Annotated in this window: 56 protein-coding genes (2 of these 56 cut by a window edge); 28 read left to right on the forward strand and 28 right to left on the reverse strand. The window is 60.4% G+C overall.

Going from position 1 to position 56294, the window contains the following annotated elements; genetic code table 11:
- Positions 1 to 132, reverse strand: the start of a protein-coding gene (locus OLZ32_RS04310; protein ID WP_264399345.1) for a transporter substrate-binding protein. The gene continues 1002 nt to the left of window position 1, outside the view; only the first 132 of its 1134 coding nucleotides appear in the window; the start codon lies at positions 130 to 132; the stop codon falls past the left edge of the window.
- A 387-nt stretch (positions 133 to 519) separates the two neighbouring features.
- On the opposite strand from OLZ32_RS04310, the gene OLZ32_RS04315 reads away from it, so the two are divergent.
- Entirely contained in the window at positions 520 to 771 is a 252-nt protein-coding gene (locus tag OLZ32_RS04315; protein ID WP_003547928.1) for a MafI family immunity protein, read from the forward strand.
- Between the two features lie 673 nt (positions 772 to 1444).
- Here OLZ32_RS04315 and OLZ32_RS04320 read toward each other — a convergent pair.
- Positions 1445 to 2029 (reverse strand): DUF1349 domain-containing protein, encoded by a 585-nt coding sequence (locus OLZ32_RS04320; protein WP_264419680.1) that lies wholly within the window; start codon positions 2027 to 2029, stop codon positions 1445 to 1447.
- A gap of 226 nt (positions 2030 to 2255) precedes the next feature.
- Between OLZ32_RS04320 and OLZ32_RS04325 the strand changes: the two genes are divergently transcribed.
- The 6 genes from OLZ32_RS04325 to OLZ32_RS04350 all read left to right on the forward strand — a co-directional run bounded on the left by OLZ32_RS04325 (position 2256) and on the right by OLZ32_RS04350 (position 9369).
- Positions 2256 to 3782, forward strand: a complete 1527-nt coding sequence (locus OLZ32_RS04325; RefSeq protein ID WP_264399344.1) for an ABC transporter substrate-binding protein — start codon at positions 2256 to 2258, stop codon at positions 3780 to 3782.
- Positions 3783 to 3862: 80 nt separating this feature from the next.
- Positions 3863 to 4804: an ABC transporter permease gene (locus OLZ32_RS04330; RefSeq protein ID WP_003547937.1), complete on the forward strand. Its 942-nt coding sequence runs from the start codon at positions 3863 to 3865 to the stop codon at positions 4802 to 4804.
- Complete coding sequence (locus OLZ32_RS04335) at positions 4804 to 5673, forward strand: ABC transporter permease (RefSeq protein ID WP_003547939.1); 870 nt, start codon at positions 4804 to 4806, stop codon at positions 5671 to 5673. The genes OLZ32_RS04330 and OLZ32_RS04335 overlap by 1 nt, the downstream gene beginning before the upstream one ends.
- 50 nt (positions 5674 to 5723) lie before the next feature.
- Entirely contained in the window at positions 5724 to 6236 is a 513-nt protein-coding gene (locus tag OLZ32_RS04340) for a RidA family protein (RefSeq protein ID WP_130790606.1), read from the forward strand.
- Positions 6237 to 6304: 68 nt separating this feature from the next.
- Positions 6305 to 7501, forward strand: a complete 1197-nt coding sequence (locus tag OLZ32_RS04345) for an aminotransferase class V-fold PLP-dependent enzyme (protein ID WP_130790607.1) — start codon at positions 6305 to 6307, stop codon at positions 7499 to 7501.
- 32 nt (positions 7502 to 7533) lie between these two features.
- Entirely contained in the window at positions 7534 to 9369 is a 1836-nt protein-coding gene (locus OLZ32_RS04350; protein ID WP_264419682.1) for an ABC transporter ATP-binding protein, read from the forward strand.
- A 26-nt stretch (positions 9370 to 9395) separates the two neighbouring features.
- Here OLZ32_RS04350 and OLZ32_RS04355 read toward each other — a convergent pair whose 3' ends face one another.
- Positions 9396 to 10610, reverse strand: coding sequence for a polyhydroxyalkanoate depolymerase (locus OLZ32_RS04355; RefSeq protein ID WP_003547947.1), 1215 nt, complete (start codon positions 10608 to 10610; stop codon positions 9396 to 9398).
- A gap of 123 nt (positions 10611 to 10733) precedes the next feature.
- Between OLZ32_RS04355 and OLZ32_RS04360 the strand changes: the two genes are divergently transcribed.
- From OLZ32_RS04360 to OLZ32_RS04390, 7 genes are all read left to right on the forward strand, one after another.
- Positions 10734 to 11387, forward strand: a complete 654-nt coding sequence (locus OLZ32_RS04360; protein ID WP_029874878.1) for a glutathione S-transferase — start codon at positions 10734 to 10736, stop codon at positions 11385 to 11387.
- Positions 11388 to 11502: 115 nt separating this feature from the next.
- Entirely contained in the window at positions 11503 to 12324 is an 822-nt protein-coding gene (locus OLZ32_RS04365; RefSeq protein WP_164038973.1) for a bifunctional allantoicase/(S)-ureidoglycine aminohydrolase, read from the forward strand.
- Positions 12325 to 12343: 19 nt separating this feature from the next.
- On the forward strand, positions 12344 to 12877 hold the full coding sequence (locus OLZ32_RS04370) for a GNAT family N-acetyltransferase (protein ID WP_264399341.1): 534 nt from the start codon (positions 12344 to 12346) through the stop codon (positions 12875 to 12877).
- A 206-nt stretch (positions 12878 to 13083) separates the two neighbouring features.
- The gene (locus OLZ32_RS04375) at positions 13084 to 13971 is read left to right on the forward strand and encodes a DUF1206 domain-containing protein (RefSeq protein ID WP_264419686.1); all 888 of its coding nucleotides are present in this window, start codon (positions 13084 to 13086) and stop codon (positions 13969 to 13971) included.
- A gap of 113 nt (positions 13972 to 14084) precedes the next feature.
- Positions 14085 to 15011, forward strand: coding sequence for a TIGR02587 family membrane protein (locus OLZ32_RS04380; protein ID WP_264419688.1), 927 nt, complete (start codon positions 14085 to 14087; stop codon positions 15009 to 15011).
- A 6-nt stretch (positions 15012 to 15017) separates the two neighbouring features.
- The gene (locus OLZ32_RS04385) at positions 15018 to 15428 is read left to right on the forward strand and encodes a TIGR02588 family protein (RefSeq protein ID WP_003547960.1); all 411 of its coding nucleotides are present in this window, start codon (positions 15018 to 15020) and stop codon (positions 15426 to 15428) included.
- Positions 15429 to 15495: 67 nt separating this feature from the next.
- Entirely contained in the window at positions 15496 to 16017 is a 522-nt protein-coding gene (locus tag OLZ32_RS04390) for a cupin (RefSeq protein ID WP_264419690.1), read from the forward strand.
- Positions 16018 to 16185: 168 nt separating this feature from the next.
- Here OLZ32_RS04390 and OLZ32_RS04395 read toward each other — a convergent pair whose 3' ends face one another.
- Both OLZ32_RS04395 and OLZ32_RS04400 read right to left on the reverse strand, forming a co-directional pair.
- The gene (locus tag OLZ32_RS04395; RefSeq protein ID WP_003547964.1) at positions 16186 to 16404 is read right to left on the reverse strand and encodes a hypothetical protein; all 219 of its coding nucleotides are present in this window, start codon (positions 16402 to 16404) and stop codon (positions 16186 to 16188) included.
- A gap of 60 nt (positions 16405 to 16464) precedes the next feature.
- Positions 16465 to 17310, reverse strand: a complete 846-nt coding sequence (locus tag OLZ32_RS04400; RefSeq protein ID WP_264420098.1) for a pirin family protein — start codon at positions 17308 to 17310, stop codon at positions 16465 to 16467.
- 299 nt (positions 17311 to 17609) lie between these two features.
- Between OLZ32_RS04400 and OLZ32_RS04405 the strand changes: the two genes are divergently transcribed.
- Positions 17610 to 18092, forward strand: coding sequence for a DMT family transporter (locus OLZ32_RS04405; protein ID WP_264419692.1), 483 nt, complete (start codon positions 17610 to 17612; stop codon positions 18090 to 18092).
- On the forward strand, positions 18089 to 18529 hold the full coding sequence (locus tag OLZ32_RS04410) for a DMT family transporter (protein WP_264419694.1): 441 nt from the start codon (positions 18089 to 18091) through the stop codon (positions 18527 to 18529). Before OLZ32_RS04405 ends, OLZ32_RS04410 begins: the two co-directional genes overlap by 4 nt.
- A gap of 113 nt (positions 18530 to 18642) precedes the next feature.
- On the opposite strand, the gene OLZ32_RS04415 is transcribed toward OLZ32_RS04410, so the two are convergent.
- The 16 genes from OLZ32_RS04415 to OLZ32_RS04490 form a co-directional block, all read right to left on the reverse strand.
- Complete coding sequence (locus OLZ32_RS04415; protein ID WP_264419696.1) at positions 18643 to 19806, reverse strand: amidase family protein; 1164 nt, start codon at positions 19804 to 19806, stop codon at positions 18643 to 18645.
- A gap of 13 nt (positions 19807 to 19819) precedes the next feature.
- Positions 19820 to 20527 carry an ABC transporter ATP-binding protein gene (locus tag OLZ32_RS04420; RefSeq protein WP_222285195.1) on the reverse strand — a complete coding sequence of 236 codons (708 nt, stop codon included), beginning with the start codon at positions 20525 to 20527 and terminating at the stop codon, positions 19820 to 19822.
- A complete protein-coding gene (locus OLZ32_RS04425; protein ID WP_264419701.1) occupies positions 20520 to 22277 on the reverse strand; it encodes a branched-chain amino acid ABC transporter ATP-binding protein/permease in 1758 nt (585 codons plus the stop codon). The genes OLZ32_RS04420 and OLZ32_RS04425 overlap by 8 nt, the downstream gene beginning before the upstream one ends.
- Complete coding sequence (locus OLZ32_RS04430; protein ID WP_264419703.1) at positions 22270 to 23103, reverse strand: branched-chain amino acid ABC transporter permease; 834 nt, start codon at positions 23101 to 23103, stop codon at positions 22270 to 22272. The genes OLZ32_RS04425 and OLZ32_RS04430 overlap by 8 nt, the downstream gene beginning before the upstream one ends.
- A gap of 51 nt (positions 23104 to 23154) precedes the next feature.
- Entirely contained in the window at positions 23155 to 24303 is a 1149-nt protein-coding gene (locus OLZ32_RS04435; RefSeq protein WP_264419705.1) for a substrate-binding protein, read from the reverse strand.
- Between the two features lie 29 nt (positions 24304 to 24332).
- On the reverse strand, positions 24333 to 25178 hold the full coding sequence (locus OLZ32_RS04440; RefSeq protein ID WP_264419707.1) for a nitrilase family protein: 846 nt from the start codon (positions 25176 to 25178) through the stop codon (positions 24333 to 24335).
- Positions 25179 to 25366: 188 nt separating this feature from the next.
- Positions 25367 to 25990, reverse strand: coding sequence for an ANTAR domain-containing response regulator (locus OLZ32_RS04445; protein ID WP_264419709.1), 624 nt, complete (start codon positions 25988 to 25990; stop codon positions 25367 to 25369).
- Between the two features lies 1 nt (position 25991).
- On the reverse strand, positions 25992 to 27125 hold the full coding sequence (locus tag OLZ32_RS04450) for a transporter substrate-binding domain-containing protein (protein ID WP_264419711.1): 1134 nt from the start codon (positions 27123 to 27125) through the stop codon (positions 25992 to 25994).
- Between the two features lie 145 nt (positions 27126 to 27270).
- Positions 27271 to 28719, reverse strand: coding sequence for a M20 family metallopeptidase (locus tag OLZ32_RS04455; RefSeq protein ID WP_264419713.1), 1449 nt, complete (start codon positions 28717 to 28719; stop codon positions 27271 to 27273).
- Between the two features lie 132 nt (positions 28720 to 28851).
- Positions 28852 to 30396 (reverse strand): ABC transporter substrate-binding protein, encoded by a 1545-nt coding sequence (locus OLZ32_RS04460; RefSeq protein ID WP_017992063.1) that lies wholly within the window; start codon positions 30394 to 30396, stop codon positions 28852 to 28854.
- Positions 30397 to 30420: 24 nt separating this feature from the next.
- Positions 30421 to 31284, reverse strand: a complete 864-nt coding sequence (locus OLZ32_RS04465; RefSeq protein WP_264419716.1) for a class A beta-lactamase-related serine hydrolase — start codon at positions 31282 to 31284, stop codon at positions 30421 to 30423.
- A gap of 1 nt (position 31285) precedes the next feature.
- Positions 31286 to 32914, reverse strand: a complete 1629-nt coding sequence (locus OLZ32_RS04470; protein ID WP_264419719.1) for an ABC transporter ATP-binding protein — start codon at positions 32912 to 32914, stop codon at positions 31286 to 31288.
- Positions 32911 to 33729: an ABC transporter permease gene (locus OLZ32_RS04475; protein WP_264419722.1), complete on the reverse strand. Its 819-nt coding sequence runs from the start codon at positions 33727 to 33729 to the stop codon at positions 32911 to 32913. Before OLZ32_RS04475 ends, OLZ32_RS04470 begins: the two co-directional genes overlap by 4 nt.
- Positions 33726 to 34670, reverse strand: a complete 945-nt coding sequence (locus OLZ32_RS04480) for an ABC transporter permease (RefSeq protein WP_003547980.1) — start codon at positions 34668 to 34670, stop codon at positions 33726 to 33728. The genes OLZ32_RS04475 and OLZ32_RS04480 overlap by 4 nt, the downstream gene beginning before the upstream one ends.
- Positions 34671 to 34848: 178 nt before the next feature.
- Positions 34849 to 35754: a LysR family transcriptional regulator gene (locus OLZ32_RS04485; protein WP_264419724.1), complete on the reverse strand. Its 906-nt coding sequence runs from the start codon at positions 35752 to 35754 to the stop codon at positions 34849 to 34851.
- 37 nt (positions 35755 to 35791) lie between these two features.
- Positions 35792 to 36766 carry a LysR family transcriptional regulator gene (locus OLZ32_RS04490; RefSeq protein ID WP_264419726.1) on the reverse strand — a complete coding sequence of 325 codons (975 nt, stop codon included), beginning with the start codon at positions 36764 to 36766 and terminating at the stop codon, positions 35792 to 35794.
- A gap of 39 nt (positions 36767 to 36805) precedes the next feature.
- On the opposite strand from OLZ32_RS04490, the gene OLZ32_RS04495 reads away from it, so the two are divergent.
- On the forward strand, positions 36806 to 38179 hold the full coding sequence (locus OLZ32_RS04495; protein ID WP_264419728.1) for an MmgE/PrpD family protein: 1374 nt from the start codon (positions 36806 to 36808) through the stop codon (positions 38177 to 38179).
- 65 nt (positions 38180 to 38244) lie between these two features.
- On the opposite strand, the gene yghX is transcribed toward OLZ32_RS04495, so the two are convergent.
- Positions 38245 to 39132, reverse strand: coding sequence for a YghX family hydrolase (yghX, locus tag OLZ32_RS04500; protein WP_264419730.1), 888 nt, complete (start codon positions 39130 to 39132; stop codon positions 38245 to 38247).
- A gap of 329 nt (positions 39133 to 39461) precedes the next feature.
- Here yghX and OLZ32_RS04505 point away from each other — a divergent pair, with 329 nt between their 5' ends.
- The 5 genes from OLZ32_RS04505 to OLZ32_RS04525 all read left to right on the forward strand — a co-directional run bounded on the left by OLZ32_RS04505 (position 39462) and on the right by OLZ32_RS04525 (position 44974).
- The gene (locus tag OLZ32_RS04505; protein ID WP_003547991.1) at positions 39462 to 40619 is read left to right on the forward strand and encodes a Gfo/Idh/MocA family protein; all 1158 of its coding nucleotides are present in this window, start codon (positions 39462 to 39464) and stop codon (positions 40617 to 40619) included.
- Positions 40620 to 40632: 13 nt separating this feature from the next.
- Positions 40633 to 41517 (forward strand): carbohydrate ABC transporter permease, encoded by an 885-nt coding sequence (locus OLZ32_RS04510; protein WP_017992057.1) that lies wholly within the window; start codon positions 40633 to 40635, stop codon positions 41515 to 41517.
- Positions 41514 to 42371, forward strand: a complete 858-nt coding sequence (locus OLZ32_RS04515) for a carbohydrate ABC transporter permease (protein ID WP_003547996.1) — start codon at positions 41514 to 41516, stop codon at positions 42369 to 42371. Before OLZ32_RS04510 ends, OLZ32_RS04515 begins: the two co-directional genes overlap by 4 nt.
- A gap of 73 nt (positions 42372 to 42444) precedes the next feature.
- Entirely contained in the window at positions 42445 to 43650 is a 1206-nt protein-coding gene (locus OLZ32_RS04520; RefSeq protein WP_017992055.1) for an ABC transporter substrate-binding protein, read from the forward strand.
- A 190-nt stretch (positions 43651 to 43840) separates the two neighbouring features.
- Positions 43841 to 44974, forward strand: coding sequence for an ABC transporter ATP-binding protein (locus OLZ32_RS04525; protein WP_026160314.1), 1134 nt, complete (start codon positions 43841 to 43843; stop codon positions 44972 to 44974).
- A gap of 172 nt (positions 44975 to 45146) precedes the next feature.
- Here the strand turns inward: OLZ32_RS04525 and OLZ32_RS04530 are convergent, their stop codons facing one another.
- From OLZ32_RS04530 to OLZ32_RS04550, 5 genes are all read right to left on the reverse strand, one after another.
- On the reverse strand, positions 45147 to 45731 hold the full coding sequence (locus OLZ32_RS04530) for a dihydrofolate reductase family protein (protein ID WP_264419733.1): 585 nt from the start codon (positions 45729 to 45731) through the stop codon (positions 45147 to 45149).
- Positions 45732 to 45816: 85 nt separating this feature from the next.
- Positions 45817 to 46875, reverse strand: a complete 1059-nt coding sequence (locus OLZ32_RS04535; RefSeq protein WP_264419735.1) for an RNA polymerase subunit sigma-70 — start codon at positions 46873 to 46875, stop codon at positions 45817 to 45819.
- A 261-nt stretch (positions 46876 to 47136) separates the two neighbouring features.
- Positions 47137 to 48237: a D-TA family PLP-dependent enzyme gene (locus OLZ32_RS04540; protein ID WP_264419736.1), complete on the reverse strand. Its 1101-nt coding sequence runs from the start codon at positions 48235 to 48237 to the stop codon at positions 47137 to 47139.
- Positions 48238 to 49713 carry a M81 family metallopeptidase gene (locus OLZ32_RS04545; RefSeq protein WP_003548016.1) on the reverse strand — a complete coding sequence of 492 codons (1476 nt, stop codon included), beginning with the start codon at positions 49711 to 49713 and terminating at the stop codon, positions 48238 to 48240.
- A gap of 30 nt (positions 49714 to 49743) precedes the next feature.
- The gene (locus tag OLZ32_RS04550) at positions 49744 to 50226 is read right to left on the reverse strand and encodes a hypothetical protein (protein WP_017992051.1); all 483 of its coding nucleotides are present in this window, start codon (positions 50224 to 50226) and stop codon (positions 49744 to 49746) included.
- 111 nt (positions 50227 to 50337) lie between these two features.
- Between OLZ32_RS04550 and OLZ32_RS04555 the strand changes: the two genes are divergently transcribed.
- The 5 genes from OLZ32_RS04555 (at position 50338) to OLZ32_RS04575 (ending at position 54916) form a co-directional block, all read left to right on the forward strand.
- On the forward strand, positions 50338 to 50727 hold the full coding sequence (locus OLZ32_RS04555; protein ID WP_003548020.1) for a RidA family protein: 390 nt from the start codon (positions 50338 to 50340) through the stop codon (positions 50725 to 50727).
- A 21-nt stretch (positions 50728 to 50748) separates the two neighbouring features.
- Entirely contained in the window at positions 50749 to 51612 is an 864-nt protein-coding gene (locus OLZ32_RS04560) for a MurR/RpiR family transcriptional regulator (RefSeq protein ID WP_017992050.1), read from the forward strand.
- Positions 51613 to 51637: 25 nt separating this feature from the next.
- Positions 51638 to 52414 (forward strand): SDR family oxidoreductase, encoded by a 777-nt coding sequence (locus tag OLZ32_RS04565; protein ID WP_264419738.1) that lies wholly within the window; start codon positions 51638 to 51640, stop codon positions 52412 to 52414.
- Between the two features lie 15 nt (positions 52415 to 52429).
- A complete protein-coding gene (locus tag OLZ32_RS04570) occupies positions 52430 to 53629 on the forward strand; it encodes an MFS transporter (protein ID WP_264419739.1) in 1200 nt (399 codons plus the stop codon).
- Positions 53630 to 53713: 84 nt separating this feature from the next.
- Positions 53714 to 54916 (forward strand): ROK family transcriptional regulator, encoded by a 1203-nt coding sequence (locus tag OLZ32_RS04575; protein ID WP_264419741.1) that lies wholly within the window; start codon positions 53714 to 53716, stop codon positions 54914 to 54916.
- 35 nt (positions 54917 to 54951) lie between these two features.
- Here the strand turns inward: OLZ32_RS04575 and OLZ32_RS04580 are convergent, their stop codons facing one another.
- The gene (locus OLZ32_RS04580) at positions 54952 to 55866 is read right to left on the reverse strand and encodes a DMT family transporter (RefSeq protein WP_264419743.1); all 915 of its coding nucleotides are present in this window, start codon (positions 55864 to 55866) and stop codon (positions 54952 to 54954) included.
- Positions 55867 to 56144: 278 nt separating this feature from the next.
- On the opposite strand from OLZ32_RS04580, the gene OLZ32_RS04585 reads away from it, so the two are divergent.
- A protein-coding gene (locus tag OLZ32_RS04585; protein WP_264420100.1) for a helix-turn-helix domain-containing protein crosses the window boundary here: on the forward strand, positions 56145 to 56294 show its 5' end (the start). Its footprint extends 591 nt past the window's final position; the window shows 150 of its 741 coding nt (coding positions 1–150); its start codon is at positions 56145 to 56147; its stop codon lies off the right edge, out of view.

Here is a 56294-nt window from a genome sequence, read left to right on the forward strand (position 1 = left end):
TTCGATCGCCAGCCCTTCGACGCCGGCATATTCGGCCATCGCGAAATCGGCGCCGTCGCGCGCGTCGCGGCCCATCGAGCCGTAAGGCCCGGTGGTCGAATAGAGGATGCCGATTTTCAGCGTGTCGTTCATGAAGTGACCACATCAAAAACCCCACGACGCTGGTCCCATCGAGCGATGAGGCGTCATGGGGCGAAACTGCCCAGAGACTATCGGAGTCATGTCAATGCGGCTGGCCTTCTGCCTAATCCGCAGGCCTGAGTAAAATACAGGCAGCTTGTCTTTGTCAAGTGTGCTGCGCTGCACTCGCAGTCATTTGATTTGTTCTTTCGGTAGAGCAGCCAAAGGTCGCTCTATCTTGAAAAAATGTTAGATCACTTCGAGAAGCGAGGTGTTTGACAACGGGCATCGCCGGCTATTCAATCCGCCGAGAGTCTAGCCGGTGGTGAAGGTTCAGTGATAGGTACCGGATATTGCCATGGCGCCGCTTCGTTACCCACACTCTTGAGGTGCGGATGGATGGAAATCGAGAAGCGACTAATTGATTTGATCAGTGATTTTAACGGGCGGTTAGCGGGGGAAGATATTCGCGAGTACATATCCCTTGCGGAGCATAATGAGTGTGTGGTTGCGTTGGAAAATCTATGCACGCAGTTGCGCGAGTATGATGTGGTGCTGGCTCCGGAGGAACTGGCGAACATTCAGGCGCTGGCAAATGAGATAAATCTAAAAGCAGATACCTGGGCGTTTCTCAAGTACCCCAAATCTTGATGCTCATACTGCGTGTGCCTACCTGGTGCATGGAGTGCTAAAGCGCTGAAGCGGTTGCCGCACCCGAGTTGATGAGCTTGATGACAAATCCTCATTTTTCCAATGAAATGCCTCACGACGAGAGGAAGTATTCTGGGTCTGGATATGGCAAAGCGCATAAAGATTGGTAACGTAATTCAGATTCTAACGTCGAGAGGCGTTTGCTACGCCCAAGTGACTCATAAGCATTTACGCTACGGATACCTGCTTCGCGTGTTTGATGGTTTTCACAGCGACAGGCCCAATAATTTCGGCGAAGTGGTTACTTCTCCCGTGTTATTTTCTGCCTTTTTTCCTGTCCAAAAAGCAGTTGACGAAGGCCTAGTGGCAAATGTCGGAAACAGTAGCGTGACCGATGCAAATTCCGTCTTTCCCATCTTTCGGACCAGTGCCCGGGATAGGGACGGGCGGCGGGGCCCGTGGTGGTTATGGAATGGAGAAACGGAAGTAATGCTGACGCGAGTCCTTTCTGATGAGGAAAAGAGATATCCGGTCCGCGGTATCATCAGTGCACCCTTGTTGGTTGAGCGAATTGAGAAGGGTTATCGAGCGGAGACTCATGATTTATAGTTTGCCGCCGCCGGATTATTGTTGCCGGTGCCTCTGAGTGCGACTTGATCGCGTTCCGGACTCCCTAACTTAAATCATGCAGATCCGTCGTAATCGCCGCCCCAACCGAAAACTCCGAAAACCGCACCCTCGGCCCGCTGCGCTCCGGTGTGCAGGCAGCCGGCCCGACCTGATAGCGCGTGGCTGCCGGGAAGGGCGCGAGCCGCAGCAGCGGCCAGCGGCTGCCGTCACGGGAGGCCTGGATGCGCATCGCGCCGTTTTTGACGGTCACGCGGATGCGGAAATCCTCCAATTCCTTGAAAGGCTGCGCCACGGACCAGTCGGACTTGCCGTCGGTGACGACGGTGCTGAGGAAGGCTTCGCCGTCGGTGAATTCGACGCCTGTCTTCATCCAGCGTTTCTCGTCGATGCGCACCATCAGGCCGGCCTGGTCGTAGAGGGTGCGGAATTCGCCCTGGACGCGGATCTGGGCGGTGAAGCTATCGGCGGTGGGAAAGGCGAGGAAATGGCCGCTGTCGCGGGTGAAGCCGTAATGGGTTTCCCGCCAGAAATCGGTAGTCTCGTCGGTCGTCAGGGTGAGGCCGGCTTCGTTCGCCTGCCATTGAGCCGGCTCGTTCAGCCATTTTCCGTCGTTGAAATCGATGCTCATCCTGCTCTCCCGTTCCCTTGAAGCCTGACTCAGGGCGATCGCCTCACCTTGGCACAATAAGCGGCCGTGGTGCAGGCGGACGCAGCCAAAGATTGTGTGTTTTTCCGGCGTCCGGGTATCCGCCCCGGGCATAATCCGTCGCTCGTGCTTGACAGGATCGATCCATCTCTTATTCTGTTACAAAAAGATGAATTACATAATTGTGGAACTAAACGGGAGCCATCACATGAAAACACTGGTCGCATTCCTTCTCGGCACTGCGCTCGTCGCCCTGCCTTCGACCCTGCTTGCCCAGGAAAAGGGCGGCGTCATCAATGTCGCGACGATCGGCGAGCCGCCGACGCTCGATCCGATGTCGTCGACGGCCGATCTCGTCGGCATCGTCACGCAGCACATTTTCGAAACGCTCTACACCTTCGACAAGAGCTGGAACGTAACGCCGCTTCTGGCCGAAAGCCTGCCTGAGATCAGCGCCGACGGCAAAACCTATACGATCAAGCTCAGGACCGGCATCAAGTTCCACGACAATAGCGATATGACCTCGGAAGACGTCGTCGCCTCGCTTGGTCGCTGGATGAAGATCGCCTCGCGCGGCAAGCAGGTGGCCGGCTTCATCGAATCCGTTACCGCCGTCGATCCGGCGACCGTCAAGATTGCGCTGAAGCAGCCCTATGCGCCGCTGACCTCGCTGCTCGCCTTCAACAATTCGGCCGCGATCATCATCCCGTCCGAAAAGCAGGACGAACCGATGAAGGACTTCATCGGCACCGGTCCCTACATGCTGAAAGAGCGCAAGGCCGACCAGTATATCCAGCTCGTCCGCTTCGATGGCTACAAGTCGCGCGAAGGCGACAGCAATGGTTATGGCGGCGCCCGCCACCAGTATCTCGATGAAATCCGCTTCGTGCCGGTGCCGGATCCGAACACTCGCGTCGAGGCCGCCGTTTCCGGCCAGTACGACTACGTCGACTCGATCCCGGTTGAATCCTACGACAAGCTGAAGGCCTCCACCGCCTCGCAGCCGATCATCCTGAAGCCCTTCGGTTATCCCGTCTTCGTCTTCAACACGAAGGAAGGTATTGCTGGGAATGTCGAGGTTCGCAAGGCGATCCGCCAGGCGCTCAGCATGGAAGACATGCTGGCGGCGGCTTTCGGCAGCAAGGATTTCTACGCGCTCGACGGCGCCATCTATCCCAAGACCTTTGCCTGGTCGACAGATGCTGGCGTCGAGGGCGCCTATAACGTCGCCGATCCGGAAGGGGCGGCGGCTGCCGCCAAGAAGGCCGGCTACAACGGCGAACCGATCCGCATCCTGACCAGCCGCCAGTATGAGTTCCACTACAAGATGGCGCAGGTCGCCGCCGAATATCTGAAGCTTGCCGGCTTCACCGTCGATATGCAGGTGGTGGACTGGGCGACGCTGACGCAACGCCGCACCGATCCGAAGCTCTGGGATATCTACATCACCCATAGCCCCTTCCTGCCGGAGCCTGCCCTCATCGGCTCGCTCTCGACCAGTTCGCCGGGCTGGTGGGATACGCCGGCCCGCAAGGCTGCCGTCGATGCCTTTACCTCGGAAGTCGATCCGAAGAAGCGCGTGGCGCTCTGGGCCGATGTCCAGAAGGCGATCTATGCCGACGCCCCCTTCATGAAGATCGGCGACTTCAACGCCGTTTCGGCAGAATCGACCAAGCTTGAAGGCGTCGATCCGGCTCCGTGGCCGTATTTCTGGAATGCTTCGATCAAGAAGTAAACATCGCCACCGATACCGGCCCGCCGTGGCCGGTATCGGTCTTCTTTTTTGCAGCATCTGCAAAGGTTTGCCAGGCATTCATGATACGCTACATCCTCCAGCGCCTGTTCGGCATGATCGTCGTGATGTTTCTCGTCGTCACGATCGTCTTCGTCATCGTGCGCGTGACCCCGGGCGATCCGGCCGCCGTCATGCTCGGGCCGGATGCGACGCCGCAGGATATTGCCGACCTCAGGGCCCGGCTCGGCCTCGATCAGTCGCTCGGCCTGCAATATGTCTATTATATCGGCCAGATGCTGAGAGGCGATCTCGGCCAGTCGATCTTCCTCAACATGCCTGTCACCTCGGCTCTGCTCGACCGGGCCGAACCGACCTTCTTCCTGACTTTGTTTTCGCTCGCAATCGCCAGCATCATCGCTCTGCCGATCGGCATCTATGCCGCCTATCGGCGCGGCTCCTTCATCGACCAGGCGGCAACGACGCTTGCGATGTTTGCCGCCAGCATTCCGAGCTTCTGGCTCGGCCTGATCCTGATGCAGTTCTTCGCCGTCAGGCTCAACCTCTTCCCGGTCTCGGGCTATGGCGGCCCGGGCTCGACCTTTTTCGAGCGCATGTATCACCTGACGCTGCCCGCCTTCGCGCTCGGCATCGTCTCCTCGGCGCTGATCCTGCGTTTCACCCGCGCTTCGATGCTCGATGTGCTCGGCGACGATTATATCCGCACGGCCCGCGCCAAGGGTTTGATCGAGCGCCGGGTCATCCTCAAGCACGCACTGAAGAATGCGCTGATCCCGATCCTGACGGTGATCGGCCTGACGGCAGCGGTGCTGATATCGGGCGCCGTCGTCACCGAGACCGTCTTCGGCCTGCCGGGTGTCGGCAACCTCGTCGTCTCAGCGGTGCTGCGCCGCGACTATCCCGTCATCCAGGGCGCGCTGCTCGTCATCGCCGCGCTCTACGTGCTGATCAATTTTGCGATCGACATGCTCTATCTCCTGATCGATCCGAGGGTGCGCTACTGATGGCCGATATCGCAATCAAACCCGTCGAAGGCGAGGGCAGCAAATTCGCCAGGCGCCTGCTGAAGCGCAAGACGGTCGCCTTGGGCTTGCTGATCCTGACGATCTTCGTGCTTCTGGCGGTCTTCGCACCTGTTGTCGCGCCCTATTCGCCGTCGAAGCTTTCCATCGTCAACCGGCTGAAGCCGCCGAGCGGCACCTTTGTCTTCGGCACCGACGAGTTCGGTCGCGATGTCTTCTCGCGCACCATCTTCGCCGGCCGTCTGTCGCTGCTCGTCGGTGCGGCGGTCGTGACCTTGTCGGCCGTGATCGGCGTGACGCTCGGCCTGCTTGCCGGCTTCTTCCAGAAGCTCGATACGCCGATCGCCCGGCTGATCGATGCAATGATGGCGTTTCCGGATATTCTGCTGGCAATCGCGCTCGTTGCTGCCCTCGGCCCGTCGCTGACCACGGTCATCATCGCGCTGTCGATCGTCTATGCGCCGCGGCTTGCCCGCATTGTGCGCGCTTCGACGCTGGTCATTCGTGAACTCCCCTATGTCGAGGCGGCGAGGGCGCTTGGCATCTCGACCTTCCACATCATGACGCGGCATGTGCTGCGCAATCTGCTGTCGCCGATCCTCGTGCAGGCGACGTTCCTCTTCGCCAGCGCAATGCTTGCCGAAGCCGGTCTGTCTTTTCTCGGCCTCGGCGTCAGCCCCGAAATCCCGACCTGGGGAACGATGATCGCCGCCGGCCGGCAATATATCGGCCAGGCCGACTGGATGACGCTGTTTCCGGGTGTTGCCATCATCCTCTCCGTGCTGTCGCTGCAGATGGTCGGCGACGGCCTCAGGGACATGCTCGATCCGAGACTTCGCAAGGATCTCTAATCCGCCGACCAAGCGTCGGCCCAATCGAAATTCGCCCAATCGAAAATTGCATGACAGGAGTTTGCGTGAATCAGTTTCCCACCGCCGCCGGCAAGGTCGAGAACTCGCCTTACGAACGGCTTGCCGCCCTCGGTATTGCGCTGCCGCCGCCGCCGCCGCCGATCGCCAATTTCGTCACGCACGTGATCGAAGGCAATATGCTCTACCTCTCCGGCCAGGGCCCGCGCGAGGCCGACGGCTTCATGCATGCCGGCAAGGTCGGCGGTGGGGTCAGTGTCGAGGAGGCCTACGGCCACGCGCGGCTGACCGGCATCAACCTGCTTGCCGTCATGCAGGATGCGCTCGGCGATCTCTCCCGCGTCAAGCGGGTGGTCAAGCTGCTCGGCATGGTCAATGCCGTGCCTGAGTTCGAGGATCATCCGAACGTCATCAACGGCTGCTCGGATCTGTTGATCGCAGTCTTCGGGCTGGCGGGCGAACATGCCCGGTCGGCCGTCGGCTTCGGCTCGCTGCCCGGCAACATCACCGTCGAGATCGAGGCGATCGTCGCCTTGCACGGCTGACGGAAGCTCGACACAGTTGATCGACCGCCCCATGTTTCGTTTTTCGACCCAGACTCCTGGAGATCTCCATGTCCACTGATATCCGCCCGTCGCTTGGCCTTCGCCCTGTCATCAATGTATCGGGCACGATGACCAGCCTCGGCGCCTCGATCGTCGTTCCCGAAGCGATCAGCGCGATGGCATCGATCCTGCCGCACTTCGTCGAGATCAACGACCTGCAGCGCAAGGCAAGCGCCGTCATCGCCCGGCTGACCGGCGGCGAGGCGGGCTTCGTCACGGCTTCCTGCTCGGCCGGCATTTCGCTCGCCGTCGCCGGCGCGATCACCGGCAACAATCTGCTGGCGATCGAGAAGCTGCCGGATGTGGTGCCGGAGAAGAACGAAGTGCTGGTGCAGATGGGCCATGTGGTGAGCTATGGCGCACCCGTCGACCAGGCGATCCGGCTTGCCGGCGGCAAGGTCGTGCTTGTCGGGCAGGCGACCTCGACGCATCGCTTCCACATGGAAAACGCCATCACCGAAAAAACGGCCGCCGCCGTCTATGTCGTCTCCCATCATGTCGTCGATTACGGCCTGCTGAACCTCAAGGAATTCGTCGAGATCGCCCATGCCAAGGGCGTGCCCGTCATCGTCGATGCGGCCTCGGAATATGACCTGCGCATCTTCCTGGAGCAGGGGGCCGATATCGCGCTTTACTCCGGCCACAAATTCCTCGGCGGACCGACCTCGGGCATCGCTGCCGGCAGGAAGGAGCTGGTGCGGCATGCCTTCCTGCAGAACATGGGCATCGGCCGCGGCATGAAGGTTGGCAAGGAGAGCATCTTCGGCGTCATGGCAGCGCTTGAAGCCTGGGAAAACCGTGACCATGCCGGCATCCGGGAGCGCGAGACCGGCTATCTCAACCTGTGGAAACGCACGCTCGACGGCCGCCCTGGCCTCACCGCGCTGATCGAGCCCGATCCGACCAACAATCCGCTCGATCGGCTGCGCCTGATCGTCGATCCTGAGCAGGCGCATATCACCGCATGGGATCTGGCCGATGCGCTTGCCAAGGGCAGCCCGCCGATCATCGTGCGCGACCATGAGGTGGAGCACCGCTATTTCTACCTCGACCCTTGCAATCTGCACCCGGGCGAGGAGACGATCGTCGCGGAGCGCCTGGCGCAGGAACTCGACAAGGCGCGCGCCTCCAACGAGATTATCGCAACGCCGATCGAGAACCGCAGCAGGCACCGCTTCGACGGTGCGCTGCGCTGGCCGGATTGATCCGCCGCTTACCCGTCGCAAGAGGAACCGCCATGGCCAGCGCCCAAACCCAACCGATTCAGACGACCAGCGACGTTCTTTCCGTCGAAAGGCTGACGACCTCCTTCCTGGTGGACGGCGTCTGGAAACCGGTCGTGCGCGACGTCTCTTTCACCGTCGCTCCGGCGGAAACGGTGGCGATCGTCGGCGAATCCGGCTCGGGCAAGAGCGTCACTTCGCTCTCGATCATGCGGCTGCTGCAGGCGGACACGAGTCGTGTCGAGGGCCGCGTCATGCTCGGCGGACGCGACCTTCTGGCCTTGCCGGAAAATGCCATGCGGCAGGTGCGCGGCAACGAGGTGGCGATGATCTTTCAGGAGCCGATGACATCGCTCAATCCGCTCTTCACCATCGGCGACCAGATTTCCGAGGCGCTGCTCTGCCATTCCGATATGAGCAGGGTCGATGCCAAAGCCGAGACGATAAGGCTGCTGGAAAAGGTCCGCATTCCCTCGGCCGCCTCGCGCTTCGGCGAATATCCGCACCGTTTTTCCGGCGGCATGCGCCAGCGAGTGATGATCGCCATGGCGCTCGCCAGCCGGCCGAAACTGTTGATCGCCGACGAGCCGACGACGGCGCTCGACGTGACAATCCAGGGTCAGATCCTCGATCTCATCAAGATGCTGCAGGACGAGGAGGGGACCTCCGTTCTATTCATCACCCATGACATGGGCGTCGTTGCCGAGATCGCCGACCGGACGGTGGTGATGTATCGCGGCGAACAGGTGGAAAGCGGCGCTACCGCCGATATCTTCCACCGCGGCAAACATCCCTATACGAGAGCGCTGCTTTCAGCCGTGCCGGTGCTCGGCTCGATGCAGGGCCGGCAAAGGCCGCTGCGCTTTCCCGTGGTCAATACCGCAACGGGTGAATCGGACATTCCCGCCGAGGTCGCCGATACGGTGGCAGCGACGCCGGTCCTGCAGGTGAAGAACCTCACCAAGCGTTTCGACATTCATTCCGGCCTGCTCGGCCGGCTGACCAGCCGTGTGCATGCCGTCGAAAACGTCTCCTTCGATCTTCATGCCGGCGAGACGCTGTCGCTCGTCGGCGAATCCGGCTGCGGCAAATCGACGACCGGCCGCGCCATCATGCGCCTCATCGAGCCGCAGGCCGGTTCCGTTCTCGTCGAGGGCAGGGAGGTGCTCGGCCTCGACCGGAAGGATCTGCGCGAGATGCGCAAATCCGTGCAGATGATCTTCCAGGATCCTTTTGCCAGCCTCAATCCGCGCATGACTGTTGGTGCTGCGATCGCCGAACCCTATCTCGAACACAAGATGGGCAATGCGAAGCAGGCAAAGGACGTCGTTGCCGACCTGCTGGTGAAGGTCGGTCTGTCGGCGGATATGGCCGCGCGTTATCCGCATGAGTTTTCCGGCGGCCAGCGCCAGCGCATCTGCATCGCTCGCGCCCTTGCCTTGCAGCCGAAGGTCATCGTCGCCGACGAAAGCGTCTCGGCGCTCGACGTCTCGATCAAGGCGCAAGTCATCAACCTGATGCTCGACCTGCAACAGAGCCTCAACCTTGCCTTCCTGTTCATCTCGCACGACATGGCGGTGGTCGAGCGTGTCAGCCACCGTGTGGCGGTGATGTATCTCGGCGAGATCGTCGAGATCGGCCCGCGGGCCTCGGTCTTCGAAAATCCGCAGCATCCCTATACGAAGAAACTCATCGCGGCAGTGCCCGTGCCGGATCCCGACCGCCGCCATGAAAAGCGGATGGTGGCGAATGACGAGATCAAGAGCCCGATGCGCCCGGTCGACTATCAGCCTGCAAGCACGTCTTATCGCGAAGTCGGGCCGGGCCACCTGGTCATGGCCGATCGGTAGACTTGCCATCGCGTTTCTGACGGGCGCTATTCCATTGCCAGGATCATGTTGCGCACGACGGGGTAGATTTCCCCCTCCCAGCGGCGGCCGCTGAAGACGCCGTAATGTCCGACATTGGCCTGAAGATGATGGCGCTTCAGATGCGGGCGCAGTCCACGACAGAGATCGTGCGCGGCCGACGTCTGGCCGAGCGCGCAGATGTCGTCGCGGCCGCCCTCGACGGTCAAAAGCGCCGTGTTGCGGATCTGGCCCGGGTCGACCTTGCGGCCATGGTGAGTGAGGTCGCCGGTCGCGAGTTCCGCCTTCTGGAAGACGCGCTCGATGGTCTCGATGTAGAATTCCTCGGTGAGGTCGAGCACGGCGAAATATTCGTCGTAGAACTTCTTGATCTTGCCGGCCTCGGCCGTCTCGCCCTTCGCCAGATGGTCGTAAAGCTTGCGATGGGCGTCCTGGTGGCGCTGCATGTTCATCGACATGAAGGCGACGAGCTGGAGGAAGCCGGGATAGACCCGCCGCCCGGCGCCCCGATAACGCCAAGGAACGCCCGTGATCAGCGAGTTCTCGAACCAGGCGAGCGACTTCGATACGGCAAGTTCGTTGACCTTCGTCGGGCTCTCGCGCGGATCGATCGGTCCGGCCATCAGCGTCATGGTCCGCGGGGTGGCGGGATGCCGCTCTTCCGACATCACGGCAACGGCGGCCAGCGCCTGTACGCAGGGCTGGCAGACGGCGAGGATATGAGCGCCGGGGCCGATCTCCTCCAGGAAATGCATGATATAGTCGACATAGTCGTCCATGCCGAAGCGTCCGGCCGACAGCGGCACGTCGCGGGCGTTCGCCCAGTCGGTGATGTAGACGTCGTGATCGCGCAGCAGGGTCTGCACCGTGCCGCGCAGGAGCGTCGCGAAATGGCCGGACAGCGGGGCGACGACCAGCACCCGCGGCCGCTTTGCATCGGTGTCCGTTGCAAAGCGCAGCAGTGTGCCGAAGGGCATGTCGAGTACGGTCTCGACGGTGACGGGCACCACGCGATTGCCGATCATGACCGAGGTAATAGCGAAATCCGGACGTTGGTGGGTGATCTCGAAGCGTGAGATCATCTCCAGCGCGGCGGCGAAGTGCCGTCCCATTTCGCTGCCGGATCCCCAGAGCGCTGTCGCGGAGAAGATTTGCAAGCGCCGCGCCAGATCGCGGAGCGGCGCGATGAGATCATCCTGGAACTGATAGGCCTGGTAGAGCATGGCCGAAATCTCCCGCACTGCCGCATCGATGCGGCGGTGCAAAAAATGCTAGTGGAATATGTCCTGCCATGCGAGAAGATTATCGAGGAAGAAGCAACATTGTCCGACAAGGATACGAGCCCGATGTCGCAAGCTGCACTGACGATTTCCTCGAAGAACTACTCCTCTTGGTCTCTGCGCGGCTGGCTGCTGTGCCGGATGGCGGGACTGGACTTCGCCGAAGTGCTTGTGGAGATGGATGACGAGGCGCGCCAGGAGCTGCTTCTGCTTTCACCATCGGTTCTGGTGCCGAGGCTGACGCATGACGATGTGACGGTCTGGGACACGCTGGCGATCGCCGAATATCTCCACGAAGTGACGCCCACTGCGGGGCTCTGGCCCACTGAGCGCGCGGCGCGCGCCCGCTGCCGGTCGGTCTCGGGCGAGATGCATTCGGGTTTCCATAACCTGCGTTCGGCCTTGCCGATGAACCTCAAGGCGCGGCATGCGAGCTTCAAGATATTTTCGGGCGCGCGGCCCGATGTCGAGCGCGTCAAGGCGATCTGGACCGAATGCCTCGAGGCAAGCGGCGGCCCCTGGCTGTTCGGCACCGCGCCGACCGTGGCCGATGCGATGTATGCGCCAGTCTGCACCCGTTTCCGCACCTATGCGGTGGAACTCGAACCGCAGCTCGAAGCCTATGTGGAAACGGTGCTGTCCTGGCCGCTGATGGGCGAGTGGACCGAAGGCGCGATGGCCGAGCCGGACGAGATCGTCGAGTTGGAAGTCGAGTTCTGAAGGGAACGCGGCGGTGCGGCTCCGCATCGATTTTCACGCGACGAATTAAGAGTTGCCTGGAAGGTGAGCGGCGCATAAATCAGATGCAGTGCCACATGCCGCGAAATCTGGACCGATGAACAACAACGACTATTATTCGAAACTCGGCGGACTGCCGCCGCAGACCGAGCTGCTTTCCAGCAAGGCCGTTTTCACCACGGCCTACGCGGTCATCCCGCGCAGCGTCATGACCGACATCGTCACCAGCGTCCTTCCGCATTGGACGGGGACACGGGCATGGGTCCTCTCCCGGCCGCTCTCCGGTTTCTCCGAGACCTTCTCGCAATATGTGATGGAGGTTCAGCCGGGCGGCGGAAGCGATCGGCCGGAGCCCGACAAGCGGGCCGAAGCGGTCCTGTTCGTCGTCGAAGGCGAGATGACCGTGGAGTTCGACGGCAACAGCCATGCGCTGCGCGCCGGTTCGTTCGCCTATATTCCGGCGGGTTCGGTCTGGCGCCTGAAAAACGGCGGTTCGACTGCGGCAAAATTCCACTGGATTCGAAAGGCCTTTCAGGAGGTCGAGGGGCTGGAGCCGCCGCCGGCGATCTTCACGCATGAGGACCAGCACCCCATCTCGGCAATGCCCGATACCGATGGACGCTGGGGCACGACCCGGTTCATCGATCCGGCCGATGTCCGCTACGACATGCACGTGAATATCGTGACTTTGGAGCCGGGTGCCGTGATCCCGTTCATGGAAACCCATGTCATGGAGCATGGTCTCTACGTGCTGGAGGGCAAGGCCGTCTATCGGCTGAACCAGGATTGGGTCGAGGTCGAAGCCGGCGACTTCATGTGGTTGCGCTCCTTCTGCCCGCAGGCATGTTACGCTGGCGGCCCCGGCCGGTTCCGCTACCTGCTCTACAAGGATGTCAACCGTCATATGACGCTCTGGTAGGATCTATCGCAGAGGGACGATGAGGCTCGAAAGCGAACGTCTGATTTTGAGACCCTGGCGACCGCAGGATCGCAAGCCCTTCGCTGCGATCAATGCCGAGCCCGAGGTCGTCAGATATCTCAATCCTCTGACCGACGAACAGTCGAATGCGATGCTCGACCGCATCGACGTTCACTTCGAGGATCATGGCTGGGGGTTTTGGGCGCTGGAGGAGAAGGCAAGCGGCGCGTTGATCGGCATGTGCGGCCTCAACAACGTTTCGCCAGCTTTGCCGTTTGCGCCGGCAGTCGAAATCGGTTGGCGGCTTTCAGCCTCGCGGCACGGCGCCGGATATGCGCGCGAGGCCGCGGAACGGTCTCTCGACTTCGCGTTCAACGAGCTGAAGCTTGACCGCATCGTCAGCTTCACGGTGCCAGCAAACAGCAATTCCTGGGGTTTGATGAGGCGACTGGGGATGAACCGGATCGGTGAATTCGATCATCCCAATCTGGCCGAGGGGCATCCGTTGCGCCATCACGTGCTCTATGAACTGCGATCATCAATCGGTATTTGAAAGGCCCATCTCAGGGGAAATTTCAGCCGAGTGCCTTCCTTCAATCAATAGGAGATTTTTCCATTTTTCGTCAACCTATAATTGCAAAAGTGGCGTAATCTATCTTATGGAACTGAAATAGCACTGCTCGCCATCTCGTTTCATTAGGAACCCCTGTTGGCGTCCGACAGTCAAAATTGCGACAAAAGTTCGAGGCGCTTGCCTCGTTGAAGACATTCATCGCGGAGAAGTCGGAACTGTTTTGCTGGGCGCTCGTTAAATCCGCGGCGGGGGAACCAGAGATGACCAGGTCGAAATTTGAATGGCTTGCGCGGGCCGGATACAGCGCCCGAGGTATTGTGTTTTTGCTCGTTGCTGCGCTGGCAGTATTTTCGAGCTTCGGCGGCGGAAAGGCCGATACCAAATCAGCGCTCGACGCGGTCTTGGAACAGCCATTGGGCCGGGTGTGGCTGGGCTTGATAGGGCTCGGGCTACTCGGCTTTGTAGCATGGCGGCTTGCCCAGTCCATCGCAAACGCAGACAACCATGATCACAGTGTGAAAAGCTACCTGATCCGAGCCGCCCTCCTCGGGAGCGCCGTGACGTACATGGGGTTGGCGATATACGCCTTTCAGGACGCCCTTGGTTTTGGAGCCGGTGGCGACGGCGGAGAAAAGGGCTTAGCGGCCTGGGCCATGTCGCAACCGTTTGGTCGATTCCTAGCTGGTGCGATTGGTCTCGGGTTTGTCGTTGGTGGTGCTGTTACCGCGCTGAAAGGTATCACACGGCGATTTGAGCGATATCTGACGCTCGGTCAAAGCCGACCTCTGTTATTGGTTTGCGTCTATGGGCTGGTTTCCCGTGGGGTGGTTTTCGTGATCGTCGGCATCTTCTTTTGCTATGCGGCCTTCACCGTCGATCCGGGCCAGGCGGGAAGCATAAGTGATGCCTTGACCTTCGTGAGACAGCTTCCTTTCGGAGCTGTTCTCTACCTCGTCGTGGCTATCGGCTTGGCTGCGTTCGGGATCTATAATTTGGTCGAGGCACGATATCGAACCGTGTCGACACCAAAACTCTCGCAGGTACGGTCGGAACTGCCACTATCTCACAACTGAGAAGCATTCGAGAAAAGTCATGTCAACCTTGATGTCCATGACGGCTTTGACTTCGGCGGCGCTGGTGCTCATCCGTCCAACCCGCGCTTCTGCAGCGAGCGCGTGCGCTTTGAATGCCGCTGCCTCGGTTTACGTGTGGTGGGAATTTTTCATTTAGGGGGAGATCTAACTTGAGTGTCGCGACCACGCGCGAGGATTTCGACAGCCGCAAATTTTTTGCAGGGATTGCACGCGGTATTGCTGGAGCATTGCTTTTCGCGCTGCCGATGTTCATGACCATGGAAATGTGGGAGCTCGGCTTCTACATGGACCGCAGCCGCCTGTTTCTCTTGCTGATCGTCAATATTCCCCTTCTCGTTATTCTCTCGGACCGGATCGGATTTGAGCGGACGTCGACCTGGCGACAAGCGATCCGTGACGCAAGCATTGCCTACGGCCTTGGGGTTCTGGGCAGCGCACTGATCCTCTTCGCCATGGGGGTTCTGAAATACGACCAATCTCCGCACGAGATTGTCGGAATGATCGCGATCCAGGCCATACCTGCCAGCATTGGCGCGATGCTAGGTCGGAGCCAGCTCGGCGGACAATCGGACGATGGTGACGATGCCAAGGAAGGCGATAATGATGACCCAATCCACGAACGGGAAACGAGCTACGCCGGTGAACTATTCCTGATGGCGGTCGGCGCCCTGTTCCTCAACCTCAACGTCGCGCCCACCGAGGAAATGATCTTGCTCTCGTACAAGATGACGCCGTGGCATGGCCTGCTCATGATCGCCGCCTCGCTGGCAGTCATGCATGGGTTCGTTTACGCCCTTTCTTTCAAGGGGAGCCACGATCTCGCCGAGGGTATGCCAAGCTGGCACGCTTTCGTTCGCTTCACCCTGCCGGGCTACGTCATTGCCGGTCTGATCAGTGCCTATTGCCTCTGGACGTTCCATAGAACCGATGACATCGGGTCTACCCAAATCCTTATGGCCGTTGTCGTTCTGAGCTTTCCCGGTGCCATTGGCGCGGCAGCAGCCCGCCTGATCCTGTGAGGCACCATGACAAAAATCTTCAACGACAAAAATGTGGAAGCAGGCGAACCGCATTGGATTGAATGGGCCACGGGCGTCGTCTCGGCCGTAATTGTCCTTGGCGTGATTGCTTGGATTGGCAAGGATGCATTGGCGGACCGTGATTCTTCGCCGAACCTGGTCGGGGCCGTGCTGCAAACCGAAAAGCGCGGCGATGGCTTTCAAGTTCTCTTCGAAATCAGAAACGATTCAAGCGCGACCGCGTCGCAAGTAACCGTCCAGGGCGAGATACGAGAACAGGGTGCGGTGCTTGAAAACGTCGAGACCGTCTTGGACTATGTCCCAGGACACTCGAAAGCCAAAGGTGGGCTGATATTCCAGCAAGACCCCGCCGGGAAGACTTTGACGGTCAGAGCGTCCTCATTTGATGAGCCATAGTCGAGTTGGGATTTCCTGCGAGACCAGCGCCTCCCCGAAGATCGGATAGGTGCTTGGGAGACATTTTATGACAGATGATGCCGCCGACCCGATGGTCGTACACGAGCTGCAGCTACAGCGAAGCAGCTGGGTGCCAAACAACTCGAAACTGGCAGTTCTACTCTATCGAGGTGCGCTTTCAGCCGCAGCAGGCAGCAAGAGTTTCGAAGACCTGTTCGCGAGCAACGGATGGACCGGGATCTGGCGGAATGGCATCTTCACCTACGACCACTATCATTCTGGTGCCCATGAAGTGCTTGGTATTGCCGGGGGCACGGCCAAGCTTTTGCTCGGCGGGCCAGAGGGCAAAGAAATCGATGTCGCAGCGGGCGATTGCCTGATCCTGCCAGCCGGGACCGGCCATCGGAACCTTGGGGCAAGTGCGGATTTTTCCGTGGTGGGAGGTTATCCGCCCGGACAGCATGCAGACATACTGACATCAGCTCCGTCTGAGGAGCAACTTTTGACCATTGCCGAACTCTCCATCCCGAGCAGCGACCCTATCGAGGGCGCCGATGGATACTTGGTTCGCGCATGGCGCAGCGATTGATCGAGCTTCCTGTAAGATGGGTGCCTGGTCAAACTGAAAATGCGAGGGCGCGCTCCACGCCGCTAATCATGCAGCCGCCGTGCGGGTCAGCACGCCGCGCGAGACCGTTCGGTAACTGATAGCCGGCATTCCGACAGGAGACGTCGATTGTTTTCGGAGTCTTATTGGTCAGGCCGTTCGTCCAAGGGTGGAAAGTGCATCCTGCAGTCTAAGCGCCGCCAGCGCCTCGGTTGCCTCATCCGAAGACCATCCCGCTTCCAGCGCCGCAGACAGGACCAGCGATTCCGTTTGCAGCTCAAGCTTCTCATAAAGCGGCTCAATGGCTTCGCGCGCTGTTACAACGTGCTGGTCTGGTGGGGTGATGGGTGTGGCGGCAACCGTAGGCATGAAATGCTCCTCCTATTGAACGCTAAGGTTCGAAACCCGTTAGGGGCATCCTTGTTCCATTCATATCGCCTTTTCGGTCTTCGAGCGGCGATGCGAGAAATGACGACGCCATATATGGCGAAATTTCCTCCATCGCAGGAACGCGCGAATAATGATTGCCGGCGGGATCTTCTTGTGGTCGCCGACAGTCCCCTGCCTGGTGATAGATGCGTTCGGGTCGAGCAGAAACGCGACCAACGTGCTTGCACTCTGCGCCTCTACTTCGAGCTTGTCATCAGATAAATGCAGCCCCTGCTCGCCTTCGGCGAACGTCTGCTTATCGACGACAACGGAACCGCTAAAGATGTAGAAATAGAGATCTCGGCCTTGTTTCTGCGGGAATTCCACCCGTAGGCCCGCGTCTAGCCGGATGTCGAAGAAGTCGATTGCGCTGCGGACGTAAAAGGGCGCGCCCTCTCCTTCCGGCCCGACCAGGTATCGCCAGACGTTTGCCGCGGCAGCTGGCATCGGCCCGTGCTGGATCTTCGGCTCGAGATCGACCGCATAAGGGCGAACGAGGATCTGCAGCATTCGCAGAGGCGGATCGGATGCCAGCGTCTCTTCGGAATGCCAAAAGCTTGCTCCGGCATTCATCACCATCAGATGATCACGGTCGATCACCAACCGGCCAGCGGCCTTGTCGTCGTGACGCATGATGCCTTCGGGCACCCAGGAAATGATCTCGTCGTTCCGGTGCTCATGCATCGCGATCAGGCGGCCGGGATCGAGGATGGATTCAACGACCATGGCGAGAGGGCCTTGGCCGTGATCGGTCGGCTTCGGCTTCAACCAGCCCGGCATGTTGACATGTGCGACGAAGCCTCCCGCATCCCGCACCACGAATGTTCGTTCGCCCTTGATCAGCATCGCATCCTCCATGCTTGCAAGGCAGTGACGACGCCAGGTCATTAGCCATCTGCCGGGAGGGCCCGTCAATGGAAAGGATGTTTGTCGGACCACGATTGACGCCAGGCAGGAAATCCGCTGAGACGTACCGTCCTAATCAGGAACCATGGTCGATGCATTCGTCCACGCGAGAAATCCGTCTTCGAACTGCATAATTCAAAGTGCTGCTGCGTCCTTTGCGGCTCTCGAAAAGACGCAGCGGCGCTGTAGTGACAATTTGAAAAATATCGGGCGCAATCGATTCTTTGACAGGATCTGCAATGACTACCGAAGCACGTAATTCGCATCCCATCTACTTCATCGGAGCCTTTGCCACGGGCGGGTTCCTGACTTTCATGGTGCACCTCAACGGCGAGTTGGCCCGTTATGGCAATCCCCTGTTCTCATCCTGGACTGCGCACGGCACAGGCATCATCGCAGCCGTTATTCTTCTCCTGGTGGTCCACCGCCGGCGCACGCCGTTGGTAGAAAAAACCCCCAACGCACCTTGGTGGGCTTATCTCGGGGGGATATCCGGCGCGGCAACGGTCATTCTGACCTCGACTGCGGTCAACTCACCGCTCGGGCTCTCCGGCACCTTGGCTTTGGGTTTGGCAGGCCAGGTCGCCTTCAGCGTCGCGGCCGACAGTTGGGGACTGTTCGGTCTGCCAAAGCGGCGTCCGGATATGCGGGACATCGTAGCACTCGGCTTGGTCGTCACTGGGGCTGCACTCATCATCCTGTTTGGGCGAGGTGCGGCATGACGGTGTTCATTCTCCTCGCGTGCCTGGGTGGTGTGCTCGTCGGCCTCAGTCGTCAGATCAATGGGCGGTTGAGCATATCGACGACGCCGCTGATCGCATCCTTCTGGAACCATGCCATAGGCTTTGCTGCCCTCACCTGCCTTGGTCTCTTTGTCGGAGGTCTGCTTCCTGCGGGCGCTGCCGAAGCGCCTTGGTATGTCTATCTGGGTGGTTCCATCGGCGTTATTTTCGTGGCGGCGGGCAGTTGGGCGATTGCTCGAATAGGCGCGGTGAATTCGGCTCTGCTGATCATCGGTGGCCAGATGGTGACAGGGGTGGTGCTTGATTATGCGCGCGACGTTCCAGCGTCATTTTGGGCGAACGCGACCGGAATTGTTCTCATCGTCGGCGGAATGATGGTCAGCCGGAGACGACGCAAAGCCGGTGGCGCGCAATAGCCAAGCGCTGCGCAGCCGTGCCGGTGCTATCGCTGACCGACAATTTCATCGGCCGGTCGCAAGTCACGGGACGGATGGACGGTGGGGAATGGCCCGCCGCCGTATTTGCTCTTTCACTCAGCCGTTAATTGCCGGGCCACATTCATAAGCATCCTGTCGGCGCTCCTTGCGCCGAACAAGGAAAGCGAACCGTTCCGCGCGCAATTGGCAATTGGAAAAGCCAGCTGTGGGCAGCCGCTAAGACCCGAGAGACACAGAAGCTCGATGCAGCCAGAACGAAATACGGCGAAGCTTTCCGGCTCGGCATCGCGCGTTGGCGGGCTCATGGCCAATGTCGGAAGAACGACAACCATATTTTCGCGGAGCAATCGGTCGATCTCCGCGGAAAAAAGTTTGCGGATCCTGGTTGCCTCGCGCACCTCCTCGTCGTCCAGGTGAGATCCTGACAGAAGACGCGCCGCAATATCGGGCGCAATAGCTTCAGGGCTCCGCTCGAAGAGTGTTCTGTTGCTTTCCCAGGCTTCCCTTTGCAGGATGGTGATGAACGCCGAAGCAAGATCGGCGAGGCTGAACGAGGCGATAGCATTGGTGGTCATGCGAATAGGCATGCCCGCTGATCGAAGGCGGGCGATCATCTCGTTGGCGACCGCGTCGTCAATGGTTGCGAAGACATCCTCGGGAATGAGAATATATGATGGTTGGTCATTTGCCGCGGACATGCCGACGGCGCTCATCACCGCGGCCATTGGTTCCAGGCTTCTCGTCATGAAGCCCGGCACGTCGAAGCTTGGCGCCAGCGGACGCAGCGCCCTGTTGTCGAGGCTTCCATGTGTCGGCCGCCAGCCGATGAGACCGTTGACGGCGGCGGGCAGACGGATGGAGCCGGATGTGTCTGTTCCAAGGCCGATATCCGCGAGACCAGCGGCAACCGCGACGGCCGAGCCCGACGACGATCCGCCGGGAATGAGGTGGGGATCGCGCGGATTGATCGGCATGCCGAAATGGATGTTGCTGCCGATCAGGGAATAGGCGAGCTCATCCGTATTGGTTTTGCCGACGAAGCAGGCGCCGGCATCGAGCAGCGTCTGGACCAGAGGCGCCGTCGATGTCTTGATGCCGGAGGCAGCGAGTAGCGCGGCGTTGCCGGCCGCGGTCGGATAGCCGGCAACGTCGAAAAGGTCCTTAACCGCCAGGCGAAAGCCGGAAAGAGGACCGATGGCCGCATGCCCGACATCCGCATCCGGATAGGGCATGAAAGCGTTCCATGGGTCTCGCATTTGCTCCCGCTCCCTAGATCTTCAGATGTTGCAGCACACGGCTACGGCTATCTGGACCATTGGGGCTTTCGTCTTCGATCGCCCCGAGTTTGAGAATGGCCCAGCGGTCGGCCACCGAAAGGGCAAAATCGAGGTTCTGTTCAACGAGCAGGATGGTCGTGCCGCGCTTTTCGCGATCGTCCCTTAATGCTTTGGCGATGTTCTGGACGACGGAGGGCTGCAGGCCTTCGGAGATTTCGTCGATCAGCAGCAGTTTTGGCCGCAGCATCAGCGCCCGCGCGAGGATCAGCATTTTCTGCTCCCCGCCCGACAGGGTGCCGGCCTTCTGCACCAGCCGGTCCTTCAGGAACGGGAAATAGCCGTAGACCCGTTCCAGGGCGGATGCCAGATCCCGATCACCCTTGAGCGCCAGGCGCAGATTGTCGCGGATGGAGAGATCCTGAAACAACGGCAATTCCTGAGGAGCGTAGCCGATGCCGGAAGCGATCAGCTCCGCGGGCTTCCTGTCGGTGATAGCAGCACCGTCCACCTCGATCTTGCCTTTGCCGACACGCAGAAAGCCAAGGATCGTCTTCAGTAGCGTCGTCTTGCCCATGCCGTTCTTGCCCATGAGAGCGAAGATCTCGCCCGGCCGGATGGCGAGCGATACGCCATTGACGACATCGACGGCGCCATATCCGCTCGATACGCCGCTGAGCTTGAGTTTGAACGTATCAGCCATGGGCGCCTCCTGCGTAGATGGTGCGAACCGTTTCGGAATTGACCACGTCATTCACCGTGCCGTCGAGAACGAGCTTGCCCTGATGGAGAACCACGATGCGGCTCGATATGTCGCGCACGAAATCCAGATCGTGTTCGACCAGGATGGCGGCGAAACCCATTTCGTCCGTCAGTTTCTTGAGGATGGTTCCGATGGTCGTGCGTTCGGTCTTGGTAAGACCCGCAGTCGGCTCGTCGAGAAGAATGATGCGTGGTTCCAGAGCGACGACCATCGCCAGTTCGAGAGCCTGCCTTTGACCATGCGACAGCCGCGACACCGGCTTGTCCAGCATATCAGCCATGCCGGTGAGCGTCAGGATCTCGGCCGCAGCGGCCGGCAGCATGATCTCGCCAAGCGATCGCATCGGGTTGGGTCTCTCGCGGCTGAAACGCGCCATCTTGAGGCATTCGCCGATCGTCATGCTGTCGAAGATGCTGGCAACCTGGAATTTTCGACCGACGCCGAGGGCGACGATCCGTTCGGGTGCACGACCGGCAATATTCGTGCCGATGATGTCCACCTGACCTTCGATCTGCTGGGTACCGTCTGAGAGACAACGCATCAGCGTGGTCTTGCCGGCGCCGTTCGGGCCGACCAGGCTGACGAGTTCTCCGGCGCCGATTTCAAGGTCGATGCCCTTGAGGACGGAGAAGCTGCCATAGGACTTGCCGAGACCGCGGATCGACAGAAGGCTCTTGCTTGCCAACGCGCCATCCTTGGCGAGGATGCGCGTCGGCAGGGACTTCAGAGTCCTGCTGGAGTTCGCCGACTGCTGGAAACGCGTCACCAGGGAAGCGAGGCCGCCCGGCAAAAGGATGATCATGGCGACGAAGAGCGCACCGATGATCAGTTGCCACAGGAAGGGCAGATCGCCCGAAAGACTGGCGCTCAGATAATCGATGCCGATTGCGCCGAACAAGGGTCCGATAATCGTTCCCCGGCCGCCGAGCGCTGTCCAGACGACGAGTTCGGTTCCAAAAACGAAACCGGTGTTTTCAGGTGCGACGACACCGGACGCGTTGGCATATAGGAAGCCAGCCAGGCCGCATACGCCAGCCAGAACGCCCGTCAGGACGATCTTCAGCCGGGCGGGGTTCATGCCCAGATAGGCAATGCGGGCTTCATTGTCGCGGATTGCAACGAGCAGACGGCCGGCGTCCGATCGGACAAAGACTATTGCAAGAATAGCCAAGGCCAGCAGGCACGCGCCCGACAGGCGGAAATAGCCGGGAAGCCCGAGCGGGAGAGTTTCGTAACCGACCAGGCCGCTCGAGGAACCAGTCCAGGTGCCGCCCGAAAAGACGAGCTGTGTGACGACGATCGGCACCACGAGCGAGATCACGGTGGCATAGAGCGGTGTCGAGCCGTGATAGAACGACAGCCAGCCGACGGCGAGGCCAAGCACGAGCGGAACGAGCACGGCGGCGACAAGGGCGACGACGAAAAGCGCCGGGCTTGCGCCGATATGGGTGAGAACCATGGCGGTGGCATAGGCGCCCACGCCAAAGAATGCCGCCTGCCCGAAGGTGAGAACACCCGTGTAGCCCCAGAGCAAGTCGACGGTGATCGCCAGCATGGCGTAGATCATCGAGCGCGTCAGCACGTTGAGGCTGAAGCGGCCGAGAAACATCGGTCCGAAGATGATCAACAGGAGAGCTGTCAGCGCCAGCGCCAATAGAAGGACAAGCCGGAGTTTTTGTCTGTTAGGCACGGGCAAATCCCTTCGGACGTATGCGCAATGTGATTGCGCAGAGGACGGCTACGGTGATGCCGCCGAGGATTGGACTGAAATAGATGCTGACAAGCACCTGGGCGGCCCCGAAGATGAGGCAGGCGGCAGCAAGCGCGGTAAAAGAAGAGCCTGCGACCATCACCAGCATGAAGGCGCCTGTCAGCCAGGCGACGCCCATATTGGGATCGACGCTGGTCAGCGGCGCGAGCAGCACGCCGGCAAGGGCCGCAAGGCCGGTGCCGATCATGAAGGTCGCGAGCCGCACCTTTTCGGTATCGATACCGAGTCCGCGCGCCAGCGTTTCGTTCATGATGACTGCCCGGGCGGAAAGACCAAGCCTTGTGCCATCGAGCAGCAAGGTGAAGCCGAGACCAAGACCGATCGCCGCGACAATGGCGAAAAGACGGTAGGCCGAGTAACCGGTCCCAAAGAGATCGATGGTGCCGGGCAGCAGCGCCGGGGTGAACTGCACGTCGCGGCCAAACCAGAGCGTAATCAGCTGGCCGATGACGATGCCAAGGCCCCAGGTTGCAAGAATGGCGTCGAGCGGCCGGCGATAGAGAGGCCGCACGATGAACCGTTCGGCAACACCGCCGAGGATCGCGCCGACCAGAAACGCGAAGGGAATGGCAAGCCACGGATTGAGGCCGAACCCGCTGACGACGACAGCGCAGTAGGCCCCGATGGTCAGCCATGCGCCATGTGCGAAATTGATGATCTTCAGCACGCCGAAGATCGCAAGCAGCCCGGCGGCAACGATGAAGAGAATGGCCGCAGTGCTGACAATATCGAGAAAGAGCGTCATTTCTGGAACTCCGATGCTGGAGGCGGGGCACCCTGCCCCGCCACGCTGGTTTCAGAGATTCGGGCACTGATCGCCGGGATCGACGTCCTTGAAGCTATCGACGACTGCAACGCTGCCATCGTCCTTTACCTGGCCAAGATACATCGTCAGCGGCGCGTGATGCTGCTTGTTCATCGAGATTTTGCCGCGCGGACCGGTGAAGGATACATCAGGGAGGGCTTTGAGCACGTCCGCCGTATCCGTGCTGCCGGCCTTTTCGACGGCTGCCTTGTAAAGGTAGATTGCTTCATATTGCGGCACGGAAAGATCGTTCGGCGTGCGCAGTTCCTTGCCGAACTTCTTGTCCATGGCCGAGAGAAAAGCCTTGTTTTCCGGGCTGTCGATGCCGGTGACGTAGGAAGCGGAGAGGAAGATGTCCTTGGCATCCGCGCCCATGCTCTTGGCTGTGCCTTCGTCGACCGCGAGATTGCCGTAAGGCAGGGTGACGCCAGACGAGCGCAACTGCTTGGTCAAGGTTACGTTCGGTGCGCCGCCGGCCGTCGAGGTGATGATGGCATCGGCGCCGGAGGAGCGGACCTTGGAAATGATAGCCGTCCAGTCGCTGCCGTCCATCGGCAGATATTCCTCGCCGACGATCTGAGCGCCGGCTTTTTCGATATAGCCCTTGGCGAAGGTCAGCATGCCGCGTCCGAAGGCATAATCCGAGCCGATCAGGAAGAACTTCTTTGCGCCCTGTTTGCTGATGAAATTGTCGACGACAGGCGGCACCTGCTGTTCTGGAACCCAGGCATCGACGAAAAGATTGGCGTTGCAGGATTTGCCTTCGTAGAACGACGTGTAGATGTATGGCACGTCACCCTTGGAAATGATCGGCAAGCCGGCATTGCGCGCAGCACTCGTCTCCATGGAGATGACCACGTTCACCTCCTTCTGGAAAACCAGGGAATCGAAGGCCTTTTGCGCGCCGGCCGCGCCTGATGCGTCGTCGGCGATCTCAAGCTCCAACGGCCGCCCGAGTACGCCGCCTTTGGCATTGATTTCTTCGACGGCGAGCTCCGCAGCTTGGACGACGGACGGCGCAACGACGCTGTTTGCGCCAGACAGCCCGACCGGCACGCCGATCTTGATCGGATCCTCGGCGAAAGCTGCGGTGGCGAATGCCGCAGATGCCAGCATAAGGATTATGGTTTTCATTTGCATTTTGTTCCCCTTTCTTGAGTGGGTCGATGTTACCCGTAGACATCGGCTCGGCGGTCGCCGAGCAGATGATTGAAGCTGTTGAGCGTGCGGGTTTCCGTCACGCTCGACAGATCGATTTGCGCAAGGAGGATTTCCTCGCGATCGGCACTGGCCGGACCAGATATCGGCCAGCCTTGCGGGCCGACGATAAGGCTTCGGCCGATGAAGGACTGGCCGCGCTCGATGCCGATCCGGTCGGCGCAGGCAATGTAGAGACCATTGGTGTGGGCGGCCGCCTTGTGGAGGATATTGGCCATCGGCTCGGGAACGCTTTCCGCACCGGCCATCGGTACCCAGTTGGTGGGGACGCAGACCAGTTCGGCGCCGGCCAGCGCCAACTGACGAAATGTTTCTGGAAACCAGCCGTCGTAGCAGATAGCGATGCCGATACGGCCGAATGGCAGGTCGAATACCGGCAGCCCGAGATCGCCTTTTCTGAAAAGACGGTTTTCGTTGTTCCACAGATGAAGCTTGCGGTACTTGCCGATATATCCCTCGGGACCACAGAGAAGAGCGCTGTTGTAAAACCGGTCGCCATCTTGTTCGGCAACGCCGCTGACGATGTATAGGCCAAGCTCCCCGGCGAGGCGGCAGAGCGTCTCGGCACTCGGGCCGCCGGGTACCAGGCCGGCCAATGTGGCAACCTCGTCGCCGTCACGGAAGTTATAGCCGCTATCGGCGAGTTCCGGCAGAACGACGATCTCCGCGCCTTGGGCCCTTGCCGCTCTCGTCAGCCGCTCGATAGCCGCGAGATTACCGGCGCGATCACCGACGATCGGTTCGAACTGGACGGTTGCGACGGTTACCGTCCGTGCGGCTGAGGTCTTGACGGTCAATCTTGTCTCCAAACGCAAAAAACCTCTGGCACGGAATTCAATCCGTGAACCAGAGGCTACATAGCCATGATGTGAATGCGGCAGCCCTGCCGCCGAGCAAACCTGCTCGTTGTCTTTAGGCTTGCACGAAAGAATGTGACCGTCAAGCCGCTTTAGCAGGCATTTTCAGGGTGCACAGGTTCAGCGACCTAAGGTTGAGTTTTTGCGCTGATGGAAAGTCCGAGGCTTTTCATGGTGTCTTGCGCGGCAATGATGGATTCGGCGATCGTAGCCATCGGAACGCGCTTTGACGTCGCCTGATCGCGCAAGAGTTTATAGGCCGCCTCCTCGTCGAGACCATTCATCACCCGCAACGCCGAAACGGCTTTTTCGACTAGCCGGCGACTTTTCAAGGTTTCTTCGAGTTTCTGCACCTTGCCGGCGAGCCGTTTTTCGTAGCCATGCCGATAACGTGCAAGCGCAAATTGCGTGAGGATGCCGAGCGGCCGCAACGGTTTGCTGATAACGCCGTGAGCATTGAGATCGATGATCGCCTGGAGGGCGGTTGGGCTCTCATATGTCACGATGGCGATGATCGCCGTCTGCTGGAGATCGATAATCTGCAGCGCGTGCTCGACGTGCACATCCTCGACATGCAGGAAGACGGTGTCTACGTCAGGAGGCAAGGCTGGCGGAAGCGGCCATGTCGCCCGGACCTCGCAGCCAAGGCGCTTGAGGTGGGCGATAAGCACGTCGCCGTCCTCGTCGCGCGGATGGACGACCAGAACGCGTGCGCGCCGCAGATCCTGAACGATCCTCCTCGGTCCCGCCATCTCAGGCCTCCAGCCAAACGTCTTCGAACCGCGAAGCCGTCAGGTAGGGATCCGGCCGGATCGGGCCAGGCGCCTGCCAGGCAATGTCGAAAAGTCCATCGGGGCGCGCCACGCCGATGCGGGGATGCAGCCAGAGGTGGCGGGTATCGGCGTCGAAATTGATCCGGCCTTCCGGAGCAAGAAAGTCTTCCAGGAGAATTTCCTCGGAAATGCGATGGGTTTCGAGCGAGCCGGCCCGGGCAAGCGCTCGGGCGAAAAGGTGAACCTGCGCATAGGCCGGCTGCGACCAGACGCTGGTGGTGAAGTCCTGGCCGAAGCGGGCTTTGAATGCCCCTACGAAGCGCTCATTCGCCTCGTTCTCGACCGTCTGGAAATAGGTCGCAGACAGAATATGGCCGGTGCAGGCGTCGGCTCCGATCTCGCGAATCTCGCTCTCGGCCATGGTCAGGCTGGCAATCGGAACCCGCGTTCGATCGATTCCCGCCTCGGCATACATGCGGTAAAAACGCTGCGCTGGCCGGCCGATGATCGTCGAGAAGATGGCATCGGGCTTGAGACGGACGATATCGGAAATAACCGAACGCAAGGTTTGTTCGTCGGCATGAAGAGGAAGATATCGTTCGCTGACGACTTCGCCGCCCTTTGCCTCCACCACATCCCGCATCACCCGATTGGATTCGCGCGGATAAATATAATCCGCGCCGACGAAGAGGATGCGGCGTCCATGGTGGCGGAGAAGGTATTCCGCGAGCGCGAAGGTGTTCTGATTGAGGGTGGCGCCGGTATAGACCACGTTTTCCGAATATTCGAAACCTTCATACATCGACGGATAAAACAGCAGTCCGTTGTGCCGCTCGACGATCGGCAGCACCGCCTTTCGGCTGGCTGACATCGACGCACCGAAAATGATGTTGACGTCGTCGTCGGCCAGAAGTCGCCGGGCCAGATTGCGATAAGCGGTTTGATCCCCGCCCGGATCATAGGCGATCGGAACGATGGGCTTGCCAAGCACGCCGCCCGCCGCATTGACTTCCTCGATCGCAAGTGCGGTGCCAAGAAAGTGCTCGGTTTCCGTAATTTCGCTAATTCCGCTTCTGGAAAAAAGCACTCCCACCCGCCATTCGGAGCTTGTCATCTTTGCCTTTTCCGAGGTGTTGGAGGTTCGAAAGCGGTGAATGCCTCAGTTCCGCGCTTTCGACTTCCATACCCTTAGTGCTTTTTTATGGGATCCTGCAAGCGGGTGCGATGCAGGTCGCTCTCACAGCCGACGGAGACGGGAACTACCGGCTGTGAACCGATGCAGGCATCACATCGTCGGGTATCGGGCACACATAGGCTTTGCCGCTGGTCTTTTCCCGCCACTCGGCCTTCGCGGCTGCCAGGAGGTCGGATGACGACATCAGGGCGAAGCCCGTCGCGGCAAGCGTTTTGGCCGCATGCGCCATGGCCTTGTGCGCGGCCGGGCTTTTTCCCTGCGCGACGACTTGCCAGGTATGGGGATTGGTGCCGATCGCCCAGGCTGGCGCCCAGCATTGCGCGGTCGGCGTCACCCAACTGACATCGCCGACATCGGTCGATCCGGCCCGGAAATGCGATTGTCCCTCGAAATCGCGCAGACCGGTGTGCAAGGGCGTCGAGCCATCGACCTTGGCGTTGGAGAACACATCACCCTTGATCTGATAGAGACGGATGCTGCTCCTGATCGCTTCCTGCGTGAAGGTATCCTGGATTTTCCTGGCGAAAGCGATGTCGGCCTCGTCGAAGGCTATCGGCCCGAGCGCGACCATGTTCTCGTGCATCGCCGTTTCAAGCGTGATGTTGGGAAGAAGGTTCGTCGAGGCCGTGTCGAACACGATCTCGACCTCGGTTTCGGTCATCATCGCCGCACCTCGTGCAACTTTCTCGACGCGCCCGGCAAGCTCAAGCGCCTGCGGCATGTCAGGCGCCCTGATCAGATAGAGAACCTCGGCGCTGGCCTGCACGACATTGGCAGCCCTGCCGCCGGTGTCGGTGATCGCGTAGTGAACGCGACAATCCTGCGGCATGTGTTCACGCAGAAAATTGACGCCGACATTCATGAGCTCGACCGCATCGAGCGCCGAACGGCCGAGATGGGCGCTGTTCGCCGCATGTGCCGCTACACCCCTGAACCGATAGTAATATTCGAGTACGGCAAGATTGTTCGTCGAGCGAACACCGTTGAATGGAGCCGGATGCCAGGTCAGGGCGGCATCGACGTCATCGAATGCGCCGGCGCGAACCATGAAGGTCTTGCCGGAACCGCCCTCCTCTCCCGGGCAGCCGTAATAGCGCACTGTTCCGGGCAGGTTGTTCTCCTTGAGGTGGCGGGCAAGCGCAACCGCCGCCATCAGCGATCCGACGCCAAGCAGATTGTGCCCGCAGCCGTGACCGGTTGCTCCCGCCGCCTCGGGAAGAGGCTCGGCGACGTCGGCGGCCTGGCTCATTCCGGCCAGGGCATCGAATTCGCCGAGGAAAGCAATCACCGGCTTGCCGCTGCCGGATTCGCCGATGAAGGCCGTTTCCATGCTTGCCACGCCGCGGCGCACGGCAAAACCGCTTTCCTCAAGCGTCCTTGCCAGCAATTGCGACGAACGCCGTTCCTCGAACTTCAACTCCGCGAAATCCCAGATACTGTCGCTGAGAGCGATATAATCCGGCTTCATCTTTTCGACCGTCGCGGCAATGGAGCTGATCGCGTCAAGATTCATGGTATTCCTCGCTGTCTGCCCTGCCGCCACAGGGACGTGTTGCACCGGACCCGGCAGACTGCCTGCCGGATCTCCTGTTGACTGTCGAAGTGGGATGGCGGCGCCCGACCCACCGGGCGCGGCAGTTCAGGCTCAATTGTCGAGCGAAACTTCCCAAAGACGGGCATTCGATTGCCAGACGGGCTGGCCCTTCAGCTTCTTGGTCGCGCCCCAGACATCGACCATGTCATAGAGGAAGATGCCCGGCATTTCCTTGAGCATCAGCGTGTGAAACTCGTCGAAGATCGCCTGACGCTTCGTCTGGTCGGGTTCCGCATAGGCGGCCTTCATCAATTCGACTGCCTTCGGATCATCCCACATCAAGGACGCATTCTTGTCCTTGTTGCCGACATAGAAGCCGTACATCAGCGCCGGATCGAGCCGCGGCGCGACCGATTGCGAGATGATCTGGTAGTTGCCGGACCGGCGGCGGTCGACCTGCGTCGCATAGTCGAGCACCTCGATCTGCACATTGAGACCTGCCTGCTGCATCATGGCCTGCGCCATCACCGCGGCCGGGAAGCTCGGCACGTTGCTGCGCTTGTTGGCGATGATGGTAATCGGCTCGCCCTTATAGCCGGCCGTCGCAAGCTCTTTCTTCGCGGCCTCGATGTCGTAGGGCAGACGCTCCTTCTGGACATCGTCGAAATAGAGCGAGTCTTGCGAAACCATGGAACCGTTGGCTGCGCCGGTGCCGTTGGAGGCGGCCTCGACGAGCTGGTCGAGATCGAGCGCCATCGCCATCGCTCGGCGCACCCCGGGATTGCTCAGAACCTTGTCGCGCGTCTGGATGTAGAAGAGGTTTTTGCCGTTGTTGCGCGCCACGATCAGTTGCATCGTGTCGCTCGTCTTGAATTCGGGAATGAGATCCGGCGAAATCTCCGCGGTGTCGAGCACGCCGGACTGAAGGCCGGCCTTTACGGTCGAAGCATCGGGAATGACCATGAACTTGATGCCATCGACGAGAGGGCGCTTGGAGCCGACCATGCCGTCGGGCTTGCCGTCATTCTCTGGCGAGACATAATCGTCGAACTTGGCGAGATGGATATACTCGCCCTTCTTCCATTCATCCCATTTGAAGGGACCGGTGCCGATCGGCTTGATGAAGCTTCCGTCCGCGCCGACCGATTCCGGCGAGATCATCCCGGTGTAACCGCATTCGGGGCGTGACATCAGGCCAAGGAAAACCGCGGATGGCTTTTCCAGCGTGATGGTGACGGTCGAAGCATCGACTGCCTTGACCCCCGTAACATGCACGGATCCGCTGCCGTCGAAGTCAGGAAGGCAGGTCCACTTCGTTTCAGGTTTGAGATAGCGGTTCCAGTTCCACACGACGTCATCGGCGGTCAATGTCTTGCCGTTGTGGAATTTGACGTCGTCACGCAGTTTGAAGCTGTAGGTCAGCCCATCCGCCGAGACTTCGAAACTCTTTGCCAGCAGCGGCTTGACCTCGCCGTTGTTGGCATAGCCGACGAGCCCTTCGACGATATGCAGGATGACGCCATCGGTATTGCCGTCGCGATTGACGCCCGGATTGTTGCTGCGCAGATCGGAACTTTGAGCCACGACGATGTCGCGGGCGTCGACCACGCCGGTCATCGCCATCAACATGGTGCCTGCAAGAAGAAGCTTATGCATTGTTCTACCCTCTTTTTATGATCGTTAGGATTGGAATTCATCCCAGCAGGCGCGTGAAAGCCTGCCGATGGTTTCAAGCGCGACCGTGTAGCCGGGGGTGCCGTCCGGCATCTCCTGCGGCACGTCGTCGGTATAGGCGGCGATGATGTAGAAGGGGGACCCGTCGCGATAGACGATACCGGCATTCATGCGGCCGCGCTTTCCCGTGCCGCCCTTGTGGGCGACGAGCACACCGAAGGGCAGCCGGGAGGGAATGGCATAACGCAGGATCTGGTTCTTCAGGGTTTGAAGCGCATAGGCGCTGAGCGCCTGCGAGCAGCCGAGCCGGTCCGCGGCTTCCCGCGAATCCTGCGCATCCAGGATGGTCTGCAGCAGATAGACCTGATCCCGCGCCGTCGTCGTGGTGACGGCCTTCAATGAATGATCGGGCGACAGCGCCAAGGGAGGGATGAGGAAGCGATGGTTGGTGCCCGTCATGCCGATCGACTTGCAATAACTGTCGACCTCTTCGAGCGTCAGCCTTTCGAAGACCATCTTGGTGCAGACATTGTCGCTCAGCACCATCATGCCGGTGATGGCATCGCGCAGCGATATGACGATACCCGGCGTCAGATAGCGGAACATCCCGCTCGCCACTTCCTCGGCGAAACGTTTTTCGTAGGTGATCCGTTCGTCCAGATCCAGACGGCCTTCATGCGCGGCCTTCAGGGCCGCCATCATGATCGAGGTCTTTCGGGTGCTGGCCGAAGGGGTTTCCTCGTCGGCGCCTCTGCCGATCGTTTCGCCGCTGCCAAGCGCACGCACCATGAAGCGCGTCACGAACGGCTGGGCATCGCAGATCGCGTTCAATCGCTCGGCAAGCTTTGCGGGTTCAATTATCGTCGTCATGTCAGTTCTCCAGGCGCCATTTGAGGATCACGCCGCCCTGAGCATTGTGGTCCAGAGCGGGGATGGCCGAGAGAAGCCTTTGCGTATAGGCCTCCTTCGGGCTGTCGAAAACCGTATCGCGGTCGCCCTCCTCGATGATCCGGCCGTCCTGCATGACGACGACGCGATCGGCCACCTGTTCGACCACGCCGAGATCATGGCTGATGAACAGGCAGGAAAAGCCGTAGCGTTTTTGCAGATCGGACAGGAGTTCGAGCACCTGCGCCCTGACCGTCACGTCAAGCGCCGATACGGGTTCGTCGGCAATCAGGAATTTCGGCCGGCGCGCAATGGCGCGGGCAATCGCCACGCGCTGCCGCTGGCCGCCCGAAAGCTCATGCGGGTAGCGCCCGGCGTAGTCGGCCGCAAGCCCGACTTCCTCCAGCGTCTCCAAGGCGCGCTTGCGCTTAGCCATGGCGTCGAGATCGGGAACGAGCCGCAGCGCTTCTTCCACAAGCGCGAGGATGGTCATGCGCGGATCGAGCGAGGAATAAGGATCCTGAAACACCATCTGGCAATTCAGCCGATAATCCATCCAGTCGTCGTCGCGGCTGCGTCCCTTGAACCGGATATCGCCTTCGCTCTCGCGGACCAGTCCGGCAATGGTGCGGCCGAGCGTGGTCTTGCCGGAACCCGAACCGCCGACAAGCGCCACGACTTCGCCCTCGTGGATATCGATGCTGACGCCATGCAGCGCCCGTTTCGGCGTTGCCTTCTTCATCAGCGACCGCCGGCCCGCATAATCGACGACGATATCCCGCGCCGAAACCATCGGCGCCCTGGTCTTGTCGATCGTCCGCGTCTCTCCGCGAAACGGCACGGAGGAAAGCAGTTTCTTCGTATAGGCGCGCTGCGGTGCGTCGAGCAGATCGGCGGTGCGTCCTTCTTCGACGATCATGCCCTTTTCCATGACGACGATGCGGTTCGTGTAGCGCGCAACCATCGGCAGGTCGTGACTGATCAGCAGCACGGCGGTGCCTTCCGCCTGTGTCAGTTCCACCATCAATTCCATGACATCGCGCTGGATCACGGCATCGAGCGCCGTCGTCGGCTCGTCGGCGATCAGGAGCGCCGGCTTCAGCAGCATCACCGATGCCAGCATGATGCGCTGGCGCATGCCGCCTGAGAATTCATGCGGATAGGAAGTAAGCGCCCCGGCGGGGTCGCGGATCCCGACCCGGTTCAGCATGTCGAGGATCCGGCTGCGCCGTTCCTCCTTCGAAAGTTTCGTATGCAGCTGCAACCCTTCTTCGAGTTGGCGGCCGACGGTCATCGAGGGATTGAGCGAGGTCATCGGCTCCTGGAAGACGACACCGATTTCCGCACCACGCAATTGGCGCAATTGCGCGCCGTTCATGGAAAGCACGTCGCGTCCCTTGTAGGCAACGGAGCCGCCGATCACCTTGATGGGCGCCGGCAGCAGCGAGATCAGGGCGCGTGTTGCCAGCGTCTTGCCCGATCCGCTTTCTCCGACGATGCCGAAGATCTCGCCCGGCGCGATGTCGAAGCTGACCTTCTTGACGACCTGCACACCGGTTCCGGTGACCTGAAGCGTCAGGTTGCGGACATTCAAAAGTGTTCTATTGGTCATTTCAGCCCCCTCATCCGCGGATCAAGCTTGTCCCGAAGAGCGTCGCCCAGAAGATTGATGCCGAGGAGCGTCAGGGCGATCGCCAGGCCCGGGAATAGACCCAGCCAGACAGCCTGCTCGATGAATGGTCGCCCGGCAGCCAGCATGTTGCCCCAGGTCGGCGCCGGTGGCGGAACGCCGAGGCCGAGAAAGCTGAGCGCGCTTTCCGAAAGGATCGCCCAGCCGAACATTGAGGTCGCCAGCACGGTGATCGGGGCGATGCAATTGGGGAGGATATGGCGGAACATGGTGTAGATCTCGCCATTGCCCATCACCTTGGAGGCCTCGATGAATTCCCGCTCGCGCAGCGACAGGACGGCACCCCGGACAACGCGGGCCATGGAGGGAGAATAGGCAATGCCCAGCGCGAAGATGATGCCATATTGGTTGGCGCCGAAGACGGCGAGCAATCCCAGCGCCAGAAGGATGCCTGGAAAGGCGAGAAGTGCATTGTTGACGGCCATGATGACGGCATCGATCCAACCGCGGGCGTAACCGCTGACGAGACCGATCAGCGTGCCGCAGACCGTCGCGAATGTGACCGTCAAGGTGCCGATCCAGACGCTCGCCCGGGCGCCGACGATCAGGCGGCTGAGCACGTCGCGGCCGAATTCGTCGGTTCCGAGCCAGTGAGCGCTGCTTGGCGCCGCCAGCCGTGTGGTGAAGCCGAGCTTCATCGGATCATAGGGGGTCCAGAAAAGCCCGATCGCGGCGGAGATCAGCAGTGCGGCAATCAGAATACTGCCGATGAAGCCGTTGAACGTGACGTTTTTCATTCGGCGACTACCCGCGGATCGAACAAGGGATAGAGCAGGTCGACGACCAAATTGACCAGCACATAGGAAAGCGAGACGAACAGCAGGCAACCCTGGATTACGGGGTAGTCGCGGGCAAAAATGCTGTCGACCATCAGTCGCCCGAGCCCCGGAATGGTGAAGACCGTCTCGATGACGGCAATGCCGCCGAGCAGATTGCCGAGGATCAGACCGATGACTGTCCAGGTTGGGCCGAAGGCATTCTTGAAGGCGTGCCGCCAGAGGACGGCGCTCTCGGAAAGCCCCTTGGCCCGGGCGTGGGTGATATAGTCGAGACGCAGCACTTCCAGCGTCGAGGCGCGCGCCATGCGGATCAACACACCCATCTCGTGAATGACCAGGGTCATGATCGGCAGCACGAGGTAAAGCAGGCCGCCGGTGACGTTGCTGCCGATCGAGACATAGCCGAGGACCGGTAGCCAGCTGAGTTTCAGGCCGAAGAAAAGCAGAAGCAGGAGGCCGAGCCAGAATGTCGGGATTGACAGCAGGATCGTGGCCGTGCCGACCAGCGCCAGGTCCGTCAGACTGTTTTGCCGCCAGGCGGCGATGACACCCGCCGGCACGGCGATGAGGCTCGCCAGAAGCACGGCGACGACAACGACTTCGGCGCTGACCAGAAAGCGCGATGCGACGAGCGGCAGAACCGGCTCGTCATTGACGATCGAGCGGCCGAAATCACCCTGGACGACATTGGCGCTCCAGATCAGGAACTGTTCCGGCAGCGATTTGTCGAGGCCGAGTTCCGAGCGCATCGCCGCGATCTGCTCCGGCTCGGCCATATCACCCAGCATCAGCGCCGCCGGATCGCCGGGTATGAAGCGGATCAGCGTGAAGACGGTCACCGAAACGAGGACGATCGTCGGCAATGCCATCAACAGGCGGTTTAGAACGAATTTCAGCATTTTTGTTCCCCGCGATGGGCGACGGACAGTGCCCGGCGCCATCGGTTTCGTTGCCGCAGACTATGATCGAATGAAGAAATATCCGCAATATTATGCGATTCCGTCATAAGTCTATGCGGAATACGACCGCAACCAAAGCGGCTGCGTTGGCATAAGAGTTTCGGCTAAAAGTTTGATTTCAAATGTCTTTTTGCGAAATCTGGATCTGTCGCTTCAAGGCGTCGCTGAGAGCGTGAGCGGCAATCGACAGCGGCGTCCCGACCGCCCTCGCCAATCCGAATTCCTGGGTCGCGCGCGGCACGAAAGGACGGTGAACCACCGGCAGGTGGCGATAGAGATTGGCATAAAAGCTGCTGATGATCGTGACCCCGAGGCCATGCGCGACGTAGGAACAGGCGGAGCTGTTGGTATGCGTCTCGATCTTGACGATCTGCTTGACGCCGGCCCGCCGGAAGGTCTGATCGAGCGCCATGCGGTTCGGCCGTTGGCGGCCAATCAGAATGAGGGGCACGTCGCGCAAATTTCTGACCGTGATTTCCTCCAGTTTCGCAAGAGGATGATCCTTCGGAACGACGCAGACGCTTTCGCCGGTGGCGACGCGCTCGACCTCGATGCCCGGTCCGCTCTCGCCCTCCATGCGCAGAAAGCCGAAATCGATCACCCTCTGCTCGACGAGCTTGTTGATCGCGGTCGTCGTCTCGAAGAAGGTTTCGATCCGCACACCGGGGAAATCGCTGATGTAATCGGCCAGCATTGCCGGCGCGAAATGCTCCCACATGCTGCTCGGCAGGCCGACGCGGACGATCTCCGGGCCGGCGGCGCCGCTTCTTAAGTCCTCAGCGTGGCCCGACATCCGATCGACCGCCAGCAAGATGTTCTCGGCATCGCGGGCAAGAAGCAGAGCCTCGGGGGTGGGGATGAGACGGCCTTTGTCGCGCACGAAAAGCGACATCGAAAGGTCTGCCTCGAGCTGCTGGAGGAGGCGGCTGACGCCGGACTGGCTGAGCCCCATCGTCTTTGCCGTGGCAATCGTCGACCCCGTCGCCAGAAGCGTGCGCAGGACTTCCAGTTGCTTGATATTCATGCGTTCGCGATCCCCCGGGACGGTTCAGGCACCGTCATCATGCCCAGTCCGAAATGCTTTGAAGGAAGAGGCTGGCGGCCTTGGGCATCGGAAATTTCTCTCCGCTGATCAGCGCGTAGGCAACCGGCAGTTCTGGTTCGAGCGGAATGAACTGCAGCGGCAGCGTCGCATATTCGCGGGCGATGATCTCGCCGACCAGTGCAATGCCGAGCCCCTGTGCAGCCAGCGCGCAGGCACTCGCCACCGAATGCGCCTCGAGCAGGGGGCGTTGGCGGATGCCGGATTTGTAGAACAATGCCTCCAGTTCATGGCGAACCGGTCGCTCCCTGTTCAGCATGATCAGATCCTGCCCCTTCAGGTCGCCGACCGATAATTGGCGGCTGCCGGCCTTGGGATGATCCTTGTGCAGGGCGCAAATGACCCGCGACGACAGGATCTTCTCCTGTTTCAATCCCGGGCTCATCAGCGGCAGACGCGCGAATCCGAGATCGGCCTCGCCGTCGGCCACCATCCGCTCTATTGCCAGATAGCTGCCGGACGCGACTTCGACGCGCATCGGACCATTCGCTGCGAGAAAGTTCTTCAGCATCTTCGGAATGCGTGTCGAGGAAAGACTGGAGGGAAAGGCGAGCCGCAGCATGATCTCGCGCGATCGACCGCTCTCGAGCTCCATCGCCGCGGTTTTCAAAGCGCGTAGCCGGTCGGAAATGGCACGGATTTCCGGGCCGAGCTGCAGCCCCTCGCGGGTCGGTTGAAGCCGGTTCTTTTCCCGGTCGAAAAGCCGGACGCCGAGATAGTCTTCCAGTTGCTGCAACAAGCGACTGGCATTCGATTGCGAGATCCCAAGCTCGACGGAAGCAGCGATCGTCGAGCCCGTCGCGGCGATGGCGTCATAGGCCTCGATATGCTTCAGGCTGATCGCCGCACTCGTGTCTCGCGCCATTCTATCTCCAACATCGATAGCCCTACCCGCAAACCGCATAAGATTGCGGACCTGCGGAAAGTTGAACATTTTCCGCTGAGAACCAAACTCACGGAAAGACTTTCGTCAATGGCCACCATTCTCCGGAAGATCGCGGAACAGCTCTTGTCGCGTACGACGTTCTCAGACCTCGCCATGGACCGGGCAAGAGATGCTGTGGTGGACACCATCGGCTGCATGATTGCAGGCAGCGGCGATGAAAGCGTTGCCGCGCTCACCCGCGCTTTCGACGGGGAAATCGCCGGAGGCGGCGCAGCGCGGCTCGTCACCGGCGGCTCCGCATCGCCCTCTTTCGCCGCACTCATCAACGCAACGGCGGCTCATGCGCTCGATTTCGATGACAATTTTCATCCGGCGAGGGCGCATGCTTCCGCGGTGCTGGTGCCGGCGCTGCTGGCGGTTCTGACGCGTGGCAAGGTGACAAGCGGAAGACGGTTTCTCGAGGCCTACCTGGCCGGGCTGGAAGCGCAGGCGGCGGTCGGCTACGGCGTCAATCCCTCTCACTACAACAGAGGCTGGCACGCAACGGCGACGGTCGGCAGCATGGGGGCCGCGGCTGGCGTAGCGCAGCTTCTCGGCGCCGACAAAAACGGCTTAGTCGCGGCGATGAGCCTTGCGACGAGCTTCGCCTGCGGCCCGAAAGGGCAGTTCGGCACGGCCGCCAAACCGCTTCACGCCGGCATTGCCGCGCGCAATGCCGTGGATGCGGCGCGCATGGCGCTGGCGGGCATGAGTGGGCGGCCGGATATCCTCGAGCGGCCGCAAGGTTTCCTCGATCTTTTCGGGGGCGATGATGCCAAGGGCTGGGACGACCTGATATTCTACGAGGAGCATATCATCGAAAGCCGGGGCGTGGTGACCAAGCGCCATCCCTGCTGCGCCTCGACCCATCGGGCGATCGATGCGCTTCTGGATCTGAAGCAGGAGCATGGGCTTTTGGCAGACGACATTACCAGGATCGAGACGAAAGTCGGCATATCCGCTGCCCGAAATCTCGCTTATCCCGATCCCGCCGACGAGATGCAGGCCCGCTTCTCAATGCAATATTGCCTGGCGACAGCTTTCCTCAAAGGCTCCCTTGGCCTTTCGGATTTTACACGGCAGGAGATTGGGCGAGCGGAAATCCGGGAATTCATGCCGCGCGTCGAAATGCAGTCCTATTCGGCTGATGAGGAAAAAGGCGTGGAGCGCCTCCCGCATGTCGTTACGGTCACGATGCGCGACGGGCGCATTTTGAACAAGTCCCGCTTGCATGCGAAGGGATCGCTCGAAGCGCCGATGAGCGTTCATGAACGTGAAGTCAAATTCATGGACTGCTTGCGCTGGGGAAATCGGAATGTGTCCGGCACCTCTTTCCTGCAGCTTCGCGGGCTTGCCGATTTGGAAAACCTGTCTGGCGACGATCCCTTCTGGAGCCTGATCACAGGTCATCAGTCGGCTTGACAAGCCGCGGGACGAAAAGCGGCGGGGAATGGCTCCCCGCCGCAGCTCGTTCAAGTCTGGCCTTCTCAGGCGAGGTATTTCGTAAACCAGTCGACCGTCCGCTGCCAGGCGAGCTTGGCTGCCGCTTCGTCGTATCGGGGTGTGGAATCATTGTGAAAGCCGTGATTGACGTCAGGATAGACGTAGGCCTCGAATGTTTTTCCTGATGACTTCAGCGCAGCTTCATAGGCCGGCCAGCCTTCGTTGATCCCCTTGTCCAGCCCGGCATAATGGAGAAGCAGCGGCGCCTTGATCTTCGGTACGTCTTCGGCGCGTGGCTGCCGGCCGTAGAAGGGCACGGCTGCGGCAAGCTCCGGATAGGCGACCGCCGCGGCGTTGGAGACGCCGCCGCCGTAGCAGAAGCCGGTGATGCCGACCTTGCCGGTGGTGAGATCGCTTTGCATCAAAAATTCGACCGCCGCGAAGAAGTCGTTCATCAGCTTTTCCGGGTCGACCTTCTGCTGGAGTTCCCGCCCCTTTTCGTCGTTGCCGGGATAGCCTCCGACCGATGTCAGGCCATCCGGCGCAAGTGCGATGAAACCTGCCTTTGCCACGCGCCGCGCCACATCTTCGATATAGGGGTTCAGGCCCCTGTTCTCGTGAACGACCACCACGGCCGCGACTTTGCCGGTCGCGTTTTTGGGGCGGACGAGATAGCCGCGGACATCGCCATTTCCCTTTAGCGAGGGATAGGTGATGTATTCGGCTGATATATCGGGATCGGTGAACTCGACCTGGGTCGCCAGCGCATAGTCAGGGCTCAGCGATGAAAGAATGGCAGCTGCCGTAACGCCGCCGACGGCGAATTTGCCGGCCCGGTCGAGAAACTCGCGCTTGGTAATTCTCCCATGCGCGTAATAATCGTAGAGTTCGAGAAGTTCCTGAGGGAAATCCTTGGCTGTCATACGGGTCATGATGGCTCCTCCGTGCCTTCGGGTCTCGCATCATCCTACACACGTAAACTCACGAGTCTTTTCAACATTTCGCGAGTCCCGCGTGTGCTTGCCGGGGCGATCGCTGCCTGCGGCGACCGGCGTTGAATTCGCCGCCCCTACTTCAAGCGGCGCGCACACTTCGCTTATACAATCCGCGTCCGCCCGGTCGCAGCCAACAATCGACCGCCGGCTATCGATCTATGAAAATTAATTTCATGCTTGCGCTTCGATGCCCGTTTTCTATTGACGCCTCCGGATTTTTGTCCCAACTTAAAGAAAATAAATTACTAAATGGGAACCTGATCGGCATGAAAGTGGGAATCATCGGGCTAGGATTCCGGCTCGGCTATCTCGGCTATGTTTTCAAGGCAATCGATAGCAGCTTCGACATTGTCGGCTATGTGGATCCGGAACCCGCCGGACTTCCCGGATTGACGGAAAAGGGAATTTCAGTCGGCAAGGCCTATGGTTCGCCGGAGGAGCTCCTCGCCTCCGAAAAGCTCGATCTGCTGATGATCGGCTCCCCCAATCACCTGCATCTCGACCATATCAGGCTCGGGCTTCAAGCCGGTCTCAAGGTCTTCTGCGAAAAGCCGATCGTCACGACGATCGCCGAAAGCATCGAACTTGCCCATCTGATGGCAAAATTCGGCCATGAGCGACTGATGGTCGGTCTCGTGTTGCGCTATTCTCCCCTTTACAAGGATCTCCGCGCCATCCAGGCCGAGGGCAAGCTTGGTCAGATCGTGTCGATCGAGGCTTCCGAACATATCGAGCCTTATCACGGCGCCTTCTTCATGCGCGACTGGCGCCGCTATGAGCGCTATTCCGGCAGCTTCATGCTGGAGAAATGCTGCCACGACCTCGATCTTTATAATGGCGTCGCCGGCGCACGGCCGGAGCGTGTCGCAAGTTTCGGCGGCCGCAAGAGCTTCATTCCGGCCAACGACCCGGCGCGCGAGGGCATCAACGACCTCGAGCTCTTCCACCGCAAGCCGAGCGGATGGATGGGATCGGACAAGGTCTTCGACAGCGATGCCGATATCATCGACTATCAGGTCGCGATCGTCGAATATGCAAATGGCGTGGGGATGAACTTCCACACCAATCTGAACGTGCCCGACCAATTCCGCCGTTTCGCCATCATGGGTTCGCGCGGCATGGCCGAAGGCGATTTCGTTCGCGGCTATCTCGACGTTCACGAACAGCTGACCGGCAACAAGGTGGTCGAAAACAAATATGCCGCCACCGAGCTCTCCCAGCACTACGGCGCCGATGAACAGATGGCGAGCGACCTGCTCGAAAGCGTGCGCACCGGGCTCGAACTTCCTGTTTCCACCCTGAATGCGCTCGAAGCCGGCATCCTCGCCTTGGCGATGGACGAAGCGAGGATGAAGAAAACGGTCGTCGATCTGCGTCCCATCTGGGACCGCTTCGACGAAGCCCTTCACGCGAGAGCGGCTTGAGGAGGGCGGCAAGATGAGTGTTCAAAGAAGCACCTTCATCTTCGCTTGTATCCTTCTTCTTCCGGCTGTGCTCTATGTTCTCGCGATCGTCGCCTATCCGCTGGTCGATACCTTCATTCTCTCTTTCACCGACGCTTCCCTCAGGAAGACCACCAACTGGGTCGGCTGGGTCAATTACGAGAAGATCTTCAACGAGCGGTTTGCCGAAGTCATCATCCGCACCTTCATCTGGACGTTCTTCTCGGTCGCCCTGAAAATGGTGATCGGCACCTTCGGCGCATGCATGCTGAATGCCGCGGTCCCCGGCCGCTCCTTGTTCCGGCTTTTGACCATGCCGCCATGGATCGTGCCGATGGCGATCGGCATTTTCATGTGGGGCTGGATGTATAATGGCCAGTTCGGGATGATATCGGGCATGCTGCAGCGCTTCGGTCTCGTCGACGGCCCTGTCGCCTTCCTCGCCTATGGAAACACCGCCTTCTGGGCAACGATCATCACCGACGTGTGGATCGGCGTGCCGCTGGTGACGATCTACTTCCTGGCGGCGATCCAATCCATTCCGAAGGATCTCTACGAGGCCGCCTGGACAGACGGCGCCGGCCGCTGGTACCGCTTTCGCCGCATCACGCTGCCGCTGATGGTGCCGGCGATCATCACCATGTCGATGCTCTCGCTGATCGCCACCTTCAACTCGTTCGACATCATCTGGATCCTGACGCAGGGCGGGCCGAGCGGCGAGACGACGACGATGATCATCGACACCTATCAGACGGCGATCGGCTCGAAGAAATACGGTGAAGGTGCAGCGCGCGCCGTTTTGATCTGCATCTTCCTGTCGCTCTTCTGCTTCGCCTATTTCCGCGTCACCCGCCGCCTCAATCCGGAGAAACGCGCATGAGCAATGCAGCCATGATCGACCGTTACCGCTGGTGGGAAATCATCCTGATCTATTGCGGCATCGCGCTGTTTCTTTTCTTCGTGCTGTCGCCCTTCGTCGAAGGTTTCCTGGTGTCGCTGAAACCGCTCAGCCAGCTCTTCTCCTCGCCCTATCGCTTCTGGCCGGAGAACGGCTCCTTCGAAGCCTACCGGACGATGTGGATCAGCGTACCGGGCTTCGGGCGCTATATCTTCAACTCGTTCTTCATCTCGACCATCGTCACGCTGATCGTGCTCGGCCTCGTCATTCCGGCCGCCTACGCCTTCGCGAAGTTCGAATTCAGGGGCATGGGCATCCTGCTCGGCGCCTTCCTGACGGTGAACATGTTCTCCGGCGCTGTGCTGTTGATCCCGCTCTTCCGGCTGATGCGCAGCATGGGCGTGCTCAACACCTATCTCGCCATGATCGTGCCGGGCGTCGCCTTCCTGATCCCCTCGGCGATCTGGCTGCTGCGCACCTACATGATCCGTATTCCGCAGGAACTCAACGAAGCGGCCTACATGGATGGCGCCAGCCATTTCTACACGCTGCGCCGGGTCATCCTGCCCATTGCGATGCCGGGGATTATCGTCGTCGCCATCACCACCTTCATCGGCGCCTACGCCCAGCAATTCATCTTCGCGCTGACGTTCAACTCGAAGACCGAATACATGCCCTTGCCGGTGGGGCTCTTTGCTTACTTCGGCAAGCAGGAGGTCATCTGGAACGAACTGATGGCGGCTTCCTTCGTCGGTATCGCGCCGGCGATGGTCGTCATCTTCTTCCTTCAGCGCTACCTTGTCGGCGGGCTGACCGCCGGTGCGGTGAAACAATAAGACCAAAAAACGAGTGAACAGCTAACACAAGAATGGGAGTCACGACGTGAGCATTACCATTAAGACAGGCCTTATGGCGCTCGCCCTGCTCGGTTCGACGGCACTGACCGCCGTCACTGCCCAGGCAGCCGACAAGGAAATCAGCTGGATCTATTGCGGCGACACGATCGACCCGGTCCACACCAAATACATCAAGCAGTGGGAAGAAAAGAACACCGGCTGGAAGGTCGCCCCCGAGGTCGTCGGATGGGCACAGTGCCAGGACAAGGCAACGACGCTCGCTGCCGCCGGCACGCCGGTGGCGATGGCCTATGTCGGCTCGCGCACGCTGAAGGAATTCGCGCAGAACGACCTTATCGTTCCGGTGCCGATGACGGATGACGAGAAGCAGACCTACTATCCGAACATCGTCAACACCGTGACCTTCGAGGGCACGCAGTGGGGTGTTCCGATCGCCTTCTCCACCAAGGCGCTCTACTGGAACAAGGATCTCTTCAAGCAGGCCGGCCTCGACCCCGAGACGCCGCCGAAGACCTGGGCTGAAGAAATCGAGATGGCAAAGACCATCAAGGAAAAGACCGGCATTCCGGGCTTCGGTCTCTCCGCCAAGACCTTCGACAACACGATGCACCAGTTCATGCATTGGGTTTACACCAACAACGGCTCGGTGATCGATGCCGACGGCAAGGTCACGCTCGACAGCCCGCAGATTCTCGCCGCGCTGAAGGCCTATAAGGATATCGTCCCCTACTCCGAAGAAGGCCCGACCGCCTATGAGCAGAACGAAGTCCGCGCCATCTTCCTCGACGGCAAGGTTGCCATGATCCAGGCAGGCTCGGGTGCAGCCGACCGCCTGAAGGCGACGAAGATCAGCTGGGGCATCACGACGCTGCCGCTCGGCCCCGACGCCAAAGGCCCCGGCACGCTGCTGATCACCGACAGCCTGGCGATCTTCAAGGGTTCGGGGGTCGAGGACAAGGCGACGGAATTCGCCAAGTTCATCACCTCGCCCGATGTGCAGTCGGAATACGAACTGCAGGGCGGCGCCGGCCTCACCCCGCTGCGGCCGTCTGCAAAGGTCGATGAATTCGTCGCCAAGGATCCCTACTGGAAGCCCTTGATCGACGGCATCAGCTATGGTGGTCCCGAGCCGCTCTTCACCGACTACAAGGGCTTCCAGAACTCGATGATCGAGATGATCCAGTCCGTTGTGACGGGCAAGGCCGAGCCGGAGGCCGCACTCAAGAAGGCCGCCGGCGAAGTCGAGGCGTTCAAGTAAGTCTCTTTGGAACCTTGGGATCGCGGACGGCAACAGCCCGCGATCCTTCCTGCAGCGCCGCATGCCTTTTCTGAGTGCGGCGCTGTAACACCTTGAATTACTGTCTAATTCCTTAGATCGAATCCGATTTCGGAATTATGCAGTCGCGATGATCGAATGTGCGACGAAGGCCGCCGGTGGAGACAGATTTTTGGGACAGCTCTTTCTCAACAAAGTTCAGAAATTCTATGGCGACTACGAAGTTCTGAAGGGCGTGCAGCTCGATGTGAAGAACGGCGAATTCGTCGTCTTCGTCGGGCCGTCAGGCTGCGGCAAATCCACCCTGCTGCGGATGATTGCCGGTCTCGACGCGACGAGCGCGGGCGACATCGTCATCGATGGTATCAGGGTCAATGATCTGCCGCCGGTCAAGCGCGGCATCGCCATGGTGTTCCAGTCCTACGCGCTCTACCCGCACATGACAGTCTTCGAGAACATTGCCTTCCCGCTTCGGGTCGAAAGGATGGAAGAGGAAAAACTCAAGGCCAAGGTGGAAAACGCGGCACGCATCCTTCACCTCGAACAGCGGCTGCAGCAGAAACCCGGCATGTTATCCGGCGGCCAGCGCCAGCGCGTCGCGATCGGCCGCGCCATCGTGCGCGAACCGAAGATATTCCTGTTCGACGAGCCGCTTTCCAACCTCGACGCAGCACTTCGCGCCGACATGCGTATCGAGCTTGCCAAGCTGCACAGGCAGTTGAAGGCGACGATGATCTATGTGACGCACGACCAGGTCGAGGCGATGACCATGGCCGACCGTATCGTCGTGCTGGATTCCGGTGATATCTCCCAGACGGGGGCGCCGCTGGAGCTTTATCACAAGCCCGCAAACCAGTTCGTCGCCGGCTTCATCGGCAATCCGAAAATGAATTTTCTTCCCGTGACCTGCAAGGGCGTCAGCGCCAATGGCGTCGAGGTGGATTATCAAGGCCAGACAGCTGTTCTGCCGGTGACGCCGCGCGACGGCATGGCCGGCAAGGCTTTGACGCTCGGCATCCGGCCGGAGCATATCCAGCTTGGCGGCGGCGATATCGTCTTCAAGGTGACGCCGACTGTTATCGAGCGCCTTGGGGCAAATACGGTCGCTTACGCCTCGCTCAACGGAGAGTCCGAGAATTTCTGCGCCATGCTGCCGGGCAGCGTCGGCATCCGCGCGGACGCGCCGGTTGCGACCGGCATCAACGCCGCGGACTGCCACCTCTTCGACGAGGCGGGCATAGCCTTCGAGCGGCGCGTCGAACTGACCGAAATCGATATGAACGTGATCAATCCGACGGCGGCTTGAATTGACCTGCTCCGTTTCAGCGGTTCGTCCTGCCCTCCGAGGCGAGTTTCCCGACCCCGCGCTACTCGCCTATGCTGAAAAGCATTCATCGAACTGTTCCAGTTGCTCCGGCAAGGCGGACGCCCCGACGGCGTCCGCAAACAACCGCAATGCGTGGTGATCCAGCGACGCGTCAGTGCGCCCCGCAGTCGTAGTGCAAGGCTGCTATATCTGAGCCCGCGAGTTGGCGCTGGCCCAGCAGTTTGAATGGTGGATTCAAGCCAGGCTCGAATGTACGTACGCCCTCACCCAACACGACGTTGCCCACCAGAAGGTGAAACTCGTCGACAAAGCCATGCGCAAGCAAGTCATTGAAGAGAATGCGACTGCCAAAGATCAGCAGGTCGTCACCGGCCTGAGCCTTGAGTTCAGCGATCTGCGCATGCACGCGTGTCCTGCTCACCACCTCGGTGCCGGCCCAAGGAGACGTTTTCGCCAGAACCAGCGTGTCGCTGGCGACGAGCTTGCGTGCTACGTCGACACGCTCGGCGATCTCGCGTTGCACCGGGTCGTTGGTCGGACTGCGATCGACATTCGGCCAATAGGCCTCGAACATCGGGAACGTGACTGCACCGAAGAGCAGCGTGCCCGCCTTGCGCAAGAGTTCAAGGTTATGGGCATCAAACGCCTCCCCCATTGGCAGCATGTCAAGCCGGCCATCCGGGCCGGCGCAGTAGTTGTCGAGGGAACTCAGAATGCTGACGACGAGCTTGGCCATCGCAAATGTCCTTCTACTGAACGAGTGATGCAGTCCCGAACCTTTCGGGCCTGTCGTTCCCTTAGAGACATAGCGATGCGGAAACTCATCGCTCCGTGGCGAAAAATTCCTGGTGAAACTCGTCGCGCATTCCGAACCGGCGGCAGACTGCAGGGTCAAGAAAGCTGTCGATCGCAGCAATGTGGCCGTCATACACACTCAGCAGCACAACGCCACCCGGCCGGAATCGGTCGTCACCAGTTTGCTTCAGATAGCAGGCGAATCCGGGCTGGCCGTTGCCGCGTAAAGAGTGGAGCCGCCAGGGAGTCTCGAACACGCGTTCTGCGAAGAACTTTCCGACAAACTCGCGGCCACTGAACCATGCCGGCAGCGGCGGCATTGTAAAGCGGACATCGTCGGCTAGTAGGTTCACCATTGCTGTTACGTCGCGACTTTCCCAAGCGGATATGAAGGATTGCAGCAGGAGTTCGAGCTCCTGCGGATCAACTTGCAGCATCTCACTAGACTGCACGGTTGCGGGTTTCTTTGCCCTCACCGTTTGTCGAGAGCGCTGCAACGCACTGTTGACCGAGGCCACGGTGGTTCCAAGGATATCGGCGGTTTCGATGGCCGAGTACCCAAGCACCTCGCGTAGCAGGAGGACGGCGCGTTGCGTGCCGGGCAAGTGCTGTAACATGGCAACGAATGCAAGTCCTATGTGTTCGCGACGCAGCAGTATCGCTGCTGGATCTTCGTTGGCCGCACCCCCGTACAGCAGTTCGCTATCCGGCATTGGTTCCAGCCACACGGGACCCTGCACCGGCTCGCCCAGTTCGGCAGTGGACCGAAGCGGCGGGGCGAGATCGCCTGAAGCTAGACGCGGAGGGCGTCTCGAAATCATGCGAAGGCAAATGCGCGTGGCGATGCTGTTGAGCCACGTGCCGAGCGAACTGCGCGCCTCGAAAGACCCTAGGCCACGCCATGCACCGAGCAGTGTCTCCTGCAGAGCATCGTCGGCATCAAAGGGCGAGCCGAGCATGCGATAGCAATGAGTGTGTAGCAGTTTGCGATAGGGCTTCATGAGCTGGTCGAATGCCGATGTGTCACCAGCTCTTGCTTGCTGCAGCCACTCGCTTTCAGCTGGATCGGCAGCTTTCTTTACCACCACTGTCGCACCGTGTGTTGTGACATGTAAAACCGTGAGTTAGGCACGCTATGGCCCAGAATGTCCGCTCTCTGAGGGGCACACTAATCCGGACGTTCGCTTCCGAGAAGGTGCGTATCTCACGCTGCCAGCTTCCCCGACTGGCGCATGACGTCCGCTTGTTGCTATTTGGACGCCAGGAGCCGCCTGACCGCGAGTAATTCACCGATAACCGCTGCCTTCGGCAATCAGGGCCATTTCGCCCTCAATCGGCAGCGGCTCCTACCAGACGAGACCGCGGGCCGCGACATCCTCGACGCGGGTGACGATGCCGCCCCGATGGAAGACCATCGTGTCGAACAGGTTGGACACCACGCAGGTGTGGTTCGGGATAATGAAGAGCTTCTCGCCGATCTGAGGCCGGGGGCCGGTGCAGTTCGAAAGATCGATGACGCCATGTTCTTCCGAGAGGCTGCTGATCTTCGCCTCGGGATAACCGACGACCAGGCCGTAATCGCTAAAACCCTGAAGATCCGATGTCAGCGCCTTCGACCCGGCATCGATGACGGCGCGGTCGGCGTTTGGCCGGGACACGACGGTTGCCAGCACGTGCATGGCGCATTCGTCCTCGGTGCAATGGCCCATGCGCACCATCTGGCGATCGTTGTAGATATAGGTGCCGGCGCGGTGTTCCGTGGCCGACGTAACGAGATGCGCCTCGAAGAGGCTCGGCGTTCCGCCGTTGCTGATGATGGCGCAGCTTATGCCTTCCGATGTCAGCTGTTTGAGCGTCTCGGCGATGAAGGCTTCGACGGCGGCCGCCGATTGCGGTTTCGGATAGGTCACGATGCCGCCGAAGGTGAGACCGTCGGCCGCGGCGATGCGCCTGGCGAGCGAGGCCGCCTCACCCGGCGTCTGCACGCCGCAGCGGCTGCCGCCGGTATCGCATTCGACCAGTACGTTCAGCGGCTTGTGGCCGGAAAAATGCGCCGCGAGCCCGTCGACCGTCACTTCGCTGTCGGCGACGACCTTGAGGGCCGAAATTCTCTCGTTCAACTTGGCCAGGCGCTCGAGCTTCTGCGGTCCCAGGATGTTGAAGGTGATGAGGATGTCCTCGAAGCCGGCTTCGGCAAAGACTTCGGCTTCCGTCACCTTCTGGCAATTGATGCCCTTGGCGCCCGCGGCAACCTGCGCGACGGCGAGAGCCGGGATCTTGTGCGTCTTGATATGCGGGCGGAAGTTCAGCCCGTGCTGATCCATATAGGATTGAACGCGGTCTATGTTTGCAGCCAGCCTGTCTTCGTCGATCACAGGACGCGGCGTCGAGAGATCGGCGATCCTGTCGCCTGCCTTGGCGATGACGGCAAACCTGTTGTCATGCATCTAGGCGGCTCCGCGTTCTGGTCCATGTGGATCGGCGATGATCGGCCATATGGTCTTCGGTGCCCGCCGGTACGGCGTCGTCGCCGGATTATTGGGATAGGGCGTTCCGGCCGAGCAGTAAAGGATCTCGGCCGCGATCTTCGAGAAGGACGCGAAGAAGTGGTTGGTGGATTTGATCACCAGGATTTTCTGCCTGGCGGGATCGATGCCCATCGCCGAAAAAAGGCTCGGATCGAAGCTTTGAGCGCGTGTCGAATTGAGGATGATGTCGATGCCGTCAAGCACGATATGTGCGGCATCGCCGAAAGGTGCGAGGCTCTCGCCGAATTGCATCTCGGCATTCTTCACCAGCTTGATGACCTTGACGGTGCCGTCGACGGGATTGCCGGTGCCGGGTGCCGACTTGGCGCCGAAGCGCAGTGGAATTTCCGCCCCCTCGCCTGCCGCAAAACAGATCTGGACGGCCACCGGATCCCAGATGGTGCCGATCGCGGCATTCGTGACGCCGCGGGCGATCAGCTCTTCGAGGATAACCGTCGCATCCCCTGCCGTGCCGCCACCCGGATTATCCCAGACATCGGCGATGACAACCGGCCAAGCGGTTGCGGCAAGCGCGCGCGTGACGGCTTCCTTCTCGTCGATCTGCGGGACCATGAAGGTGCCGCGCTTCGAAAATAGCTCGAGGCCGAGTTCACGCGCCAAAGCCGCGCCCTTCTCCGGCTTGTCATCCGTCACGACAAGCAGCTTCGTTCCCATTTCGGGAACGTCGCCCACCATGAAGCCGTGGATCACCGAGATCGACAGGACGTCCGGATCATCCTTCTCGATCTGCATGATCTTGTCGACGAAGGAACGCATGGGCTCGCGCGATGTCGGGAAGACGTCGATCATCCGGCAGTCGAACACCGACATATCAGGCTTGATCCGGCCCTCGAGCGTCTCGACCGCAATGCGCCAAAGGTCCTCGGCGCGGTCGACGAAGTCCGTATGCGGAAACTCTTTGAAATAGACGGCGAAATCGAGAGCGGCGACGCGTTTTGCGGTGAGATGGCTGTGCGGATCGAGTTCGGCGCAGATGAGGACATCGGGCCCGACGATCTCGCGGATGCGCGACAGGAGATCGCCTTCGGTATCCTCGTATCCGGCTGCCACCATGGCGCCGTGCAGGCCCATGACAACGGCGTCGACAGGCATTGCCGCACGGAGTTGGCCGAGGATTTCGTCACGCAATTCCTCGTAGGTTGCCCGGTTGACGAGGCCTGCGGGGTCGGCCCAGGTGGCGGTTCCCTCGATCAGTTCCCAGCCCTTTTCTCGGGTGACGCGCCTTCCGACGGTGATCGGCGCGGTGCAGAGCGTTGGTGTTTCGGGATGCTGGCCGGGCGGGGCATAGAGAGAGGCTTCGAATGCGCGACGATCCACGCAGATCGGGGAAAAGGTGTTGGTTTCCGTCGCCAATGCTGCCGTGAAAATGCGCAAGAAAGTGGCCTTCGTGTTGTCGGCCCCGCGTCAACCCATCGGGTTCGGCAGGTAGCCGGTGAAACCTGAGATTTTCCAGCGTCCTTGGTGAAGCCTGCAATAATAGAGCGTCTGCCATTGCATGACGTCTCGGGTGCCGTCAGGCTTGGAAATGCTGCCGTCGAATTTCTTGCGGACAAGCGCCATGTCGCCTTCGATTTCGATATCCTCAAGCGTCGTCGTGGTGAAGATCGCCGTGCGCGCATCTTCTGCGAAACTCTGTTTGGCAAAATCCTCTGCCTGCCTCAGCCATTCCTGGCGATAGGCGGACAGCGTCGGAAATGCCAGGCGCCACCTGTCGGGGCTGACCTGCTTCTGGGCGTCGATACCGATGAAGCCCTCTTCCACGAAGTCCTGCTCCACCATCGACCAATCGGCCGCCAGAAACGCATCGATATCGCGCGGAACGAGCATTTCCCAGATGGCATGCCGGGCGCTGTCTGACGGGAAAGGATTCTGGAAAGGATCGCGCATGTCTGCCCCGGATTGAAATTCTTTTCATAAATGGCGTTTTTCACTGGTCAAATTCTGCTTTCTATGGTCACTTGTCAACTTATCAAGAAAATAATTTGCAAGGACTTCAGCATGCCGATCAAGCGCTATGGCACTGTTCAAACGGGCGCCGGCGGCAAGGCGCTGCCTTTCGCACGTGCGGTCGAAGCCGACGGATGGCTGTATGTTTCCGGCCAGGTTGCGATGGAAGATGGCGAAATCATCGACGGCAACATCATTGCCCAGACCCACAAGACGATTGTCAATGTCCTGGCGATCCTCGATGAGGCCGGATACGGCGTCGAGGACGTCGTGCGCGTCGGCGTCTGGCTCGACGATCCACGCGATTTCTGGACCTTCAACAAAATCTATCAGGAGTATTTCGGCGAACATCCGCCGGCGCGCGCCTGTGTGCAATCGTCGATGATGGTCGATTGCAAGGTTGAGATCGACTGCGTGGCCTATAAGAAGAAGGATAGGTAGAGAACCATCGGGGGGACGGGCTTGGATATCTTTTCAACGCTACAGGAAGACAAGGGTCGGCTCTCTCCCTCCGAGAGCCGCATCGCGGAGATCATCGTCAACGATTTCGAATTTGCCGTGAATGCCTCGATCATCGAGCTGGCGGAACGGGCCGAGGTATCGCCGCCGACCGTCACGCGCTTTTGTCGGCGGCTCGGTTGCGAGAGCTTTTCCGACTTCAAGGTGCAGCTTGCCCGCACCGCCCATATCGGCGTTCGTTATCTGAAACCGGAATCGAAAAGCACCGATCCGGCCGATGTCGCCCAGGACATCATCACCAAGGCCCAGAACGCGCTCTTTCTCCTGCATCGGTCGCTCGATCTTGCCGCGATCGAAGCCGCCGTCTCTCATATCGCCAAGGCCGATATGATCTATGCGTTCGGATCGGGCGGCAATTCGTCGATGATTGCCGACGAGCTCCAGAACCGCCTCTTCCGTCTCGGACTTCGCATCACGGCAAGTTCCGACCATAGCATGCAGCTGATGATGGCTGCCGCGGCAAGGCCCGGCGACGTGTTGATCGGCTCGTCCTTCTCAGGGCGCAATACGGAGCTGGTGCGTGCCTTCGAGCTTGCCCGCCAGACCAAGGTGAAGACGATCGCACTCACCCAGACGGCCAGCCCGGTTGCCAAGGCCGCCGAAATCGTCGTGGCGATCGACCTTCCCGAGGGCCACAATATCTATCGCCCGACCTCGACGCGCATCGCCTACATCGCGACGATCGATATCCTGTCGAGCCTGGTCGCCTACGCCGTTCAGCCGAAGGCGACGACCACGCTTCGGCGTATCAAGCAGCAGCTTGTCATTCATCGTGACGGCGACGACCGGCAATTGCTTGGAGATTGAGGTTCATGAACGGGAGCGACGGAAAATGACGCAGTCGATAGCCATCGTTACCGGTGCTGCAGGCGATATCGGCGCGGCGATCGCCGCACGGCTCGCCAATGACCACGACGTCGTGTTGCTTGCCGACATCGATGCCGCGGCTGCGGCTGCCGTGGCATTGAAGCTCGGGCCGGGCAATCGCTTCATCGCCGTCGAATGCGATGTGACCAGCGAGACGAGCATTGCCGAATTGGCAAGACGCGCCGCCGACGTCGGCCTGGTTCGAACCCTGGTCAACAATGCCGGTGCTGCCCGCGCGACCAGCCTGCACGATACGACGCCCGAGATCTGGCGGGCGGACAATGCGCTTAATCTCGAAGCGGCATTCTTATGTTTCCGCGCATTCGAGCCCATGCTGACGGTTTCGAAGGGTTCCGTCGTCAACATCGCTTCGGTCAACGGCATGCATGTCTTCGGACACCCGGCCTATAGCGCCGCCAAGGCCGGCCTTCTGCATTTCACACGGCTGGTCGCCGTGGAATACGGCAAGTTCGGCATCCGGTCCAACGCCGTCGCCCCCGGCACGGTGAAGACGCAGGCCTGGGAAGCCCGCGCCAGCGCCAATCCGAATGTTTTCGAGGAGGCACGCCGCTGGTATCCGCTGCAGCGGGTTGTCGATCCGAAAGATGTTGCCAATGCCGTGGCCTTCCTTGCCGGCCACCAGGCCGCCTCTATCACCGGTGTCTGCCTGCCTGTCGATTGCGGCCTGACGGCAGGCCAGGCTGAGCTCGCGCGGACTTTCTCCCAATCGGAACATTACTGACATTCAGATGCCCGCATGAGCCGCCTTTTCCCCGACGTCTTCCGCAATCCGGCGATCCGCGTCAGCATGATTGCTATTTTCACCTTCGGAATGGCGGGGGCGATGACTGCGCCCTATCGTTCGGTCGTGGGTATCCGCGAATTGGGCTTGAGCGATGGTCTCTATTCCTTCCTGAGTTTCGTCTCCGCGGCGGTGAACGTCGTCATCAGCATTCTGCTCGGCAATCTCGCCGACCGGCTTGGCGAGTACCGGTCGACGATGATCGGCGCCTGCCTGTTCGGCATCGTCGGCTACGGCATGGTCTACGCCTTTCCAACTGCAGCCGTCTTCGTCATCAGCGGCTTGCTGCCCCTGCCGATCTACGGGGCGTTGAACTCGCTGCTGTTTGCCAATGCGCGCGCGGCGATGCATGGCATGAACCGAAGCGACATGGCGACGGCCAACTCCGGCGTACGCGCCATGATCTCGCTGTCCTGGGTGCTGATCCCCGGCATCACCGGCCTGCTGCTCTCTGGCGCATCGAGCATGCTGCCGGCCTACCTCTTTGCCGGCCTCTCATGCCTGCTCTGCCAGGGGATTATCGTCTTCGCCTTGCCGAAGCGCACGGCGACGGAGATGGCGGCAGTTCATCACCTCACCTATCTCGGCGCGCTGCGCCAGGTGGTTTCGCCGCGAATATCCGCGCATATTTGCGGGGTGGCGCTGATCACCAGCACGCTGCATCTCAATGACGCCCTTCTGCCGTTGATCGCCACCGGTGCAGCGCATGGTTCGCTGAGCGACGTCGGCATTCTGGTCGGCATCGTCGCATTGCTGGAAGTCGTCTTCATCATCGTCTGGTCGCGGATCGCCCGGAAGATCGGTCAGATAACGGCGCTTGCCGCCGGCACCATCATCTACACCGTGTTCCTCAGCCTTCTCGGCTTTGCCTCCGAGCCCTGGCACCTCTATGCGCTCACCTTGCTCGCAGGCATCGGAGCCGCCGCAATCATCAGCTTTCCGATCACCTATCTGCAGGATCTGATCGCCGACCGGCCGGGGCTCGGCAGCGCACTGATCTCCGTCAATATCTTTGCCAGTGCCGGGATCGGCGCGCTGGTCTTTGCCGCCGGCACCTATGTGACGGGTTATTCGGGAACCGCCATCCTCAGCGCCGTGACCGGGCTGGCCGGCATAACGCTCCTCGGCTTTCTGCAAAGACGCCATGCCCTTTGAGCAAATAAGACGTTCCGAAGAATGGAGCTTTCATCGGTGTTCGTCTTGTGACAAGGGTGACGCACCATTTGCTTTGAAGGCGACATGAAGGCAATCTCCGGCACGAATCTCGAGCAGGCCAAGTCTCACAACCGGCGTGTGGTGATCGAGGCTGTCCGCACGAACGGTCCTTTGTCGCGCGCGGCGATCGCCCGGATGACGGCGCTGACTGCCCAGACCGTGTCGAACATCGTCGAGGAGCTGGAGCGATCGCACCTTCTCGTTCCGTCCGAGGCGCAGAAGCTGGCCCGCGGCCAGCCGATCATCCCCTACTCCATTAATCCGCGCGGCGCCTATTCGATCGGCCTCGAACTTGGCCGCCAGCGCGCCAGCGGCGTTCTGACGGATCTCTCCGGCGCCGTCTGTGCACGCATCGAGCGCCACGTCGAACATCCCGATCCGCAACGGGCGATGCCGGCTCTCCAAGCAATAGTCGAGGATCTCCAGCAGGCCTTCACATTCGACCGGCAAAGGCTGCTCGGTGTCGGGATGGCTTTGCCCGGCCGTTATGCCGATGGCGGCACCACGTCGCTCAGCCCGCTGAACCTGCCCGGCTGGCAGGGTTTTCCTGTCGGGCATGAGCTGGAACAGCGGGTGAAGGTGCCGGTGCTCGTCGAAAACGACGCGACGGCAGCGGCGATCGGCGAGCGCCTGCATGGTGTCGCCCGCGGTTTGGGCAGCTTCGTCTATCTCTTCCTCGCCGGCGGCGGCGGCATCGGCGCCGGGATGTTCCTCGACGGTCACCTCTACAAGGGCAGCCGCAACAATGCCGGCGAGATCGGGCATGTCATCGTCGAACCGCATGGCAAGCTCTGCAGCTGCGGCAAGCGCGGCTGTCTGGATCGTTACGTCTCGCCGGCCGTTGCCTATGAATTCATGGGCATTGCCAATGCCGAGGAGCTGTCGCCCGACGATCTCGACGTACTGATCGCCAAGGGCGGCGAAGGTCTCGACGCCTGGTTGGATCAGGCGGTCCAGCCGCTGCGGCAGACCATCGATTTTCTGGAACTGGCCTTCGATCCGCAGACCATCGTGCTCGGCGGCAGCATATCGACATCACTGATGCTTCGGCTTGCAGAGCGGCTGGAGCCGCTGCACACTCCGATCGATCCCAACCAGAAGCGGACGGTACCTCGGGTGATGATCGGTATGACCGGCAAAGATACGGCAATCCTCGGCGCCGCCGCCCTGCCGATCTTTTCCGAAACCAATCCGCGCTTCGACGTCCTGCAAAAGCCGCTCGGCTAGCTACCTCCGTCCGGGAGATTGCCGAGGCCGGCCTCTCATCCGCCTGCGGGCAGCCTTGCATCTGACTGCGGCGGGCGACGGGCTAGAGGTCGCGCAAAGATGACCACGTTGCCGAGAAGCGTCAGCGCCAGGCCGATCAGGCCCAGACCGCTCCAGTGGTAGCCCTCGAAGACCGTCGACAATGACAGGGCGACGATCGGGAACAGCACGGTGGCATAGGCAGCGCGTGAGGAGCCGATGCGGGACACCAGCATGAGGTAGGTGGTGAAGCCGATCACCGATCCGATTGCCGCGAGATAGAGCATGGCGGCAAGGTAGGTGATGTCAGGCGGCGCGACGATCGGCGTTTGCGTCACGGCAATCAGGAAGAGGAGGACGATCGCGCCATAGGTCATGCCCCAGGCATTGGCGGTCAGCGGTGAGATTCCGACCGCGCTGTTTCGACGCGATGCCATATTGCCCAGCGAGAAGAACAGCGTGCCAAGCGCTGCGAGCCCGATCCCTTTTAACGTGCCCATATCGAAATCGACGACAACGTCCTGTCCGAAAAGCAGCAGAAGCCCGGTTGCTCCGAGCGCCGCTGCGAGAAGCGTGCGGCCCGTAATGCGGTCGCCGAAGAAGAGGCGCGCATTGACGGCATTGTAAATCGTTGCGAGCGAGAAGATCACGGAGATCAGCCCGGACGGGATGGAGGCGGCGGCGTTGTAGAAACAGATGAAATTGAGGCTGAACAGGCAGAGTGCTTGCGCCAGGATGAAAGGTTGATCGCGCAAGGCAGGGAGCTTGAGCTGCCGCATGACAGCCAGGATGGCGACGAGGATCACTGCTGCGACCGCAAATCTGTAAAAGACCGAGACCAGGACCGGCACGGGACCGACCTGCATCGCAATGGCGATCCAGGTCGTCCCCCATATGAGAACGGTCGCGATGAAGAGAGCGGCATTTGCCATGAAGAGATCCTCGTTTTCTCGACGAATAGGCGAACCGTGAGCAGGTCTCTTGCAGATTCTTGCTATGAAATCGCTTTGCCCGGACTTCCCCGCTCGCCATGCAGGCCGTCCACCGGTAATGTTTGCAAGGCGTGGCCAGGTGTGGGGAAGAATTGGTGAAGGATAGCCGCCTTTCGGTTTTTAGGTTTTTGTCGGCATCTCCCACTGCACGGATGTCACAGTCGATCGATTTGGGTTTCGGTCGATCAGCTGCCATCTGGAGCAATGCACACGACAGGATGAGCTATGAGCGGCCGAACGGTCATACGTTCAGTCTTTATCTGAGAGGCGGGGCCGGAACGCGTCGTCTGGATGGCAGCCCCGCCGCGCGAGGCCGTGCGGGAGTCCTGTGCATCATGCCGCAGGGGCACTCGTCCGAATGGGAAATC

It is taken from the genome of Rhizobium acaciae, from assembly GCF_025941625.1.
GTDB lineage: Bacteria > Pseudomonadota > Alphaproteobacteria > Rhizobiales > Rhizobiaceae > Rhizobium > Rhizobium acaciae.

Coding starts and splice junctions, on each gene's coding strand:
- OLZ32_RS04315 (WP_003547928.1), top strand. CDS start 520: ATGGAAATCGAGAAGCGACTAATTGATTTGATCAGTGATTTTAACGGG.
- OLZ32_RS04320 (WP_264419680.1), bottom strand. CDS start 2,029: ATGAGCATCGATTTCAACGACGGAAAATGGCTGAACGAGCCGGCTCAA.
- OLZ32_RS04325 (WP_264399344.1), top strand. CDS start 2,256: ATGAAAACACTGGTCGCATTCCTTCTCGGCACTGCGCTCGTCGCCCTG.
- OLZ32_RS04330 (WP_003547937.1), top strand. CDS start 3,863: ATGATACGCTACATCCTCCAGCGCCTGTTCGGCATGATCGTCGTGATG.
- OLZ32_RS04335 (WP_003547939.1), top strand. CDS start 4,804: ATGGCCGATATCGCAATCAAACCCGTCGAAGGCGAGGGCAGCAAATTC.
- OLZ32_RS04340 (WP_130790606.1), top strand. CDS start 5,724: ATGACAGGAGTTTGCGTGAATCAGTTTCCCACCGCCGCCGGCAAGGTC.
- OLZ32_RS04345 (WP_130790607.1), top strand. CDS start 6,305: ATGTCCACTGATATCCGCCCGTCGCTTGGCCTTCGCCCTGTCATCAAT.
- OLZ32_RS04350 (WP_264419682.1), top strand. CDS start 7,534: ATGGCCAGCGCCCAAACCCAACCGATTCAGACGACCAGCGACGTTCTT.
- OLZ32_RS04355 (WP_003547947.1), bottom strand. CDS start 10,610: ATGCTCTACCAGGCCTATCAGTTCCAGGATGATCTCATCGCGCCGCTC.
- OLZ32_RS04360 (WP_029874878.1), top strand. CDS start 10,734: ATGTCGCAAGCTGCACTGACGATTTCCTCGAAGAACTACTCCTCTTGG.
- OLZ32_RS04365 (WP_164038973.1), top strand. CDS start 11,503: ATGAACAACAACGACTATTATTCGAAACTCGGCGGACTGCCGCCGCAG.
- OLZ32_RS04370 (WP_264399341.1), top strand. CDS start 12,344: ATGAGGCTCGAAAGCGAACGTCTGATTTTGAGACCCTGGCGACCGCAG.
- OLZ32_RS04380 (WP_264419688.1), top strand. CDS start 14,085: ATGCCGCTGCCTCGGTTTACGTGTGGTGGGAATTTTTCATTTAGGGGG.
- OLZ32_RS04385 (WP_003547960.1), top strand. CDS start 15,018: ATGACAAAAATCTTCAACGACAAAAATGTGGAAGCAGGCGAACCGCAT.
- OLZ32_RS04390 (WP_264419690.1), top strand. CDS start 15,496: ATGACAGATGATGCCGCCGACCCGATGGTCGTACACGAGCTGCAGCTA.
- OLZ32_RS04395 (WP_003547964.1), bottom strand. CDS start 16,404: ATGCCTACGGTTGCCGCCACACCCATCACCCCACCAGACCAGCACGTT.
- OLZ32_RS04400 (WP_264420098.1), bottom strand. CDS start 17,310: ATGCTGATCAAGGGCGAACGAACATTCGTGGTGCGGGATGCGGGAGGC.
- OLZ32_RS04405 (WP_264419692.1), top strand. CDS start 17,610: ATGACTACCGAAGCACGTAATTCGCATCCCATCTACTTCATCGGAGCC.
- OLZ32_RS04410 (WP_264419694.1), top strand. CDS start 18,089: ATGACGGTGTTCATTCTCCTCGCGTGCCTGGGTGGTGTGCTCGTCGGC.
- OLZ32_RS04415 (WP_264419696.1), bottom strand. CDS start 19,806: ATGCGAGACCCATGGAACGCTTTCATGCCCTATCCGGATGCGGATGTC.
- OLZ32_RS04420 (WP_222285195.1), bottom strand. CDS start 20,527: ATGGCTGATACGTTCAAACTCAAGCTCAGCGGCGTATCGAGCGGATAT.
- OLZ32_RS04430 (WP_264419703.1), bottom strand. CDS start 23,103: ATGACGCTCTTTCTCGATATTGTCAGCACTGCGGCCATTCTCTTCATC.
- OLZ32_RS04435 (WP_264419705.1), bottom strand. CDS start 24,303: ATGCAAATGAAAACCATAATCCTTATGCTGGCATCTGCGGCATTCGCC.
- OLZ32_RS04445 (WP_264419709.1), bottom strand. CDS start 25,990: ATGGCGGGACCGAGGAGGATCGTTCAGGATCTGCGGCGCGCACGCGTT.
- OLZ32_RS04450 (WP_264419711.1), bottom strand. CDS start 27,125: ATGACAAGCTCCGAATGGCGGGTGGGAGTGCTTTTTTCCAGAAGCGGA.
- OLZ32_RS04455 (WP_264419713.1), bottom strand. CDS start 28,719: ATGAATCTTGACGCGATCAGCTCCATTGCCGCGACGGTCGAAAAGATG.
- OLZ32_RS04460 (WP_017992063.1), bottom strand. CDS start 30,396: ATGCATAAGCTTCTTCTTGCAGGCACCATGTTGATGGCGATGACCGGC.
- OLZ32_RS04465 (WP_264419716.1), bottom strand. CDS start 31,284: ATGACGACGATAATTGAACCCGCAAAGCTTGCCGAGCGATTGAACGCG.
- OLZ32_RS04470 (WP_264419719.1), bottom strand. CDS start 32,914: ATGACCAATAGAACACTTTTGAATGTCCGCAACCTGACGCTTCAGGTC.
- OLZ32_RS04475 (WP_264419722.1), bottom strand. CDS start 33,729: ATGAAAAACGTCACGTTCAACGGCTTCATCGGCAGTATTCTGATTGCC.
- OLZ32_RS04480 (WP_003547980.1), bottom strand. CDS start 34,670: ATGCTGAAATTCGTTCTAAACCGCCTGTTGATGGCATTGCCGACGATC.
- OLZ32_RS04485 (WP_264419724.1), bottom strand. CDS start 35,754: ATGAATATCAAGCAACTGGAAGTCCTGCGCACGCTTCTGGCGACGGGG.
- OLZ32_RS04490 (WP_264419726.1), bottom strand. CDS start 36,766: ATGTTCAACTTTCCGCAGGTCCGCAATCTTATGCGGTTTGCGGGTAGG.
- OLZ32_RS04495 (WP_264419728.1), top strand. CDS start 36,806: ATGGCCACCATTCTCCGGAAGATCGCGGAACAGCTCTTGTCGCGTACG.
- yghX (WP_264419730.1), bottom strand. CDS start 39,132: ATGACCCGTATGACAGCCAAGGATTTCCCTCAGGAACTTCTCGAACTC.
- OLZ32_RS04505 (WP_003547991.1), top strand. CDS start 39,462: ATGAAAGTGGGAATCATCGGGCTAGGATTCCGGCTCGGCTATCTCGGC.
- OLZ32_RS04510 (WP_017992057.1), top strand. CDS start 40,633: ATGAGTGTTCAAAGAAGCACCTTCATCTTCGCTTGTATCCTTCTTCTT.
- OLZ32_RS04515 (WP_003547996.1), top strand. CDS start 41,514: ATGAGCAATGCAGCCATGATCGACCGTTACCGCTGGTGGGAAATCATC.
- OLZ32_RS04520 (WP_017992055.1), top strand. CDS start 42,445: ATGGCGCTCGCCCTGCTCGGTTCGACGGCACTGACCGCCGTCACTGCC.
- OLZ32_RS04530 (WP_264419733.1), bottom strand. CDS start 45,731: ATGGCCAAGCTCGTCGTCAGCATTCTGAGTTCCCTCGACAACTACTGC.
- OLZ32_RS04540 (WP_264419736.1), bottom strand. CDS start 48,237: ATGCATGACAACAGGTTTGCCGTCATCGCCAAGGCAGGCGACAGGATC.
- OLZ32_RS04550 (WP_017992051.1), bottom strand. CDS start 50,226: ATGCGCGATCCTTTCCAGAATCCTTTCCCGTCAGACAGCGCCCGGCAT.
- OLZ32_RS04555 (WP_003548020.1), top strand. CDS start 50,338: ATGCCGATCAAGCGCTATGGCACTGTTCAAACGGGCGCCGGCGGCAAG.
- OLZ32_RS04565 (WP_264419738.1), top strand. CDS start 51,638: ATGACGCAGTCGATAGCCATCGTTACCGGTGCTGCAGGCGATATCGGC.
- OLZ32_RS04570 (WP_264419739.1), top strand. CDS start 52,430: ATGAGCCGCCTTTTCCCCGACGTCTTCCGCAATCCGGCGATCCGCGTC.
- OLZ32_RS04575 (WP_264419741.1), top strand. CDS start 53,714: ATGAAGGCAATCTCCGGCACGAATCTCGAGCAGGCCAAGTCTCACAAC.
- OLZ32_RS04580 (WP_264419743.1), bottom strand. CDS start 55,866: ATGGCAAATGCCGCTCTCTTCATCGCGACCGTTCTCATATGGGGGACG.